Source organism: Micromonospora sp. URMC 107 (assembly GCF_051386315.1).
Taxonomy (GTDB): domain Bacteria; phylum Actinomycetota; class Actinomycetes; order Mycobacteriales; family Micromonosporaceae; genus Micromonospora.
Genome location: NZ_JBPQTK010000017.1, coordinates 1 through 56001 on the forward strand (window position 1 = coordinate 1; position 56001 = coordinate 56001).

A 56001-nucleotide genomic window follows, 5' to 3' on the forward strand; every position below is an offset into this window, starting at 1 on the left:
GGAACGGCTCCCCGGGGGCAGGTCGGGGGCTGGTGGCCGGTGGTTCCTGGACCGGTCCCGGCGGGGGTGCGAGTACGCCGGAAACGGGAGCTGGCGGGACCGGGTTCGGCACGCCAGGGCGACCCGTGACAGGGGCGGGGGAGCCAGGCCGGTCGGTGCCCGGCCCCGGTGATCCCGGCCGCCCGGCTGGGGGGCCCGCAGGCGACACCGGTGCACCAGCCACCGGGCCCGCCGGGCGGGCGGCGGCCGGGCTCGCGCTCGACACCGGGTGGCCGGTGCCCGGATGCGCCGGGGCGGCCGTGCGCTCGGGAGCCGACATGGGGCGGCCGACCGCCTGGTCTGCCGGGCCGGCTGGCGGGATCGGGCGGCCGACGACCGGGTCCGCCGGTGGCATCGGCCGGCCGGCCACCTGGTCTGCCGGGCCCGCTGGCGACACCGGGCGGTTGGCCGCCGGCCCTGCCGGTGAGATCGGGGTCGGGACGGGACCTGCCGGCGACACCGGGGCCGGGACGGGGCCCGCCGGCGACACCGGGGCCGGGACGGGGCCCGCCGGCGGCGTCCGACCGGCGAGGGGGCCGGCGGGTGACACGGGTCCGGTGAGCGGGCCGGCGGGCGAGACAGGCACGGCCGGGGGACCGGCTGGCGACACCGGCCGGCCGTGTACCGGCGCGGTCGGGTCGGGCCGGTCGGCACCCGGCAGGTCGCGGGCCGGCGCGGGGGAGACGGGTCGGCCCGGGACCGGGACGTCCCCGGCCGGGGTCCGGAAGCCCGCCGGTCCGGGGGCCGCCGGCCCGGAGGTCGGGGCACCGTAGGTCGGGGAGGGCCGCCGGTGGTCGTACCCGGGCGGGAGCGGCGGAATCGCGGCGTCTTCGGGGCGGGGGCGGTCGTCCGGTCGCCGGTGCTCGGGGTGGATCCCGGCGCGTCGCGCCGCGTCCCGGTCGGGACCGGGCCGCACGGGGCCGGGCGGTGGCCAGGGCAGGCCGCCGTCCTGCCGCGGGTGCCCTCCTCGGTACGCCTCGGCCTCCCGATGGGCGTCCGGCCGGGCGGTCCCGTGCGGACCCCGCTCGGGGTACGTCTCGGCACGCGCCGCCTCGTGCGCCCGCCGGTGCTCGTCCGGCTCCGGCTGCCGCCGTTGCCCGTCGGGGCGCGGCTGCTGCCCGGCGGGGGCCCGCTCGGGGCGCGGCCAGCCGTCGGCGGGTACGCCGGGCTCGCGGCCCCGCCCGCCGGGGCCACGCTCCCACTGCGGGTCACCGGGCCCGCGCTCCCGCTGCTGGTCGCCGGGCCCACGCTCCCACCGCGGGTCGGCGGAGCGCTCCCACTTCGGGGCGGACGAACGCTCCCACTGGGCACCCGAGGGGCGTTCCCAGTGGCCGTCGGAGGGGCGCTCCCGCTGCCCGTCGGAGGGGCGGGGCTCCGGGGCCGGGGCGCCGTACTGGTAGCGGGGCCGGCGCCCGTCCCCGCCCGCCTGGCGGTCGTCCACGGATTCCGGTCGACGGTCGGGTCCGGACGTCGCCAAACGGTCGTGGCCGCGCTCGGTCCGGCGGTCCGGTTCGGACGCTGCGGGACGGTCGTGGCCGCGCTCGGCCCGGGGGTCGTGGCCCGGGTCCGGTCGATGGTCGTAGCCGGCGTTCGGGTGCTCGTACGCGGGCGAGCGGCGGGGCGGCGCGTCCTCGTCGGGCTCCGGGAGCCAGCCCGGCTCCGACCTGCCGGCGGGGGAGACGGGGCGGTCCCGCCCGGCCGGCTCGTACCGGGGCGTGCGGGTGTCGTAGCGGTCGGGCCCGGCGTGGTCGCGCTGTCGGGGGGAGTCGACGGGCCGGCCGGGGGCGTCGAATCCGCCCCGGTCGTTGCGGTGTGGCGGCTCCTGCCGGGGCGGCCACTGTCGGTCGTCCTGCCGGCGCGGATCGGCCGGCGGGTGGCGGTACGACTCGTCGCCGTGCCGTCGCGGGTCGGGGCCGTCCGGCCGGCCGTTCCAGGCGTCCTGCCAACCGGGCCGCCCGTCGGGCAGGTCGTCCCACGACCGGCCGATGTAGGTCCCGTCCGGCCGGGTCGGCGCGAGCGGGGGCACCTCGGCCCGGCCGACGGCCGAGCGGCTGCGGGGCGCGGGCGGCGCGTGTCCGACGCCGTTGTCGCCCGCGTAGCGCTGGCCCGGGAACTGCGGGTGCCACTCGGTGGTCGGCTCGATCATCCAGGCCGGCTCGGCGGAGTCGTGCCAGTGGTCGGCGTAGCGGCTCATCCGGTCGACCCATCGCCACGGAGGGTAGGCGCGACGCCCGCGGGGTGCCGTCCGCGCGTGCGCGCGCCCGGGTGCCCGGCTGGCGTCCGTCCGCTCACGGCGGCGCCCCGGTGCCCGGCCCGCGTCCGCTCGCTCACGGCGATGTCACCTCGTTGCAAAATTGTCGCGCTGGGCGCTCCACGTGCCGGTAGAGTCGCCCCCTCCGGTACGGCTTGGCTGCGGATGGAGGGTAGCGGCGTGGGCTCGGTCACCGCCACTGTGGCACCGCCCACCGCCCCAAACGTTATCCTATGGTTCCGGACATTTAAGGCTATAACCGGATCAGGCTTTCGACGTTACGCCACGTACCGGCAGGCGTCCGTGGCGGGCGTCGTGACCAACACGGTCTTCGGCTTCCTGCGGTGCTACGTCCTGCTCGCGGTGGCCGGCGCGGCCGGCACGGTGGGCGGGTACGACCGGGGGCAGCTCGCCACCTTCGTCTGGGTGGGCCAGGGCCTGCTGGCGGTCGTCCTCCTCTGGGGCTGGACCGAGCTGGCCGACCGGATCCGCACCGGCGACGTCGCCAGCGACCTGCTCCGGCCCGTGCACCCCGTGACCAGCCATCTCGCCGCCGACCTGGGCCGAGCCGGCCACGCCGCGCTGGTCCGGTTCCTGCCGCCGGTGCTGGTCGGGCCGCTCTTCTTCGAGGTCCACGTGCCCCGCCGCTGGTCCACCCTGCCGATCTTCGTGGTCTCCGTCGTCGCCGCCGTGGTCCTCTGCTTCGGCTGCCGGTTCCTGGTCAACGCGACCGCGTACTGGTTGCAGGACGTCCGGGGGCCGTTGATCCTCTGGACCCTCGCCTCGGGCGTGCTCGCCGGGCTCAACTTCCCGCTACGCTTCCTGCCGGAGTGGCTCCAGCTCGTCCTGTGGCTGGGCACCCCCTTCCCGAGCCTGTTGCAGACCCCGCTCGACGTGCTGGTCGAGCGCGACCCGACCGGTGTCCAGATCGGGCTGGTCGGCCTCCAGCTCGCCTGGGCGGCGCTGATCCTGGCCGCCTGCCGGCTGGTGCAGCGCCGCGCCGAGCGCCGCCTGGTGGTGCAGGGTGGCTGACGCGTCGGGCGGGGCGCTGGCGGCGTACCGGGCGCTGCTCGGCGCGCAGGCCCGGGCGCAGACGGCGTACCGGACCTCGTTCGCGATCGACCTGGTCGGCAACGTCGGGTCCACCGTCCTCGACGTGCTCACCGTGCTGGTGATCTTCGGGGTCACCCGGGAGCTGGGCGGCTTCACGCTGCGCGAGACGCTGGTGATCGTCGGCCTCTCGGCCTGCGCCTTCGCCGTCGCCGACCTGCTGGTGGGCAACATCGAGCGGCTGCCCGGGTACGTGCGCACCGGGCTCTTCGACGCCGTGCTGGTCCGCCCGCTCGGCGCCCTGCCCCAGCTGCTGCTGATGGACCTGCCGCTGCGCAAGGTGTCGCGCGTGGTCTTCGGGCTAGCCGTGCTGGTCGTCGCCGTCGGCTCGGCCGGTGTCGAGTGGACCCCGGCGCGGGCGCTGCTGGTGGTCCTCGCCCCACTGGCCGGCGTGGTCTTCTTCGGGTCGGTCTTCGTGGCCACCGCCACCGTCTCGTTCTGGTGGGTCGACTCCGGCCAACTGGCCAACTCGGTCACCTACGGCGGCCGGGACTTCACCTCGTACCCGGTCACCGTCTTCGGTAGCTGGTTCCGCGCGCTGTTCGCGTACGGCCTGGGCTTCGCCTTCGTCAGTTACCACCCGGCGCTGACGCTGCTCGGCCGCGCCGACCCGCTCGGCCTGCCGGCGTGGGCCGGCTGGGCCGCGCCGGCCGTCGCGCTGGTCGCGGCCGCCGGGGCGGCGGCGGCCTGGCGCACCGGGATCCGCCACTACCGGAGTACGGGGTCATGAGCGACGACGTGATCGTGGCCGACGGGCTGCGCAAGGAGTTCACCGTCCGGGTGCGGGCCGGCCGGCTGCGGCGGGAGAAGCGGCGGGTCACCGCCGTCGACGGGATCGACCTGCGGGTGCCCCGCGGCGAGATGCTCGGCTACATCGGGCCCAACGGTGCCGGCAAGTCGACGACGCTCAAGATGTTCACCGGCGTGCTGACGCCCTCGGCCGGCGAGGTACGCGTGTGCGGGCTGCGCCCGGTGGCCCAGCGGACCCGACTCGCGCTGCGCGTCGGCGTGGTCTTCGGCCAGCGCTCGCAGCTCTGGTGGGACCTGCCGCTGCGGGACTCGTTCGCGCTGCTGCGGCACGTCTACCGGGTGCCGGCCGACGCGCACGCCGCCCGGCTGCGCCGCTGCCGGATCCTGCTCGACCTGGATCCCTTCCTGGACACCCCCGTCCGGCAGCTCTCCCTCGGGCAACGCATGCGCGGCGAGCTGACCGCCGCCCTGCTGCACGGCCCCGAGGTGCTCTTCCTCGACGAGCCCACCATCGGCCTCGACGTGGTCAGCAAGCAGGCGGTCCGCGGCTTCCTCGGCGAGCTGGGCCGCGCCGGGGACACGACGCTGGTGCTCACCACGCACGACCTGGCCGACATCGAGCGGCTCTGCCGGCGCCTGGTGGTGGTCGACCACGGGCGAGTGGTGCACGACGGGTCGATCGCCGCGCTGCACGAGCGGTACGGGTCGCGCCGCCTGCTCGTCGCCGACCTGGACGCCCCGCTGCCCGCGCCGCCGGTGCTGCCCGGCGCGCCGCTGCACCGGCAGGAGGCCGACGGGCACCGGCTGGTCTTCGCGCTGGAGTCGGCGGGGGTGGCCGACGTGGTGGCGGCCCTGGCCGCGCTGGGCGCGCTGCGAGACGTCTCGATCGTCGAGCCGGACATCGAGGACGTGGTGGCCCGGCTCTACCGCAGCCGCTGACCCCGGCCGCCGTCCGCGCCGCCTCCGTCCGCCGTCGGGCACGGCTGGCGCGGGCGGGGATCAGGGGTGCTCCATCACCAGCATGGCGAAGGTGCCCGGGGCCAGCGCCTCGTAGCGGTGCGGCATGTCGCCGGGAAACGTCGCGTAGTCGCCCGGGCCCAGCTCCACCAGGTCCGATCCCGGCCCCACGCGTAGCCGCCCCCCGCCCACCACGACGTGCTCGACGCTGCGCGGGGTGTGCGGGTCGGCCGTGCGTACCGCGCCCGGCTCCAGCTCGATCAGGTAGATGTCGCGCCGGGCGTGGGCGGAGCCGGCGGCCAGCAGGGTGCCGGTGAAGTCGGCGTGTTCCGAGCGGATCCGGGGACCGTCGCCGGCCCGGACCACCCGGATGGTGGCCGTCGGCGGCTCGACCAGCCGGCTGAAGGGCACCCCGAGCGCCACCCCGAGCGCCCAGAGCGTCTCGACGCTCGGGTTGCCGACGCCGGATTCCAGCTGGGAGAGGGTGGACTTGGCGATGCCGGCCCGGCGGGCCAGCTCGGTGAGCGAGATGCCGACCCGGTCGCGCTCGCGGCGCAGCGCGGCGGCGATGGTGGCCAGCGGGGGAGCCGGTTCGGCCGACATGTTCACTCCATCATCGTTTTTGTTCGCTTTGACGAACGGGCGACGTTGCGTTCATCATGGTGGGCGATGCGTACGATACAGCGAACGGTTACGCGCGCGGCCCTCCGCGACGTCGCCGCCCTGGGGGCCGCGATGGTCGCGGTCGGCGCCTCGTTCGGCGCGGTGGCCGTGGCCGCGGGCCTGCCGGGCTGGGCGGCCGTGGTCATGTCCGTGCTCGTGTACGCCGGCGGCGCCCAGTTCATGGCGGTCGGGCTGGTGGCCGCCGGCAGCCCGCTGGCCGCGGTCCTCGCCGGCCTGCTGCTCAACGCCCGGCACCTGCCCTTCGGGCTGGCGCTGGGCGACAGCGTCGGCCGCCCGCTGCGGCACCGGCTGCTCGGCAGCCATCTGCTCACCGACGAGACGGCCGCCTTCGCGCTGGCCCGGCCCGCCGGGGCCGCGCGGAGGCGGGCGTTCTGGCTCGCCGGCACCCTGCTCTTCGTGGCCTGGAACGCGGGCACGGTGCTCGGCGTGCTGGCCGGCGGAGTGGTCGGCGACCCGGCCGCGTTCGGCCTGGACGCGGCCTTCCCGGCCGGACTCGTCGCGCTCCTGCTGCCGACCCTGCGCGACCGGGACACCCGTCGGGCGGCGCTGGCCGGCGCCGCGCTGGCGGTGCTGGCCACCCCGCTGCTGCCCGCCGGGCTGCCGGTGCTGCTGGCGCTCGCCGGCCCGGCCGTGCTGGCCGTGACGGCGGCGCGCCGCGACAGGCGACGCGGCGGGGAGCCGGCCCCCGCGGCGGGCGCGACGTCGCCGCGGCCCGGGTCCGTGCCGGCCGGCCGGGCGGGGGAGGGGCCGTGCTGATCGCGGTGATCGTGGCGCTGGCCGCCGGGACGTACGGCTTCCGGGTCGCCGGGGTGCTGCTGCGCGACCGGCTCGACCTGCCGGAGTGGGCCCGGCGGCTGCTGCCGGTCGGCGCCGCCGCCCTGCTGGCGGCGCTCGGGGCCACGGCGGCGCTGACCGAGGCCGGCCGGTTCGCCGGCTGGGCCCGGCCGGCCGGGGTGCTGGTCGGCGTCCTGCTGGCCTGGCGGCGGGTGCCGTTCGTGCTGGTGGTGCTCGCCGCCGCCGCCACGACCGCCCTGCTCCGTGTGCTCGGGGTGCCGTAGACCGGAAGGCTGGTCCCGTCGACGGCGACGGGTTCAGACCGGGTCGCCGATGTTCACCTGGGGCTCGGGGGCGCGCATCCGGCGGAACGTGATCGACCGCATGATCGCGTAGAGGTAGAGCGAGCCCATCCGCTGCCCGGTGTTCGGGAAACGCTCCCGCACCAGCTTGCGGATCTTGCGCGAGATCAGGACCGAGTCGACCACCACGCCCAGGGCGAGCGCGCCCCAGAGGATGTTGGAGACCAGGCGGACGACCGGGGGCATCGCGGCGTTCGAGCCGATCAGCACGATCAGCGCCCCACCGAAGAACCAGGTGCCGACCGTACGCCGGGAGTCGACCACGTTGCGGGCCAGCAGCCGCTCCGGGCCGCGGTCGCGGGGGCCGCCCTCGCGGCGGAACTCCGCCGCCGCCTCGGCGCGCAGCTGGCGCTTGCGCTCCCGCTGCTCCTCCTTGGTCAACGGCTTGCTGGCCGCGGCCGGCCGGCGACCGGCCGTCGGCCGCTTCGGGGTGGCCTTGCCCAGCTCCTTCTTGCTCGGGGTGTAGCCCCGGGGCTGGGCGGGCGTGGACTCCTCGTCGGGGGTCACCGGAGTGACGGCCTCGTCGACGAGGTCGGAGGACTTGCGGCGAAACAGCGACGGCACGCGGAAAGGGTAGCCAAACGACGGCGCCCGGTGCACATCGCGGTGCACCGGGCGCGGACGGGAGTGGTCGACGTTACGGACGCTCGACGTGCGCGCCCAGGTCGGCCAGCTTCGCCTCGAAGTCCTCGTAGCCCCGGTTGATCAGGTCCACGCCGTAGACCCGGGAGGTACCCTCCGCGGCCAGCGCGGCGATCAGGTGGCTGAAACCGGCCCGCAGGTCGGGGATGACCAGGTCGGCGGCGTGCAGCTTGCTCGGCCCCGCGATCACCGCGGAGTGCTTGAAGTTGCGCCGGCCGAAGCGGCACGGGGTGCCGCCCAGGCAGTCCCGGTAGACCTGGATGTTGGCGCCCATCGAGTTGAGCGCCTCGGTGTAGCCCAGCCGCTGCTCGTAGACGGTCTCGTGGACGATCGACAGGCCCCGGGCCTGGGTCAGCGCCACCACCAGGGGCTGCTGCCAGTCGGTCATGAAGCCCGGGTGCACGTCGGTCTCCAGGGCCACCGACCGCAGCTCGCCGCCCGGGTGCCAGAACCGGATCCCGCCCTCCTGGCCCGGGTCGCCCAGCTTCGGCGGCCGGGCGTCGGTGACCTCGTACTCGCCGCCGACGGAGCGGAAGATGTTCAGGAAGGTCATCATGTCGGCCTGCTGCGCGCCGAGCACCTCGACGTGGCCACGGGTGGCCAGCGCCGCCGCCGCCCAGCTCGCCGCCTCGATCCGGTCCGGGATCGGCCGGTGCGTGTAGCCGTGCAGCTTCGGCACACCCTGGATCTCGATCACCCGGTCGGTGTGCACCTTGATGATCGCGCCCATCTTCTGCAGGATGCAGATCAGGTCGATGATCTCCGGCTCCACCGCCGCGTTGCGCAGCTCGGTGACGCCCTCGGCCATGACGGCCGTCAGCAGCACCTGCTCGGTCGCGCCGACGCTCGGGTACGGCAGGGCGAACTTGGTGCCGTGCAGCCCGTTCGGCGCCGACAGGTGCAGCCCCTCCGGGGTCTTCTCGACCGTCGCACCGAACTCCCGCAGCGCCTGGAGGTGGAAGTCGATCGGGCGCGGCCCGATGTGGCAGCCGCCCAGGTCGGGGATGAACGCGTGGCCGAGGCGGTGCAGCAGCGGCCCGCAGAACAGGATCGGGATCCGGCTGGAGCCCGCGTGCACGTTGATCTGGTCCGTGCTGGCGCTCTCCACGTTCGCCGGGTCGAAGACGAGCTCGCCGTCCTCCTCGCCGTCGGTGACCTTGACCCCGTGCAGGCCGAGCAGGCCACGGACCACCTCGACGTCGCGGATCTTCGGCACGTCGAACAGTCGGCTCGGGCTGTCACCCAGCAGCGCGGCGACCATCGCCTTCGAAACCAGGTTCTTCGCGCCGCGCACGCGGATCCGCCCTTCGAGCGGAGTACCTCCGTGTACGACCAGGACGTCGTCGGTCAACGCAACCTCCAGCGCGTCAGGTGCTGCCGTGTTGATGGTCGGGCTCACGATGGTCATCGCTACCCGGGATGCGGCCATGTCGAAACGGCCCGCGTGAGTTGTCGCACCGGCAGCATAGCCCTCGGTGACGATCATGGACCCGGGCACATCGCCCCTGAGGGTACTAATCGGTGATCCGACCCTATTCTGTGCCAGAGTCACTACGGAGTGTGATCAGCTCGCTGCCGGCGGCGGGGTGTCGGCCCCGGGCAGCGCGAGCATCTGGTCCAGCGCCACCCGGGCGTGGTGCGCGGTGTCCGGGTCGACGGTGATCTGGTTGACCAGGCGACCGGCCACCAGCTCCTCCAACGCCCAGACGAGGTGGGGCAGGTCGATCCGGTTCATGGTCGAGCAGTAGCACACGGCCTTGTCCAGGAACATGATCTGCTTGTCCGGGTGGGCCAGCGCGAGCCGGCGGACCAGGTTCAGCTCGGTGCCGACCGCCCAGGCCGAGCCGGCCGGGGCCGCCTCGATGGCCTTGATGATGTATTCCGTAGAACCGACGAAGTCGGCGGCGGTAACCACCTCGTGCCGGCACTCGGGGTGGACCAGCACGTTCACCCCCGGCACCCGCTCCCGCACGTCGTTGACGCTGTCGAGGGTGAAGCGGCCGTGCACCGAGCAGTGCCCGCGCCACAGGATCATCCGCGCGTCGCGCAGTTGCTCCGGGGTGAGCCCGCCGTTCGGCTTGTGCGGGTCGTAGAGCACGCAGTCGTCGAGCGAGAAGCCCATCTCCAGCACCGCCGTGTTGCGGCCCAGGTGCTGGTCGGGGAAGAAGAAGACCTTCGACCCCTGCTGGTACGCCCACTCCAGCGCCCGCTTCGCGTTCGACGAGGTGCAGACCACGCCGCCGTTGCGACCGACGAAGCCCTTGATGTCCGCCGAGGAGTTCATGTACGTCACCGGGACGGTCTCCGCCGCGATGCCCAGCTCGGTGAGCACGTCCCAGGCGGTCTCGACCTGCGACAGCACCGCCATGTCCGCCATCGAGCAGCCGGCGGCCAGGTCGGGCAGGATGACCTTCTGCGCGTCCGAGGTGAGGATGTCGGCGCTCTCGGCCATGAAGTGCACACCGCAGAAGACGATGTACTCCGCGTCGGGCCGGGCCGCCGCCTCGCGGGCCAGCTTGAACGAGTCGCCGGTCACGTCGGCGAACTGGATCACCTCGTCGCGCTGGTAGTGGTGCCCCAGCACGAAGACCTTGCTGCCCAGTTCCGCCTTCGCCGCCGTCGCCCGGGCCACCAGGTCCGGGTCGCTGGGCGCCGGCAGGTCGCCAGGACACTCGACGCCGCGCTCCGTGGCGGGGTCGCTGCCCCGGCCGAGCAGCAGCAGTGCCGTCGCGGTGTTGGAGGGTTCCACCCAGGTCGAAGTCACGTGCCCCATGGTCCCACAGTGCGGCCGCACCGCAGCCCGCACCGGTGTGTGCTGCCACACTGCTCGGCATGCGCGTGCTGCTCTGTCCGGACAAGTTCGCCGGCACCCTGCCGGCCCCGCAGGTCGCCGATGCCGTGGCCACCGGCTGGCGGGAGGTCGCGCCCGGCGACGACCTGCTCGTCCGGCCCCTGTCAGACGGTGGGCCGGGCTTCCTCGACGTCCTCGCCGACGCCCTCGGCGGGCGCCGGGTCCCGGTGCCGACCGTCGACCCGCTCGGCCGCCCGGCGACCGGTGAGATCCTGCTCACCGACGGCGGGGCGACCGCCTGGCTGGAGAGCGCCCAGGCGTGCGGGCTGCACCTGCTCGACCGCGCCGAGCGGGACCCGAAGGTCACCTCCTCGTACGGGCTGGGAGTGCTGGTCGCCGCCGCCGTGGAGGCCGGCGCCCGGACGGTGGTGATCGGGCTGGGCGGCTCCGGCACCAACGACGGCGGCGCGGGCATGCTCACCGCGCTCGGCGTGACCCCGCTGGACGCCGCCGGCCAGGCGCTGCCGTACGGCGGCGGCGCGCTCGGCGCGGTGGACGCCCTCGACGGCGCGCCCCGGCTGCGCGACGCCCGCCTGGTGGCCGCCACCGACGTGGACAACCCGCTGCTCGGGCTGCACGGCGCCAGCAACGTGTTCGGCCCGCAGAAGGGCGCCGACCGGGCCGACGTGCTGCTGCTCGACACCGCGCTGGAGCGCTTCGCCGCCGTGCTGGAGCGGGACCTGCCCGGCTGCCCGGAACGGCTGGGCGCGCTGCCCGGCGGCGGCGCGGCCGGCGGGCTGGGCGCGGCCGTCCTGGCGCTGGGCGGGCACTGCGAGTCCGGCATCGGCCTGGTGACCCGGGCGATCGGGCTGGACGACACGCTCGACGAGGTCGACCTGGTGATCACGGGGGAGGGCTCGTTCGACCACCAGTCGCTGCGCGGCAAGGTGGTGGCCGGGGTCGCCGGCGCCGCCCGGGACCGGGGCGTGCCCTGCGTGGTGCTCGCCGGCCAGGTGAGCACCGGCCGGCGGGAGGCCGGGGCGGCCGGGGTGACCGACGCCTACAGCCTGGTGGAGCACTTCGGGGGCGAGGAACACGGCGGGCTGGCCGCCGCGATGGAGCGCCCGGCCGAGGGGCTGCGGGCGCTCGGCACCCGGCTGGCCCGGCAGTGGAGCCGCTGACCCGCCCCCGCGCACCCCGCGCTGGGCGGCGGCCCAGGTCACGCCGAACGGGTGGGACCGGCCGCGGCGGCGTACCATCGGATCTGGACCACACCGGGAATGGCTGGGCGACACGAGATGTTGGCCAGTGCGTCCGGACCCAACCGCGCAGGGAGATTTCACGTGACCACGCCAGCGCAGACCGAGTCGACCGAGGCCAAGGCCCCCACGTCCGTCGTCCTCACCGACGTCGCGGCGCAGAAGGTCAAGGCCCTGATCGAGCAGGAGGGCCGCGACGACCTGCGGCTCCGGGTCGCCGTGCAGCCGGGTGGCTGCTCCGGCCTGCGGTACCAGCTCTTCTTCGACGAGCGGTCGCTCGACGGTGACGTCGTCACCGACTACGACGGTGTCGAGGTCGTCGTCGACCGGATGAGCGCCCCCTACCTGACCGGCGCCACCATCGACTTCGCCGACCGGATCGACGCCCAGGGCTTCACCATCGACAACCCCAACGCGGGCAACTCCTGCGCCTGCGGCGACTCGTTCAGCTGAGCCAGACCTCCGCTGACCACGGCGGGGCCGTCCTCCGGGGCGGCCCCGCCGTCGTTCCGCGCTCGGGGATGCGCTGTCGGGAAGATGATTTGGGGCCGACCGACAGGTCATCCTGAGAGGGCCGGGCCGGTAGGCTGACCGGCGCCCTGCTCCCGACCCCGAGGTTGACATGAAGATCGCCGTGACCGGCTCGATCGCCACCGACCATCTGATGAGCTTCCCCGGTCGCTTCGCCGACCAGCTCCTCGCCGACCAGCTGCACAAGGTCTCGCTCTCCTTCCTGGTGGACGACCTGGTGCTGCGCCGCGGCGGGGTGGCGGCCAACATCGCCTTCGGCATGGGACAGCTCGGCATGCGCCCGGTCCTGGTCGGCGCGGTCGGCGCGGACTTCGCCGACTACCGCTCCTGGCTCGAGCGCCACGGCGTCGACTGCGACTCGGTGCACGTCAGCGAGGTGGCACACACCGCCCGTTTCGTCTGCACCACGGACACCGACATGTGCCAGATCGCCTCGTTCTACGCCGGGGCGATGAGCGAGGCCCGCAACATCGAGCTGGCGCCGGTGGCCCGCCGCCTCGACGGGCTGGACCTGGTCCTGGTGGGCGCGAACGACCCGGAGGCGATGCTGCGGCACTCCGCCGAGTGCCGGGACCGGGGCTACCCGTTCGCCGCCGACCCGTCCCAGCAGCTCGCCCGCATGGAGGGCGAGGACGTCGTCGCGCTGATCGAGGGCGCCGAGTACCTGATGACCAACGACTACGAGAAGTCGCTGCTGCAGAGCAAGGCCGGGCTGACCGACGCGCAGCTGCTCGATCGGGTCAAGGTCCGGGTCACGACGCTGGGCAAGCACGGCGTGGAGATCGCCGGGCGGGACTTCGACCCGATCCACGTGCCGATCGCGCGGGAGACCCGGGCGGTCGACCCGACGGGCGTCGGCGACGGGTTCCGGGCCGGCTTCTTCACCGCGCTCTCCTGGGGGCTCGGGCTGGAGCGGGCCGCCCAGGTCGGCTCCCTGCTCGCCACGCTGGTGCTGGAGACCGTCGGCACGCAGGAGTACGAGGTCCGTCGCGACCTGTTCGTCAAGCGCCTGGCCGAGTCGTACGGCGACGTGGCCGCCGAGGACGTCCGCCCGCACCTCGTGCCGTAACACCGCCGCTGGTCGCGTTCGCCGGGCTGCCGGGGGAGTGGGCGGGACCCCCGGCGCCCGGTTCAGTGGTGGCGGCGGACGTCGAAGGCGGGGCCGTCGGGGCCCGTGACAGTGCCGAGGAACTCCTGGCCGCGCATCCGGCACCAGGCCGGGATGTCCACCGCCGCGGCCGGGTCGTCGGCGAGCACCCGCACCACCGTGCCGACGGGCAGCTCGGGCAGCCGCCGGGCCACCGCGATCACCGGCAGCGGGCAGCGCTGCCCCCGGCAGTCGAGGATCTCCGCCGGCGCCGTCACAGCCCCACCACCCCGGCCTCGGCGCGCAGGTCCGCCACGATGCCGGGCAACTCGGTGAGGAACCTCTCGACGTCGGCCTCCGTCGTCTCCCGGTGCAGCGAGACCCGTACGTTGCCGTGCGAGAGCACTCCCATCGCCTCCAGCACGTGCGACGGCCGCAGCGTCGACGACGTGCACGAGGAGCCCGAGGAGACGGCGAACCCGCGCCGGTCGAGCGCGTGCAGCAGGGCCTCGCCGTCGACGTAGAGGCAGGAGAAGGTCACCAGGTGCGGCAGGCGGTGGTCGGGATCACCCACCACCTCCACGTCGGGCACCTCCGCCGCCACCCGGGCCCGGATCCGGGCCACCAGCGGCGCCAGCCGGGCCGCCTCGGCGGTGGCGTCGGCCGCCGCCGCGCGCAGGCTCGCCGCCGCCGCCACCACCGCCGGCAGGTTGAGCGTTCCCGGCGTACGCCCCGCCTCCCGGTCGTCGGCCGGCCAGGGCGACTCCCAGCGGGTGCCCTTGCGCACGACCAGCAACCCCACCCCGGGCGGCCCGCCCCACTTGTGCGCGCTGGCGGTCAGCACCGACCAGCCCGCCGGCACCGGAGCCCGGCCCACCACCTGGGCGGCGTCCACGTACAGCGGCACCCCGGCCTCGACACACTCCCGCGCCGCCCCGGTCACCGGCTGTAGCGTGCCGACCTCGTGGCTGGCGGCGATCAGCGCGGCCAGCGCCACCCCCGGCGCCCGGACCGCCGCCGCCCAACCGTCCAGGTCGAGCCGGCCCAGCCGGTCCACCGGTACGGACGTGGCCGTGCCGCCCGCGGCGACGTGCTGCTCGGCGGCGTGCAGCACCGCCGAGTGCTCGATCGCGGAGTGCACCAGGGCGGCACCGACCCGCCGCCGGCCGGCCAGGCCGCCCAGCACGGCGGAATGCGCGGCCGTCGTACCGCTGGGGGTGAAGGAGAGTTCGTCGGCGCGGACGCCGAGCGTCTGCGCGCAGGCCTCGCGGGCGGCGTCGAGGAGTTGGCGGGCGCGGCGTGCCTGCGCGTAGAGCCGGCCGGGGTCGGCCCAGCCGTCGTCGAGGGCGGCCAGCAGCGCCTGCCGGGCGACCGGGTGCAGCGGCGCGGCGGTCGCCGCGTCCAGGTAGACCGGGGATGCGCTCACGCACGCCAACGTATCGCGCCGGTATGCCCAAGATCCCCCCGATGGGGGCCGACAGCGACCCCAACACGGTCCAGCCCGTCATGGTCGAGTAATCTGCGACCGTCGGTGACGCCTTTGCCGCTGGTGCTGTCGCTCCGCAGGCGGAGGGCAGGGACGAGACACCGCGGCGCGCTAGGGAGGCAGGACCAGGTGGTCGCAAGGAGTTCGGAGGTACGGCCGTCGGCCGTACGGCACAGCGCTTCCCCAGGAGCCGGTGGGCGCCGGGGACGTGGTGCCGGTCGGATCGCCGGGCTCGGTCTCGGCGGAGCGGCGCTGCTGGTCCTGCTCACGGGCTGCGACGTCGGCGCGGCGTTCGGCGGCTTCGGCTGGCCGCAGGGTGGCATCACCCCCGAGTCGCACCGGATGTACGACCTGTGGATCGCCTCGTGCATCGCGGCGCTCGCGGTCGGCGTCTTCGTGTGGGGCCTGATCTTCTGGTGCGTCGTGCGCTACCGCAAGCGGGGCAACGAGCTGCCGGTGCAGACCCGTTACAACATGCCGATGGAGTTCCTCTACACCATCGCGCCGATCCTGATCGTCTCCGTGCTCTTCTACTACACGGCGGTCGTGCAGACCGACGTGGTGCGGACGACCAAGAACCCCGACGTCACCGTCGAGGTGGTCGCGTTCAAGTGGAACTGGCAGTTCAACTACCGCGACGGCCAGGGCCAGGACGCCAACACCGTCGCCTCCGTGCTCGGCACCAGCGAGGTCATCCCGATCCTGGTGCTGCCGACCGACCGGTCCATCCGGTTCGAGGAGACCAGCCGCGACGTCATCCACTCGTTCTGGGTGCCGGAGCTGCTCTTCAAGCGCGACGTCATGCCGGGCAAGATCCGCAACGTCTTCGAGGTCTCGAAGCTGGAGGCCGAGGGCGCCTACGTCGGCCGCTGCGCGGAGCTCTGCGGCAGCTACCACGCCTTCATGAACTTCGAGCTGCGGGTCGTCTCCCCGGAGAAGTACGAGCAGTTCCTGGCGGCCAAGCGGGACGGCAAGTCCACGCAGGAGGCGCTGACGGCCATCGGCGAGGACCCGTACGCGAAGACCACGAGGCCGTTCGAGACCCGCCGCACCGAGGCCAACTTCAACCCCGACGACGCGCCGGCCGGCGCGGGAAGCTGAGGGATCGGGCATGAAGACCGAGTGGCGCATCTTCCTGGTCATCGCCGGGTTCCTGCTCTTCGCCACCGCCCTCTACGGCGGGTGGACCGCCGCCGACTCCGGCGGTCAGGTCGAGTGGGTGGGCACGGTCGCCCTGCTGCTGAGCTTCCTGCTCTGCTCGATGTGCGGCGGCTTCTTCTGGTTCGTCTCCCGCCGGATCGACCTGCGGCCGGAGGACCGGCCGGACGGTGAGATCGCCGACGGCGCGGGTGAGATCGGCTTCTTCAGCCCGGGCAGCTACTGGCCGTTCGGCCTGGCGCTGGCCGTCGCGCTCGCCGGATTCGGCCTCGCGTTCTGGCAGTTCTGGCTGCTCGGCCTCGGCATGGTGGCGGTCACGTTCTCCGTCTGCGGCCTGCTGTTCGAGTACTACAGCGGCACCCGGCGCACCGCCGAGCACTGATCCGTCGGTCGCGCCGACGGCGACCCGCGAACGTCGCGAAGGCCCGCCTCCCTCGGGAGGCGGGCCTTCGGTCGTCACGGGCTCATGTACGGGTCGGACGCCCCCGCGCCGCGGCGGTGGGTTCAGGCGGCGCGGCGGTGGGCCGGCGGGCGCCGCCGGTCGGCCGGGCGCGCCGGGTGGAACGTGACGGTGGCGACGAGCACGGCCGTGCCGCAGCCCGTGCAGACCAGTTCGGGGCAGTCGGCGCCGTGGCCGTCGGCGCACGGTGGCGCCTCGAACGGCTCGACGCCCTCGCAGGTGTCGCAGTAGAGCTCGCGCTCCGACACGGGCGTCTCCTCTCGCTCCGGTCCCGCGGGGTGTGGCACACGCCCGACGGGACTGCCGCGCTCGACGGCGCAGGACGATGGTGGGAACTACTCAGCTGTAGTTTCCCACGGGGGTCCGACAACCTCCGGCGGCACCCGGCGACGCCCGGCGCTCAGAGGGCGCGCGCGACCTCGATCCAGCGGTCGAGGACGCGGGCGGCGGCCCCGGAGTCGACGGACTCGGCCGCCCGCGCCATCCCGGCCCGCAGCGCCTTGGTGAGGTCGCCGTCGAGCGGGCCCTGCGTGGCCAGCGCCGCCGCCGCGTTGACCAGGACGGCGTCGCGCACCGGGCCGGTCTCGCCGGCCAGCAGCCGGCGCACCACGTCGGCGTTGAAGGCGGCGTCACCACCCCGCAGGTCGGCCAGGGTGGCCCGGGGTACGCCGAGGTCGACCGCGTCCAGCAGCGACTCCCTGACGACGCCGCCCTGGGCCGCCCAGACGCGCGTCGGCGCGGCGGTGGTGAACTCGTCCAGCCCGTCCTCGCCGCGCATCACCAGCACCGAGTCGCCGCGGGCGGCGAAGACGTCGGCCACCACCGAGGCCATCCGGCGGTCGAAGCAGCCGACCGCGGCGGCGCGGGGCCGCGCCGGGTTGGTCAGCGGGCCGAGGAAGTTGAACACGGTGGGCACGCCCAGCTCCCGGCGCACCGGGCCGGTGTGCCGCATCCCGGGGTGGAACCGGGCCGCGAAGCAGAAGCCGATGCCGACCTCGGCGACGCACCGGGCCACCCCCTCCGGGCCGAGGTCGAGCGGCACGCCGAGGAACTCCAGCACGTCGGCGGTGCCGCAGGAGGAGGAGGCCGCGCGGTTGCCGTGCTTGACCACGCGGACACCGGCGCCGGCCACCACCAGCGAGGCCATGGTCGAGATGTTGACCGTGTGCGCGAGGTCACCGCCGGTGCCGACCACGTCGAGGGCGGTGGCGCGCAGCTCGTCGGGCAGCTCGACCGCAACGGCCCGGCCCAGCATCGCCTCCACGAGGCCGGCCAGCTCGGCCGGGGTCTCGCCCTTGGCCCGCAGCGCGACGACGAAGCCCGCCATCTGCGCCGGGGCGGCCGAGCCGGCCATGATCTCGCCCATCGCCCAGGCGGTGTCGGCGGTGGCGAGTTCCTCGCCGCGCAGCAGCGCGTTGAGCAGGTGCGGCCAGGTCCGATCGCCCATGGCGGGCCTCCCGAGCGTGCGAGATGCGGGGTGGGATGGAACCGGCACCGGTCGGCCCGGCGCCGTGGCGGCCGGAGCGGGGGACGTCAGGCGGGTGCGTGCGTCCGCAGCAGCTCGGCCACCGTGGTGCCGGTGGTCACCGGGTCGAGCGGGTGCACCAGGGTGGCGTCGACCTCGGCGTAGGCCGCGAGCCACCGGTCGGCGGCGCGGGCGATCACCACGCAGGTCGGGGGGGCGTCGTCCCGGTCGTCCTTGATCTGCCGGGCGATGCCGATGCCGCCGCCCGGGCTCGCCTCGCCGTCGAGCACCAGCAGGTCGATCTCGTAGTCGTCGACGAGCCGGACGCACTCGGCGTAGGTGGACGCCTCGACGAACTCGATCCGCAGACCGGGCGCGGGGCGCGGTCCGACGGCGAGCCGCATCCGGTCGCGGACCTCCGGGTCGTCGCTGTAGAGCAGGACGGTGCAAAGACGATCGCTCATGCCGGCACTCCGCTTCGCTCCGTGCCGTCGTGCGGCACCATCACACTGAGCTCGATGATTCGTTCGCTGCGTGCTCCTCGGCGGGACTGGCTCCCACCTCGTGGCCGCCCGCTGATGGTACCGGTCGGTGTGAGGTGTGCGACGTCCGGCCGGGGCGGGGTCGGGGCGTACCGCCGGCACGGCTTCAGGCGGTGGCCTCCGCGGCGCGCTGCCGGGCCTCCTGGCGGTCCAGGTCGCGGTCGACGCGGCGGGCCTCCCGCTCGGCGTGCCGCATCCACTGCACGACCAGCACGGCCAGCATGGTCACGCTGACGAACTCGCCGCCGGCCCAGAGGATGCCCCCGGCGACCACCTGGTCCTGCCACGGGTCCGACCAGGTCAGCCCCAGCGACGGGTACCAGTCGCCGCCGAACAGCGTGCTGCTCTGCATGATGGTGAGCCCGAGCACGGTGTGGAACGGCACGGAGAGCAGCATCAGCAGCGCCCGGGCCGGGTACGGCCAGCGGCCCGGCAGCGGGTCGAGGCCGAGCAGCGGCCAGAAGAACACGCAGCCGGTCATGATGAAGTGCGCGTGCACGACCTCGTGCGCCCACACGTGCTCCAGCGTGTAGCGGTACAGGTCGGTGAAGTAGAGCGCGAACGGGTTCACCACGAAGATGGTGAACGCCACCAGGGGGAAGCTGTAGATCCGCGCGATCCGGCTGTGCACGACCGCCAGCAGCCGCTTGCGCGGTCGCGGCGGCAGGGTGCGCAGGGCCAGCGTCACCGGCGCGCCCAGCGCGAGGAAGATCGGCGAGATCATGGAGAGCACCATGTGCTGGACCATGTGCACCGACAGCAGCGCCGTGTCGTACGCGTGCAGGCCGCTGACGGTGACCGCCGCGATGCCGCCGAGGCCGGGGCCGAGGAAGAAGACGGTCCTGGCGACCGGCCACCGGTCGCCCCGGAGCCGCAGCCGGTGCACCCCGTAGAGGTAGACGCCGGCGGCCAGCACCAGGCCGACGGCGAGCCAGCTGTCCAGCTTCGTCTCGGTGAACACCGAGGTCACGGTGAACGGCGGCGGGGTGGCCGCGGTCGCAGCCGGCGCGGCGACGGCGGCTGCGGCGGAGATCGGATCGGCGTGCAGCACGCTTTTCAGCCTAGGTCAGGCGAACCGGACTGCCCCGATCGGGCTGTGGACGCCACGGGTTTGGCCCCCCGCTGATCGGCGGCCCCGGTCAAGGGCAATAATGACCGCGTGACTGCGGCCCCAGCCATTGACAAGAGCCGGATCCACTCCCTGACCCGACCCAACATGGTCAGCGTCGGGACGATCGTGTGGCTCTCCAGCGAACTCATGTTCTTCGCGGCGCTGTTCGCGATGTACTTCTCCATCCGCGCGGCGGCGCCGGAGCAGTGGGCGGAACACACCACGCACCTCAACATCCCCTACGCGACCACCTTCACGGTGATCCTGGTGTTGTCGTCGGTGACCTGCCAGCTCGGTGTCTTCGCCGCGGAGAAGGGTGACGTCCACGCGCTGCGGCGCTGGTTCACGATCACCTTCGTGATGGGCCTGATCTTCGTCCTCGGCCAGCTCAACGAGTACCGCGAGCTGGTGCACGCGGGCATCAAGATCAACGAAGACGGTTACGGGTCGATGTTCTATCTGACCACCGGCTTCCACGGACTGCACGTGGCCGGCGGTCTGGTCGCCTTCGTCATCTTCATGATCCGCACCACCATGGGCCGGTTCACGCCGGCGCAGGCCACGTCGGCGATCGTCGTGTCCTACTACTGGCACTTCGTCGACGTCGTGTGGATCGGGCTCTACGCCATGATCTACTGGCTTCAGTGATCTTGGCGCGTCACGAACCGCGCCGCTGCTCCGTCCCCTGAGACAAGGTCCAACCGGTTAAGGACACAGGTCATGACTTCTGACAACGACCGCCGACGCGGTCTGCTCGCGCGGCTGCGCGAGCGGCCCGCGGCGCGCAGCAGGGGCCGCCGCCGGCTGGGTGCCGCGGTCCGGCTGTTCGCCGCGCTGATGCTGGCCGGCGGCGCCTACACCGTCTTCGCCCCCGGCGTGCAGGCGCAGGACACCCCGCTCACCGGTGCCGCCGCGGAGGGCAAGGCGCTGTTCGACGTGAGCTGTGTGACCTGTCACGGTCGCAACGCCCAGGGCGTCGAGGGACGCGGGCCGAGCCTGATCGGCGTCGGCGCGGCCTCGGTCGAGTTCCAGGTCGGCACCGGCCGCATGCCGATGGCCCGGCAGGAAGCCCAGGCCCAGCGCAAGCCGGAGCTGTTCACCGACGAGGAGGTCCGCCAGCTCGCGCAGTACGTCCAGGAGCTCGGCGGCGGCCCGGTGGTGCCCAACGGTGACGACCTGCACTCCGACGGCAACATCGCCGCCGGCGGCGAGCTGTTCCGGATCAACTGCGCGCAGTGCCACGCCTTCGGCGGTGGCGGCGGGGCCCTCTCCTCCGGCAAGTACGCGCCGAGCCTGCGCCCGGCCACCGACCGGCAGATCTACGCCGCGATGCTCAGCGGCCCGCAGAACATGCCGGTCTTCGGCGACAACCAGATCTCCCCGGACCAGAAGGCGGACCTCATCGCCTACATCCAGGAGACCCTGAAGCACGACCAGGACCCGGGCGGCTTCAACCTCGGTCGGTACGGGCCGTCCACCGAGGGCCTGGCCATCTTCCTGGTGGGCATCGTCGCGCTCGTCTTCGCGAGCCTGTGGATTGCGGGCAAGTCGTGACCGGGCGGCTCATCCGATTCAGTGCCGTGGTGCCGCAGCGCGGCACCGCCCGTAGCGAGGTGACGGCATGACCACGCACACCGAGCACCAGGCCCAGCAGGGCCGGGAGCCGCTCGACGTGAACACCCCCGGGCTCAGCCAGTTCGACATCGTCCGCGAGGGCGCGCGCCGGGACGACATCGAGATCGTCCACTACGAGCCGCAGGTGGCGCCGGGCAGCAAGGCCGAGCGCCGGCTGACCCGTACCGTCGCGTCGTTCTTCCTGCTGACCGGCCTGGCGGCGACCGCCTTCCTGGTCATCTACATCTGGTGGCCGTGGGAGTACCACGCCGGTAGCGGCGGCGACAAGTGGTACACCCCGCTGCTCGGCGTCACCCTCGGCGTGGCCCTGCTCGGCATCGGCTTCGGCATCCTGACCTGGGGCAAGAAGCTGCTGCCGAAGGAGGTCTCGATCCAGGACCGGCACGAGGGCGCCGTCGCCTCCGACGACCGGATCATCACCGGCCAGACCATGCTCTACATGGCCGACGAGCTGGGCGTGAAGCGCCGGCCGCTGCTCGGCATCTCGCTGCTGGCCGGTCTCGCGCCGGTCGGCGCGGTCGCCGCGGCGCCCCTGGTCGGCGGCCTGATCTCCCAACCGCACAAGAACAACCAGATGTTCACGACCGGGTTCGCCCCGGCCGAGGGCGGCGAGAAGGTCCGGCTGGTCCGCGAGGACGGCCGGCCGGTGCGCCCGGCGGACGTCAGCGCGGGCGGCCAGATCACCGTCTTCCCCGGCATCGACCACGGCGTGAGCAACCTGCACGCGGACTCGCCGACCCTGCTGATCCACCTGCGGGACTCGGACGCGCAGGAGTCGCGCCGGGCCAACGAGCGGGTTGGGCACGGCGACTACATGTGGGGCAACTACGCCGCCTACTCGAAGATCTGCACGCACGCCGGCTGCCCGGCGAGCCTGTACGAGCAGCAGACCAACCGCCTGCTCTGCCCGTGCCACCAGTCGCAGTTCCTGATCACCGACAACGCCCGGCCCATCTTCGGCCCGGCCAGCCGACGGCTGCCGCAGCTGCCGATCGAGGTGGACTCCGAGGGCTACTTCGTGGCCAAGTCCGACTACACCGAGACCGTCGGGCCCGACTTCTGGGAGCGGCCGTGAAGCGGCGCAAGTTTGACAAGGCAGCAGTCCCGGGGAACGTCGCCCGGGGAGTGGACGACCGCTTCCAGGTGGCCACCCCGCTGCGGCGACTGCTGAACAAGGTCTTCCCGGACCACTGGTCGTTCCTGCTCGGCGAGATCGCGCTGTTCTCGTTCGTCGTCCTGCTGCTGACCGGCGTCTTCCTGACCTTCTTCTACGAGCCGGCGATGACCGAGGTGGTCTACAACGGCAGCTACGCCCCGCTGCGGGGCACGCCGATGTCGGCCGCGTACGCCTCCAGCCTGGACATCTCGTTCGACGTCCGGGGTGGCCTGATCATGCGGCAGATGCACCACTGGTCGGCGCTGCTGTTCATGGCCGCCATCGTGGTGCACATGCTCCGGGTCTTCTTCACCGGCGCGTTCCGCAAGCCGCGTGAGACCAACTGGATCATCGGTTCGCTGCTGTTCTGGGTCGGCTTCCTCGCCGGCTTCACCGGCTACTCGCTGCCGGACGACGGCCTCTCCGGCACCGGCCTGCGGATCGCCTCGGCGATCATGCTCTCCATCCCGGTGATCGGCTCCTGGGTCACCTCGTCGATCTTCGGCGGGGAGTTCCCGGGCACGATCATCATCAGCCGGTTCTACATCGCCCACGTGCTGCTCGTCCCGGGCCTGCTGCTCGCGCTGATCGGCGCCCACCTGGGCCTGGTCTTCAAGCAGAAGCACACCCAGTGGCCCGGCCCCGGCCGGACCAACGGCAACGTGGTCGGCGAGCGGATGTTCCCGCGCTACGCCATCAAGCAGGGCGGCTTCTTCATGGTCGTCTTCGGCGTGATCGCGCTGATGGGCGGCCTGTTCCAGATCAACCCGATCTGGCTGTTCGGCCCGTACGAGGCGTGGGTGGTCTCGGCCGCCAGCCAGCCCGACTGGTACGTCATGTTCCTCGACGGCTCGACCCGCCTGATGCCCGCGTGGGAGATCAACATCCCGATCGGCGACGGATACGTGATCCCGCCGCTGTTCTGGCCGACGGTCGTGCTGCCGGGCATCCTGGTCGGCCTGTCGACGCTCTACCCGTTCCTGGAGGCCCGGCGCCTCAAGGACACCAGGAGCCACAACCTGCTCCAGCGGCCCCGGGACGTGCCGGCCCGGACCGCCCTGGGCGCCATGGCGGTCGCGTTCTTCATCGTGCTGACCCTCTCCGGCGCCAACGACGTCATCGCCGACAAGTTCCAGATCAGCCTGAACGCGATGACCTGGGCCGGCCGGATCGGTCTGCTGGTGGTCCCGCCGCTGGCGTACTACGTCACCTACCGGATCTGCCTGGGTCTCCAGCAGCACGACCGGGAGGTGCTCGCGCACGGCGTCGAGACCGGCATCATCCGGCGCCTGCCGGACGGCCGGTTCGAAGAGGTCCACCAGCCGCTCGCGGCGGCGGACGGGCACGGCGACGGCCACGGCGCGCTGCCGTACGCCGGCTGGGTCGTGCCGAAGAAGATGAACCGGCTCGGCGCCCTCGGCCCGGCCATCCGGGGCTTCTTCTACCCGATCGAGAAGCCGGCCGAGGCGCCGGTCTCGCCGGGGCACCCGCCGGTCGAGGCCCGGCCGGAGCGGGAGGAGATCGGCAGCGGCGAGAGCCGCCGCTGACCCCGCGACACCTCCACGTGGCGCCCGCCGGAGTCCTCCGGCGGGCGCCACGTCCGTTTCCGCCCGCCGACGGGCCGACACGGGCGTGTCGGTCGGTCGCCTCCCCGACGGGGGATCGCAGGAATAACCCCGGTCAGCCGGGTATCCGTGCGATCCAACGTCTCAAGGGGGGGAAGCATGTTGGGTATCAAACGCCTCGGCCTGCTGGCCGCGCTGGTGCTGGTGGGGGTCGCGCCTGCTGCGGCGGCCCAGGCCGCGGTGCAGCCGTCGGCGCAGGACACGCAGTACCTGCAGGCCGTGCACCAGGTCAACCTGTTCGAGATCACTGCGGGTGACCTGGCCCAGCAGAAGGGCCAGAACCAGGGGGTCAAGGACCTGGGTGCCCGGTTCAAGACGGACCACACCCAGCTCGACCAGACGGTGCAGCAGACCGCGTCCCAGCTCGGTGTGGAGCTGCCGAGCGAGCCCACCGCGGATCAGCAGTCCGTCATCGACCAGCTCAACAACGCCAGCGGCGAGGAGTTCGACCGGCTCTGGGTGACCAGCGAGCTGGCCGGCCACGTCCAGGCCATCCAGGCCACCCAGACGGAGATCTCGCAGGGCTCCGAACAGTCGGTGGTCCAGCTGGCCCAGACCGCCCTGCCGACCCTGCAGGCGCACTACGACGCGCTGGTGCAGCTGGCGGAGCAGCTGGGCATCCCGGTGCCGCAGACCAGCGCCAGCGGCACCCCGAGCCCGGGCGGCACGACGCCGGCTCCGGGTGGCACCACCGGGACCCCGGCTCCGGGCGGCACGACCGAGTCGCCGGCTCCGGGCGGCACCTTCGAGACGCCGGCTCCCACGCAGAGCTGACGTCCGCGCACCACGCCGGCCGGTCCATCCCCAGGGGTGGGCCGGCCGCTCGCGTGGGTGCCGGGCGGCGACCCGGCGTCCGCGTCAGTCGGCGTTGGCGAGGCCGATCGCGAACGCCTCCTCCAGATCGTGCTGGGAGTACGCCCGGAAGGCGATGTGCGACTCGGTGTTGAGCACCCCGGGCACCTTGGAGATGCTGCCGGCGATCACCTGGGCGATCTGCTCGAACTCCCGGACCCGGACCATCGCGATCAGGTCGACGTGGCCGGCCACCGAGTAGACCTCGCTGACGCCGGGCAGGTTGGCCAGGTTCTCGGCCACCTCGGGGATCGAGTCGGTGGCACAGTCGATCAGCACGATCGCGGTGATCACGGGACATTTCTCCGTTCGTCGGCGTCGTCGCCCATGCTAGAGGTTTCCCCGGCCCGGGGCCGGTGGTGTGCCGGGGACGGTGAGGGCGGTGCCGGCGCGCACCGCGTCGCGCAGGCGCTCGCCGGGGCCGACGGTGGCGCCGGGCCAGACGACCGCCCGCTCCACGTCGCCCTGGACGACCGCGCCCGCGCCGATCACCGCCGCCCGGCAGCGGCCGGTCACCGTGGCCGTCGGGTCCACCAGGTTGCCGCCGCCGGCGGCGTGCAGGTTGGCCGCCAGGTAGTCGGCCGGGGTGCCGGTGTCGAAGAACGTGCCGGCGTACGGCACGACGGTCAGCGCGCCGGCCGCCTCCGCCGGGCGCCAGAGCGCCCGGACGAGGTCGCCGAACCCGACCGGCAGCTCCCGCACCAGCCGCCACGGCAGCAGCGAGAAGCCGGTGAACACGTGGCCGTCGAAGGTGCCCGGCGCCGCCGGGTCGGCGGCGGGCTGGCCGAGCAGGCGTACGGAGTCGCCGTCCCAGTCGCGCAGCAGCGCGGCGATGTCGGGGCCCGGGGGCCGCGCCGGGTCGGCGAGGTAGGCGTCGGCGTTGCCGACCAGGACCCCGCGCCCGGCGATCCACTCCCGCAGGTTCGCCACCCCGCCGGCGGTGCCGAGCGGGTCGCCCGGCTCCACCGAGAGGTGGGCGCGGTCCGCGACGTGCGCGACGACCTGATCGCCGAGGTAGCAGGCGTTGACGGCGACCCGGCCGGGCCCGGCCAGGCCGAGCCCGGCCAGCCGGTGCAGCGCCCGGTCGAGCAGCGGCACGTTGCCCACCGGGCAGAGCGCCTTGGGCAGCCGCTCGGTCAACGGCCGCAGCCGGGTGCCCTCGCCGGCGGCGAGCACCACCGCGCAGACCCCGGCCCCGCCGGCGTCCCCGGTCGCGCCGCGGCCGGTACGGGCGGCGTCGTCGTCGGCGCGACCGGCGCTCACGGCGTCGTGTCGGGCACCGGTGGCGGGAACTGCCCGGCCAGCGGCCCGATGTCGTAGTACGCGAGCAGCCGGGCCGTCGGCCAGGTCAGCTTGGGCAGGTCGTCCAGCGGGTGCCAGGCGGCCTCGAAGACCTCGGCCCCGTCGACCTTCAGCTCGGTGGTCGACGCCGGCACCTCGGCGGTGAACACGACGTCCACCCAGCCCTTGGCGTGCACCACCGCGTTCGGGACCGCGGGGCTCAGCTGCCGGGGCGAGAGCCGGATGCCGGACTCCTCGTGCAGCTCCCGGGCGGCGCCCACCACCGGTGCCTCGCCCTTCTGCAACAGGCCGGCGGGCAGCCCCCAGCCCCTGCCGGGCGGCTGGCGCAGCAGCAGCAGACGGCCCGCCCCCTCGGCCTCGCTGTCCCGGACCAGGGTGACCGCGCCGACGATGTACTTGGGCACGGCCAGCCGGACCAGGCGACGGCGTACCGGCAACGGCAGCCGGTAGAAGACCTGGTAGGCGACGGCCCGGCCGGTGGCGCGCGAGCGGGGGATCATGCGTCCAGGCTAGTGGCCGCGAGGAACCCTCGGACCACCCGGGCCGGAGCCGTCACTGCCGATGGTCCACCAGGTCGATGAGCTGGCGTACGACCGTGTCCGGTTGGATCACCCGGTCGAACACCGCGACCAGCAGGGTCTCCAGGTCGGGGTAGCCGAGTTCCTCCGACAGCCGCAGCAGCGGCAGGTCGCTGGCGAGGCCCCGGTCGTGCTTGCGCAGGGCCAGCCCGATGGTGGCCCGGCCGAGGCGGACCTTGTCGGTGATGGAGATGCCCGGCTCGGTGTGCTCGGCGAACCACCGGCTGATCTGCATCTGCGCCTGCGGCGACTTGACGAAGCCGAGCCACTCCCGGCGGGGGCCGCGTGGGGCGACGTCGGCGTCGAAGCCGTTCGCCGCGTCGGTCTCGGTGAAGATCTCCACCACGTCGCCCTCGTCCAGTTCGGAGGAGAGCGGGGCCAGCCGGCCGTTGATCCGCGCCGCGAGACAGTGGTCGCCCCGCTCGGTGCCCAGCTCGTATGCGAGGTCGACCGGGGTCGCCCCGGCGGGCAGCACGATCTGTCGTCCGTCGGCGAAGACCTGGACCTGCGCCTCGGCGAGGTCGCAGCGCAGCGATTCGAGGAACTGGGCCGGATCGGCCGTGTCCTGCTCCCAGTCGAGCACCCGGCGCAGCCAGTCGAGCTGCTCCGCGCGGGCCGCGGCCGTGCCGGCGCCGGAGCGCGGGAAGCGGAAGTCGGCGGCGACCCCGTACTCCGCCGACCGGTGCATCTCCTCGGTGCGGATCAGCACCTCGACGGTGCGGTCCTTCGGCCCGCAGACGGTGGTGTGCAGGGAGCGGTAGAGGTTGTTCTTGGGCGAGGCGATGAAGTCCTTGAACCGGCCGGGGACCGGCCGCCACGTGCCGTGGATCGCGCCGAGGGCCGCGTAACAGTCGGTTGCCGGGCCGTCCACCACGATCGCGATGCGGGGCAGGTCGAAGGGGGCGCTGTGGCCACCGGCCACGGTGTCCTTCCAGATCGAGTAGAGGTGCCGGGGGCGGGGGGTCACCGCCGCGTCCACCCGGCTGCGGCGCAGGGCCGACCTCGCCCGGGTGACCACCTCGTCGAGGTACGCGTCCCAGCCCGGCCGGTCGTGCACGTGCCGGGCGATCCGGGCGTGCTCCTCCGGCTCCAGGTGCAGCAGCACCACGTCGTCGAGCTCGCGCTTGAGCGTCTGGATGCCCAGCCGGTCGCAGAGCGGGACCAGGACCTCCTGCGTCTTGCGGGCGATCCGCTCGCGCGACGCGGCGGACCGGACGCCCAGGGTGCGCATGTTGTGCAGCCGGTCGGCCAGCTTGATGATCAGGACCCGGACGTCCTTGCCGGCCGCGATGATCATCTTGCGGATCGTCTCGGCCTCGGCGGCCTTGCCGTAGAACGCCTTGTCGAACTTGGTGACCCCGTCGACCAGGTGCGCCACCTCCGGCCCGAAGTCCTCCGCGAGGGCCTGGAGGGTGTAGCGGGTGTCCTCCACGGTGTCGTGCAGCAGCGCGGCGACCAGGGTGATGGCGTCCATGCCGATCTCGGCGCAGATCTGGGCCACCGCCAGCGGGTGGGTGATGTAGGGCTCGCCGCTCTTGCGGAACTGCCCGCGGTGCATGTTCTCCGCGATGGTGTAGGCCCGGCGCAGCACGGAGGGCTCGGTGCCGGGGTGGATCGTCCGGTGGGTCCGGACGAGCTGGCTGACCGGGTCGGTGTCGGCGGTGGGCCAGCTCAGCAGCGAGCGCAGCCGGCGGGCGAGCGGCAGCTCGCCCGGTTGGGTCGGCAGGGCGCCCCCCAGGGCGGCGCCGCGTCCGGCGTCGACGTCCACGTGGGACACCTCCTCACCCCGGCTCCACGGCCGCCGACACCCGGCAACCGGGAGCAGGCCCACGAAACGGGCAGGACTGCACTTCTCTAACAGCCTAAGGGAGGCGAGGTAGTCCGATCGGTCACTTGGTCATGGGCGTTCGGTCGAGCTTTGGTGGGATGCGGCGTTCTCGGCCTTGCTCAGCAGGTCGCGGAAGCGGGCCGCGCCGGCCACCGGGGACGCCCAACCGGACGTCATCTCCACCAGCCGGGTCTCCGGTCGTTCCAACCAGGACAGGATGCGTTCGGTCTCCTCGGCCGAGGCGCTCGGGACCGGGCCGTGGCCGGGCAGGACGGTCTCGGCGGTCGCCCGGATCGCGGCGATCGTCGGTCGGGGGTGGACACCGGGGGGTGAGACGCCCGCCCCGGCCAGCCGGCCGTGGCGCACCAGCGCCAGCTCCCAGCCGCCGCGGGCCGCCGGCCGCGCGGCGGCCAGCTCGGCGATCCCGGTCAGCGCCGTCAGCCGCTGCATCCGTACGGTCGCCCGCAGCACCGCCGCCAGGCGGGACCGGGCCACCGCCGCCTCCTCGTAGCGTTGGGCGCCCGAGAGCGCGTCGATGCGGGCGAGCAGGGCGTCGACCACCGGTTGGGGATCGCTGGCGGTGGCGGTGCGGAACGGCGCGACCGCGCGGGCGTCGTACTCCTCGGGGGAGATCCGGTGCTCGCAGGGCGCCGGGCAGCGACCCAGTTCGGCCAGCGCGCAGGCCGGCGTGACCGTGCGCAGCGAGAGCCGGTGGGTGCACTGGCGCAGCGGCACGGCGTCGTGGAAGCCGGCGGCGGCCAGCTCCGCCGCCCGACGCGAGCTGAACGGCCCGAGGTAGGCGGCGTCGCCGGGGGAGATGGCCCGGACCACCGACAGCCGGGGGTACGGCCCGTCGGTCAGCTTCAGCCAGAGCACCCGCTCCGGGAACTTCGACCGCCGGTTGTACGGCGGGGCGTGCGCCCCGATCAGCCGCAGCTCGCGGACCTCCGCCTCCAGCGAGTGGGCGCACTCCAGCGCCTCCACCCGCTCCGCCGCGGCGAGCATCTCGGAGATCCGGGCCCGCTTCTCCGCCGCCGTGAAGTAGCTGCGCACCCGGGTGGCGATGTCGCCGGAGGTGCCGACGTAGAGCGGCCGGTCGTCGGCGGCCCGGAAGATGTAGACCCCCGGCGCCTTCGGCAGCCCCTCGGCCAGGTGCCGCTTGCGCCGCTGGGTGGGAGTGACCGCCCGGGCGAACTCGATGGCGTCGCCGACGGTGTCGACCCGGTGCCCGGCCAGGCGGGCGATCAGCCCGTGCAGCACGTCGACGGTGGCCTTGGCGTCGTCGAGCGCCCGGTGGGTCGGCTGGGTGGCGGTGCGGAAGTAGGCCGCGAGGGTGCCGAGCTTGCGGTTGGGCACCTCGTCGCGGGTCAGCACCCGGCGGGCCAGCGCGGCGGTGTCGAGCACCCGCGGGTTGGGCCAGCGGTAGCCGTGCTTCGCGCACGCGGCCTTGAGGAAGCCCACGTCGTAGGGGGCGTTGTGGGCGACCAGCACGGCGTCGGTGATGAATTCCAGGAAGCTCGGCAGCACCTGCTCGATCGGCGGGGCCGGCACCAGCATGGCCTGGGTGATGCCGGTCAGCACGGTGATGAACGGCGGGATGGGCACGCCGGGGTTCACCAGGGTGGCCAGCACGCCCAGCTCCTCGCCGCCGCGCACCTTCACCGCGCCGATCTCGGTGATCCCGCCGCCGTCCGGCGCGCCGCCGGTGGTCTCCAGGTCGACCACCACGAACGTCGTCGCGTACAGCGGCAGCGCCGGGTCGATCCCGCCCGCGCCCGGGTCGAAACCGGCCAGCGGCTCCTGGACGTACTCGGTCTCTGCCATCGGCGGCACGCTAGCGGTCAGGTCCGACACTCCCGTCCCATCGGCACCAGACGTCACCACCGGTCTAGGATGAGAGATCGGCTCACTCACCGGGCGGTGGGCCCGGTCGCGGTGGGAGACTTGCCACATGCCCCTCACCGAGCCGCACGACGACCGCCTCCGGCAGGAGGATCCGGTCGACGCTGCGCGCGACGCCGGTGAGGGCACCCACGACGAGGCCGGCCAGCCCGCGGCTGCGGCCGCCGAGGCGGCGGTGTCCGAGCCTGCGGCGGCGGTGTCCGAGCCCGAGGCGGCGGTGTCCGAGCCGGAGCCCGTGCTGCCCGAGCCGGTCCGGCAGCGCATCGTGGCGCTCACCGCGACGGTGCTGCCCGGGCTGCCCGCCGACGAGGTGCCGGTGCCGCTGCGCCGGGTCGCCAAGTTCGCCCCCAACCGCCGGGCGCGCCTCGGCGCCCCCGCGATCGCCGCCCAGCTCACCGCGGACCCGCTGTTCCGCCAGCGGATCACCGCCCGGGTCCTCGCCGACAGCGGCGACCTGGGCGCCGCGGTGCTGGAGGGCACCGCGCCGGCGGCCGCCGACCCGGTCGAGGTGGCCGCTCTGGCCTACCTGGCCCGGCCCCGGGGCTGGCGGGAGCTGATCGAGGCCAGCGGCGCGGCGGTCCGCGCCGAGGCCGACAGCGCGGTGGTGGCCGAGCTGGTCCGCGAGGCCGAGCAACGGGCCACCCGCGCCGAGCACGACCGGGCGGTGGCCCGGGTGGAGGCTGAGAAGCTCCGCGACGAGCTGGCCCGGGTCCGTGAGGAGCTCGGCCAGCTGCGCGAGGAGGGCCGGCAGCTGACCCGGTCGCTGCGCGAGACGCAGGCCCGCGAGCGCAAGGCCACCGAGCTGCTCGCCACCGAGCGGGGCCGGGCCGCCCGGGCGGCGGCGGACGCCGACGCCGAGCTGCGCCGGGTCCGGGCCCGGCTGGCCGAGGCCGAGGCGGCGGCGGGGGTCGCCCGGGCCAGCGCCAAGGAGGCCCGCTCGGTCGACGACGCCCGGCTCTGGCTGCTGCTGGAGACCATCGGGCAGGCCGCCGTCGGGCTGCGCCGTGAGCTGGCGCTCGATCCGGTCGACAAGCTGCCCGCGGACTTCGTGGCCGACGCCTTCGCCGACCAGTCCGGCACCACGGCGGCCGGCACCGCCGCCCGGGCCCGGGACACCGACGACCCGGCCCGCCTCGACCAGCTGCTCGCCCTGCCCCGGGCGCACCTCGTGGTCGACGGCTACAACGTGACCAAGCGTGGCTTCGGCGAGATGTCCCTGGAGCAGCAGCGCAAGCGGCTGATCACCGGCCTGGGCGGGATCGCCGCGCAGACCGGCGACGAGGTGACGGTGGTCTTCGACGGCGCCGAGCGGATGCACGGGCTGCCGCCCTCGCCGCGCGGCGTACGGGTGCTCTTCTCCCGCAAGGGGGAGACCGCCGACGAGCTGATCCGGCGCCTGGTGCGCGCCGAGCCGTCGGGCCGCCCGGTGGTGGTGGTCTCCTCGGACCGCGAGGTCGCCGACGGCGTACGCCGGCACGGCGCGTACCCGCTCGGCGCCGACTCGCTGCTGCGCCGGCTCTCCCGGTCCTGATCGGGGCGCTTGATCGCTTTCGGGCCGGACGCGACCCGGTTGTCCCTTTCTGTCGTACCCCGCGCATAACGTCGTGGTGACCGATGGTGGTCGGGCGGCGACGGTGGTTCGCCGTCCGCCGCCGCAGCGCATCAGGAGGCGAGATGCTCATCGACTGCGACGGGTGCGGTGCCCGGGGCGACGGCTGCGCCGACTGCCTGGTGACCGCGCTGTTCGACGACTCCTCCCCGGCCGCCGGGCTGGGCGGTCCCGAGGCCCGGGCGATCGAGGTGTTCGCCCGGGCCGGGTTCGAGGTGGAGGTGCTGCCCGCGCCCCGGCCGGCCGGGCGGCTCACCCAACGCCGCCGCGTCGCGTGACGGGCCGTGGCCGCCGCCCGATGGCAGGCCCGCCGAGGATGAGGAGAGCCGCCCCCGACGGCGCCCGTCCCCCGGGCCGATGGCTCGGGGAACGGGCGCTGGGGGGCGACGGTCAGCGGGACGGGTCCCGGTTGAACAGCTTCTTCGCCCAGAGATAGCCGACCAGCGCGATGGCGGCGCACCAGGCCACCGCGAGAGCGGCGTTCGTCCCCACCGGCCCGCCGGTCAACAGGCCGCGCAGGGTCTCGATGATGGGGGTGAAGGGCTGGTGTTCGGCGAACTGCCGCAGCCCGTCCGGCATCGAGTCGGTGGGCACGAACCCGCTGCCGATGAAGGGCAGGTAGGTCAGCGGCATGGGGAGGTTGCTCGCCGTCTCGACGCTCTTGGAGACCAGCCCCAGCGCGACCGAGAGCCAGGTGAACGCGAAGGCGGTCATGACCAGCACGCCGACGGCCGCCAGCCAGGCCGGCGCTTCCGTGGTGGGCCGGAACCCGATCGACAGGGCGACCCCGGTGACCACCGCCAGGCTGAGCACGGTCTGCACCATGCTGCCCAGCACGTGGCCGGTCAGCACCGACGCCCGGGCGATCGCCATGGTCCGGAACCGGGCGATGATGCCCTCGGTCATGTCCATCGCGACCGACACCGCCGTCCCGGTGGCGGCCAATCCGGCGGTGATCAGCAGGATCCCCGGGGTGACGTAGTTGACGTAGTCGCCCCGGTCGCCAGCCCCGCCGCCCAGCCCGGCGCCGAGGGTCGCGCCGAAGACGTAGACGAACAACAGCAGCAGCATGACGGGCATGCCGACGAGCAGCACCGTCATCGACGGGTAGCGGACCCAGCGGCGCAGGCTGCGGCGCAGCATCGTGCCGGAGTCGCGTACGGCGTACGTCAGGGTGCTCATCGGGGGGTTCCCTCCTTCTCGGGCCGGCCGGTGAGGGCCAGGAAGACGTCGTCGAGGTCGGGCGTGTGCACCGACAGCGACTCCACGGCGATCGACTGGCTGTCCAGCAGGTCGAGCAGGTCCCGCAGCGACCGGACCCCGCCGTCGCCGGGCACGTGCAGGGTGAGTTCGGCGGCGTCGCGGGACTGCTCGGGCAGCACCCGCACGGCCGTGTCGAACGCGGCCCGGTCGGCGAAACGCAGGCTGACGTGCCCGCCGGGCACGAGCCGCTTGAGTTCCGCCGCGCTGCCCTCCGCCACCAGGCGACCGTGGTCGAGCACGGCGATGCGGTCGGCGAGCTGGTCCGCCTCCTCCAGGTACTGGGTGGTGAGGAAGATGGTGACGCCGTCCGCCACCAGGTCCCGGACGATCTGCCACATGGCCTGCCGGCTGCGCGGGTCGAGCCCGGTGGTGGGCTCGTCGAGGAAGACGACGCGGGGGCGGCCGACCAGACCCATCGCCAGGTCGAGTCGCCGGCGCATCCCGCCGGAGTAGCTGGCGGCGGGCTTGCCGGCCGCCTCGGTCAGGTCGAACATCCTGAGCAGGCCCCGCGCGCGCTGCCGCCCCTCGGCCCGGGGCAGGTGGTGCAGGTCGGCCATGAGCCGCAGGTTCTCCTCGCCGGTGAGCAGTCCGTCGACGGCGGAGAACTGGCCGGTCACGCCGATCGCGGCGCGTACCGCGTCGGGCTCCCGGGCGACGTCGTGACCGGCGACCCGCGCCTCGCCGGAGTCGGCGCCGATCAGGGTGGACAGGATCTGCACGGTGGTGGTCTTGCCGGCGCCGTTGGGACCGAGCAGGGCGAAGATGGTCCCCGCGGCGACGGTGAGGTCGATCCCGTCGAGCACCACGTGCTCGCCGTAGGACTTCCGGAGGGCGGCGACCGAGATGGCCGCCGGGGCCGAGCTGGGTGGCATGTCTTCTCCTTCACGCCGGCCGTCGGGCCGGTCGAGGGGCCCGACCGGCGGTCGGGCCGGTCGGGCGAACGGGGTCAGCAGCGGCGGATCACGATGTCGCCGAAGGAGGTCCGGGCGGTCACCCGCACGGCACCCTCGGGCTCCCCGGCCGGTTCGTACGCCTCGAGGTGGTTGTCCACGCGGCCGAACTGGGTGTGCAGGTCGAGCAGGGCGGCGGTGCCGGAGCGGACGCCGATGTCGAGTCCGCCGGTCGCGGTGCGGACCGACACCGCGCCCGCCGAGACCTCGCCGATCCGGATGTCGCCGTTGGCGGTGGTGGCGGTGACCGGGCCCTGCGCGCGCTCGACGGTGGTCTCGCCGTTGGCCGTCTTCACCCGCACCTCGCCGGTGACCGTGCCGAGCCAGCTGTCGCCGTTGGAGTTCTTGACCACCGCGTCGCCGTCGACCTGCTGCACCCGGATCCGGCCCGTTCCGGTGCTGATCCGGGCCGGGCCGGCCACGTGCTCGACGCGGACGCCGCCGGCGGAGGTGTCGAGGTCCACGTCGGCGGTGCGGTCCAGGTCGATGTCGCCGGTCGCGGTCCGGATCCGGCAGCTGCCGAGCCGGCCGCTGCCGTGGAACGCCGCCACGGAGGCGTCGCCGTGCAGGTGCGAGCCGGTGGGCAGCCCGATCGTCACGTCGACCGAGCCGGGCTTGCCGAACAGCCCGAACCCGCGCTGCCGGGGCGACTTGACCAGGAGCCGGCCGTCGGCGTACTCCACCCGGGTCTGTTCGGCGGCGCGGACGTCGGCTTCGGCGGCGGCGTCGCTCGGGCGGACCTCGACGGTCGTGTCGGTGCGGTCGGTGGCCGTGACGTGGACGTCACCGACGACCAGGTCGACGGTCGCCGAGATCGGGGTTGGGGTGTCGAATGTGGGCACGACGCGGTCCCTTCTGACGTGCGGATGTCCCGAGTCGGGACGGAGGCGGTGGAGGCGGTGGCGCGGATCGGTGGCGGGCCGCTCAGCGGGCCCAGCCGGTGAAGCGCTCGCCGCTGCGGGGGGCGCGGCGCTGCGGTTGCCGGGCCGTCGGGGTGCCCGCCACGGCGGCGGTGGCCGCCCGGACGAGCCAGGCGTTGACCGAGAGGCCCTCGCGGGCGGCGGCCTCCTCGATGCGGCCCTTCAGGTGCTCGGAGAGGCGGAAGCTGATCCGCGAGGTGGCGCCCTCCTCGCCGTCCGTCGCCGGCGACACGGCCGGCTCGGCGGCCTCCGGCTCGCCCGCGGGCTCCGGGCCGGTCGGCGGTGGCGTCACGACGAAGCTCGGCTGGCGCCCGCGCAGGCGCAGCTCGACCGACCCGGGTGCCAGGTCGCGGGTGATCTCGGCCGCCGCCGCGGTCAGCGCGTCCAGTAGTGCCAGCCGGAGCGCCGACTCGAGCGGCCCCGCCAGTCGTTCGGCGAGGGCGCGGGCCTCGTCGCCGCCGAGTTCGGCGACGCCGGCCAGTTCCTGCCGGAGGTTGTCGACATACGACGTCAGGTCCATGACGCCACTATGGCATCAAAGTGACGTCATGGCAAGCCACCATGGCTCCGATTGGCGTCATGATGGCGACAGGTGATGTCAGGAGGGGCGGAGCGGTCACCGGGACGGCGGCGGCCGGCACCGCGCGGGCGGCGGCGCGGCGGGCAATAGGATGGGCGGTCACGGCGGAGGGAGCGGCGGCATGACGCGGGTACGGCGTGGTGGCGACAGCCCGGCCATGGTCGGCGGCGACGCGGGCCACCGGCGGTTGGCCGTGGCACGCCCCGCGCACGTCGATCCGGCACCGGGCGGGCCGCGGTGAGCCCGCGCGGCTGGGCGCTGCTGACCCTCGCCGGGCTGACCCTCGCCCTCCTCGTCGCGGCGGCGCTGCTGATCCCGTGGCACCGGCCGCCCGCCCCCCGGGCGGACCAGCTCGCCGCGCTGGGCGACCTCCCCGCCGACCAGGTGGCCCGCAGCCGGGAGTTCCGTTCCGCGCTGCGCCCCGCCGGCTGGGCCGCGATCGCGATCGGCCTGCTGGTGGCCCTGCTGCTCGGCCTGACCCCGCTGGGCAGCCGGCTCGTCGAGCTGGCCGGCCGCCCGTTCGGCGGCCACTGGGCCGCCCAGGCCGTCCTCGGCGGGCTCGCCGTGGTGCTCGTCGCCGACCTGGTGACCCTCCCGTTCGCCGCCTGGCGGCAGGCCGTGCTCACCCGCTACGGGCTGAGCACCAACGGCTGGAGCGGCTGGGCGGCCGACCTGCTCAAGTCGTACGCGGTCAGCGCGGTGATCGGCGCGGTGGCGCTGCTCGGCTTCTACACCGTCATCCGGCTGTCGCCGCGCTGGTGGTGGGCGTTCGGCGCGGCCGGTGCGGCGACCCTGGTGGTGCTGCTCTCCTTCGTGCTGCCGGTGCTCGTGGAGCCGGTCTTCAACCGGTTCACCCCGCTGGAGCAGGGACCGCTGCGCACCCAGCTGATGCAGATGGCGGCCCGCGACGGCGTCCCGGTGCGCGACGTGCTGGTCGCCGACGCGTCGCGACGCACCCGGGCGGTCAACGCGTACGTCTCGGGGCTCGGGCCGACCCGCCGGGTCGTGGTCTACGACACGCTGCTGCGCGAGGCGACGCCGGCCGAGGTGACCGCCGTGGTGGCGCACGAGCTGGGGCACGCCAAGGACCGGGACGTCGCGGTCGGCACGCTGACCGGGGCGCTGGGCGCCGCCGCCGCGGTGGTCGCGCTCTACCTGCTCGGCTCGTCCGGCCCGCTGCTGCGGCTGGCCGGCGTCGACTCCGTCGCCCAGCCGCGCGCGTTCCCCCTGCTGGTCGCCCTGGTGACGGTGGCCGGGCTGGTCTCGGCGCCGGCGCAGGCGCTGATGTCGCGGCGGGTGGAGGCGCGCGCCGACGCGCACGCGCTCGCGTTGACCGGCGACCCGGCCGCCTTCGAGGCGATGCAGCGGCGGCTCGCCGGCATCAACCTCGCCGACCCGGATCCACCACGCTGGGAGTACCTCTACTCCGCCACGCACCCGTCCACGGTCGAGCGGATGGCCGCCGCCCGCGCCCACGCCAGGGAGGCCGGCCGATGAGCCGCACGCTGCTGATCACCAACGACTTCCCGCCCCGCCCCGGCGGGATCCAGTCCTTCGTGCACAACCTCGCGGTGCGCCAGCCCGCCGGGTCCGTGGTCGTCTACGCCTCGACGTGGCGGGGCGCGGAGAAGTTCGACGCCGACCAGCCGTTCGAGGTGGTCCGGGACCGCACCCGGGTGCTGCTGCCCACCCCGCGCGTGGCCCGCCGGGCCGCCCGCCTGGCGCGCGCGTACGACTGCGACACGGTGTGGTTCGGCGCGGCGGCGCCCCTCGGCCTGCTCGCCGCGGGCCTGCGCCGCCGGACGGGCATCCGTCGGGCGGTGGCGCAGACCCACGGGCACGAGGTCGGCTGGGCCGCGCTGCCGGCGGCCCGGGCAGCACTGCGGCGCATCGGGCGCGGCGTCGACGTCACGACCTACCTGGGCGAGTACACCCGGGTGCGGCTGGAGCGGGCGCTGCACGGGGTGACCGAGCTGCACCGGCTCGCCCCCGGCGTGGACGTGGACGCCTACCACCCGTCGGTCGACGGCGAACCGGTCCGGCTCCGGCTCGGGCTGGCCGACCGCCCGGTGGTGGTCTGCGTGTCCCGGCTGGTGCCGCGCAAGGGGCAGGACATGCTGATCCGGGCGCTGCCCGAGATCCGGCGCCGGGTCCCCGACGCCGCGCTCCTGGTGGTCGGGGGCGGGCCCTACCGGGCCACGCTGGAGAAGCTGGCCCGGCAGGCGGGCGTCGAGCGGGACGTGGTCTTCACCGGCTCGGTGCCGTCGGCCGAGCTGCCGGCCCACTACGCCGCCGGCGACGTCTACGCCATGCCCTGCCGCACCCGCAACCGGGGCCTGGACGTCGAGGGGCTCGGGATCGTCTACCTGGAGGCCTCCGCGACCGGCCTGCCGGTGGTCGCCGGCGACTCCGGCGGGGCGCCGGACGCGGTGCGCGAGGGTGAGACGGGGTTCGTGGTCCGGGGCCGGGACGTCGCCCAGCTCGCCGACCGGGTGGCCACGCTGCTCGCCGACCGGGACCTGGCCCGCCAGTTCGGCGCGGCCGGTCGCGCGTGGGTGGAGCGGGAGTGGCGCTGGGAGGCACAGGCGCAGCGGATGGCGGCCCTGCTCGCCGGCTGACATCGTCCTGCGTGGCCGGGTGGAAGTAGCCCGGGCCGGCGGCGGGCGAGGGGTCAGCGCAGGCGGGCCAGGACGCGCTCGGCCGAGTCCGGGCGGCCGAAGTGCCAGCCCTGGCCGGCGTCGCAGCCGATCGCCCGCAGCCGCTCCGCCTGCCCGGCCGTCTCCACGCCCTCGGCGGTGACGGTCAGGTCCAGCGCGTGCGCCAGCGAGACGAGCGAGGCCAGGATCCGCTCGTCGGCCCGGGCCTCCGGTGCCCGCAGCCCGGCCACGAACTGCCCGGCCACCTTCAGCTCGGTCACCGGCAGGTCCCGCAGGTACGCCAGGTTGCAGTAGCCGGTGCCGAAGTCGTCGATGGCGATCCGGACGCCGAGGTCGGCGAGCGCCCGCAGCGCCCGGACCGGCTCCTCGGCGGTGCTCATCATGGTGCTCTCGGTGATCTCCAGTTGGAGCCGCTCCGGCGACAGCCCGGTGTGCCGCAGCAGCGCGCGTACCTCCTGGACGAGGCCCGCGCGACGCACCTGCCGCACGGCCAGGTTGACGCTGACGAACGGGGCCGGCCCGGCGTCGACGGACCAGCTCTCGGCCTGCCGGCACGCCTCGGCCAGCACCCACCCGCCCAGCGGGACGATCAACCCGGTCTCCTCGGCCAGCCCGATGAAGCTGTCGGGCCGCAGGACACCCAGCTGCGGGTGGCGCCAGCGCACCAGGGCCTCCATGCCCAGCACCCGGCCGTCGCGCAGCGACGTCAGCGGCTGGAAGTCGAGATAGAACTCGCCCCGCTCCAGCGCCGCGGGGATGGCCGCGGAGAGCGCGTACCGGGCCAGGTCCTGGCGGTCCCGGTCGGCGTCGTAGAGCGCCCAGCGGTCGCCACCGGCGGCCTTCGCCCAGTGCAGCGTGCTGTCGGCCGCCCGCATCAGGTCACCGGGGGAGGTGTCGGCCACCTCCCGCTCGACAATGCCGATGCTCGCCGAGACGCTCAGCTCGTGCCCGTCCACCAGCACGGGCTCGCGTACCGCCGCCAGTGCGGCCTCGGCCACGGCGACGGCGGCGTCGGTGCCGGTGGTGCCCTCGACCAAAACGACGAACTCGTCCCCGCCGAGCCGGGCGACCAGGTGCCCGTCGAGGGCCCGGCGGAGCCGGTCCGCCACGGCCACCAGCAGTCCGTCGCCGACCTGGTGCCCGTGCGAGTCGTTGACCACCTTGAACCGGTCGAGGTCGAGGAAGCAGACGCCGAGGCGCGCCGGGCCCCCGGTGGGGGAGTCGATGGCCGCGCGGAGGCGCTCCGTCAACAGCGTCCGGTTGGGCAGGTCGGTCAGCGGGTCGTGGGTGGCCTGGTGGCGGAAGCGCGCCTCGCTGCTGCGCAGCGCCCGCTCCGCCTCCGCCCGGGCGGTCATCGCGGCCCGGCGGATCGTCTCCTGCTCGTCCAGCGTCCGGTCCCGCAGCGCGCGGGCGTATCCGGTGGTCACGGCGGCCAGCAGCCGGGCGAGCCGGTCCTCGACCTCCTCCCCGACCAGCCCGAGGTCGCGGGCCAGCCGGAGCTGGACGACCTCGACCGTACGGCCCAGCGCCTCGGCGGAGGCGATGTGGGCGGCCACCAGTTCGGTGCCGACCCGGTGCCCCACCCGCAGGTCGATGGGCTCGGCCAGCAGCGCCGCCGCGAGCTCCTCGGTGAGGCGTTGCAGGAGGGCCTCGAGCTGGGCCTGGGTCATCGGCAGGTAACTGGTGCCGGAGACGGCCTTGGCCCACGCCCGGGCGAACGTCCCCGGCCGGGACGGATGCCCCACGGTGGTGCCGGTCGGGGCGACCGTGGTCCCCCCGGGTGGCTCACCCACCGAGTCGCCCGACGCCGCCGATGAAGGCCGCCCGCTCGGCGTCCTCGGCGCTGTCGGGGGACTCCGGGCGCCACTGCGGCACCCAGACCACGCCGGGGTCGACCAGTTCGAAACCGTCGAAGAGGGCGGTCAGCTCGTCGCGGCTGCGGATCCACAGCGGGTTGTCGGTCCGCCGGTAGACCCGTTCGGCGTCGGCGCGCTCGTCGTCGCCACGGCCGTCGCCGCTGGCCTGCGAGAGCACCAGGTAGCTGCCCGGCGCGAGCGCCTCGCGCAGCGTCCGCAGCAGTTCGGCCGGCCGGTCGTCGTCCGGCACGAAGTGCAGCACCGCCACGATCATCACGGCGATCGGCTGGTCGAAGTCGAGCAGCCGGCGGACGTCGGGGTGGGCGATGATGCGCTCGGGGTGGCGCAGGTCCTCCTGCACCACCACGGCGCTGTCGTTGCCCTCCAGGATCTCCCGGCTGTGGGCCACCGCCACCGGATCCACGTCGACGTAGACCACCCGGGCGTCGGGAGCGTCGCGCTGGGCGATCTCGTGCACGTTGCCGACCGTCGGGATGCCCGAGCCGACGTCCAGGAACTGCCGGACGCCGGCGTCGAGGAGGAACTGCACCGCGCGGCGCAGGAACGCCCGGTTCGCCTGCGCCATCAGCGGGGCCTCCGGCACCGCCGCCACCATCGCCTGGGCCGCCGCCCGGTCGACCGCGAAGTTGTGCGAGCCGCCGAGGTAGTAGTCGTACATGCGGGCCACGCTGGGGCGCTCGATGTCGATCTCGTCGGGTGCCCAGTCCGGCCGCTGCATGCGTTCACCCCTCCTGTCGGCGCGCGGGACACCGTTGCCCGCGCCGGTATTCTGCCGGCTTGTCGCCCGCGAGACCATAGCGCGCCGCGAACCCTCCGCCGCCGCTCGACGCGACGACGACGGGCCCGCGCCGCCCGTCGGCGGTCGCGGACCCGTCGGTGGTACGTCGTCGGGCTCCCGGCGGGAGCCGGTCAGAACTTCGGGGCGTCGGGAGCCTCGAGCAGACCGAGCCGCAGCGCGGTCATCAGCGCCTGGGCCCGGTTGGCCGCGCCCAGCTTCTCGTAGAGCTTCGAGATGTGCGTCTTGGCGGTGGACTCGCTGACGAAGAGCTGCTTGGCGATGCCCGCCACGCTCATCCCGTCGGCGAGCAGCCGCAGCACCTGGCCCTCGCGGGGCGAGAGCTGCGGCCCGGACGGGGCCAGCCGGCGCTTCATCGCCTCGGCCAGGTCGGCGGCCGTGAAGGCGCTGGGGGAGGAGGCGGCGTGCCGCGCGGCGGCGACCACCTCGTCGGCCGGGGCGGTCTTCGGCACGAAGGCGCTGGCCCCGGCCTCCAGGGCGCCGAAGAGCTGGTCGTCGCCGGCGTACATGGTGAGCACGACGATGCCCATCGAGGCGCTCGACTTGCGCAGCGCCCGGGTGGCCTCCAGGCCGCTGCCGTCGGGCAGCCGCAGGTCCATGATCACCACGTCCGGCTGCAGCGCACCGGCCTGGCGTACGCCCTCCGCCGCCGTGGCGGCCTCCCCGACGACCTCGAACTGCCGGTCGCGCTCGAACGCGTGCCGCAGGCCCTTGCGGATCAGGTCGTGATCGTCGACAAGGAGGACCTTGGTACGGGTGGCCGGTGTCGGACTTGTGGTCATCCTCGGGTTACTCCCCTTCTGCTGCCGCTGCGCTACCGCGCACGTTATCGCGCCGGGGCGACGAGCCGAGCACCACCGCCACGGTCGTGCCGCTCGGTTGCCGCGGCCTGATCTCCAACCGGCCTCGGATACGTTCCGCCCTCTCGGCCATGATCGCAAGACCGTAGTGCCCGTCGGAACGCTGGTCAGCGATCCCCTGACCGTCATCCGACACTTCGATCTGCGCGTACGGCGGATCGACCTCACAGGTGACCCAGAGATTAGACGCGCCCGCGTGCTTGCGCGCGTTGGTGACCGCCTCCTGGGCGATGCGCAGCAACTCGGCCTCGGTGGCGGCGGGCAGCCGGGCGGTGGACTCGTCCAGGGACAGGTGCACCCGCAGCCCGCCGGAGGAGCCGACCGTGCGGGCGTACTCCGCGATCGCGGCGGCCAGGCCACCGTGCCGGTCCACCTCGCTGCGCAGCTCGAAGAGGCTCAGCCGCAGCTCGGTGATCACCCGGGTCACCTCGCCGCGCAGCGTGCGCAGCGCCTCGGCGGTCTCCTGGGGGTCCTCGTCGACGTACGCCAGGGCGTTGTCGATGCCGTAGCCGACCATCACCAACTCCTGCGCCACCCCGTCGTGGATCTCCCGGGCCAGCCGCTGGCGTTCCTCGTTGGTGGCCAGCGAGCGGACCTCGTCGAAGAGCAGCGCCGCCTCCAGCCGCAGCGCGGCCGGCCGGGTCAGCCCGGTCACCCGGGACACCACCGGCGGCGGGTACGCCTGCGCCGCGTCCGCCTCCAGCACCACCAGCCCGACGGTGCGCACCCCGGCCACCAGCGGCACGATCAGGGCGGACACGTCCCCGCCACGGTGCGACCGGGCCTGCGACCGGGCGGCGGTGTGCGGCTGCTGGCTGGCCCACGCGTCGGCGATGGCCGAGTCCGCGTCCAGCGTCGTCTCCCAGTCGACCCGTTCCACGCCCACCTGGGCGAGCACCACCAGCCGGCCGCCGCCGCTGGCCGACAGCACGGCCGCCCGGTCCGCCCGGGCCACCGTGCGCAGCTCCTCCAGCAGGTGCTCGGAGATGCCGCCCGGGTCCAGGGTGGCCCCGGGCAGCTGCCGGGCCACCGTGCGCAGCTGGGTGAGCAGCCGGGTCGCCTCGGCGTACGGCTGGGGCTTGCCCTCGTTGCGGACCTGCATGACGCGGTGCAGGGTGCTGGCGGCGGTGAGGCCGAGCCCGGCCAGGATCAGCCACTGGGCGCAGACGGCGAGGTAGCCGAGTTCGGCGATCTGCCGGTCGCCGTCGACCCCGGTGAGCGCGCCGGACACCAGCAGGGTGGCCGCGGCGACCGCGAGCAGGGCGACGCCCTCGCGGAACCGGCGGCGCAGCGCCGTGACGGTCACCGGGACGGCCAGGTAGGGCAGCACCGCCGAGGCACCCAGCCCGCCGACGTCCCCGCCGACGGTGGACACGGCGGCGACCTGGCTCGCGGCCAGCCCCAGCACCAGCACCTCGGCCACCCGGCTGAGCGGGCCGATCGGCCGGTGCTCGGGCGCCAGCAGGGCGGGCAGCCCGGCGACCGCCAGCAGCGCGATCCACCAGAGCTGGCCGGGGTCGTGCGTGGCGAACAGGGTCAGGACGGCGACGAGCGCCAGCATGACCACGCGCGCGGCGGCGGCGAGGGGATGCGGCTGGGGCCGGGGGAGCGTCGAGGCGGGCACGTGACGGATGGTAGTCAGCCTCGGTAGATGTCGGCGATCTCGGCCGCGTACGACGTGTGCACCACCTGCCGCTTGACCTTCAGCGACGGGGTCAGCTCGCCGGTCGCCTCCGTGAAGTCGTGGGGCAGGATCCGGAACACCTTGATCGCCTCGGCCTTGGAGACCGCCTGGTTGGCGGCGTCGACGGCGCCCTGGATCTCGGCGCGCAGCCCTTCGTGCTCGCGCAGCTTCTCGACGGGGGTGTCCTCCGGCAGGCCGGCCGAGGCGAGCCAGCGCGGCAGCGCCTCCTCGTCGATGGTGACCAGCGCGGCGATGAACGGCGCCCGGTCGCCGACCACCACGCACTGGCTCACCAGCGGGTGGGCCCGGACCTGGTCCTCCAGCACGGCGGGGGCGACGTTCTTGCCGCCGGCCGTCACGATGATCTCCTTCTTCCGGCCGGTGATGCTGAGGAAGCCGTCGTCGTCGAGCTGCCCCAGGTCGCCGGTGCGGAACCAGCCGTCCGCGCTGAGCGCCTCGGCGGTCGCCGCCTCGTTGCGCCAGTAGCCCTGGAAGATCAGGTCGCCGGCGATCAGGATCTCGCCGTCGTCGTCGATCCGGATGGTGACCCCCGGCAGCGGCCGGCCGACCGAGCCGATCCGGGTGGCGTCGGGCAGGTTCGCGGCGGCGGCGGGGGAGGTCTCGGTCAGGCCGTAGCCCTCGCACACGTTCACGCCGATGCCGCGGAAGAAGTGGCCCAGCCGGGCGCCGAGCGGGGCGCCGCCGGAGATGGCGTCCCGGCACCGGCCGCCGAGCGCCGCCCGCAGCTTGCGGTAGACCAGCTTGTCGAAGAGCGCGTGCTGGGCGCGCAGCGCCAGGCCGGGACCGCCGCGGGTCTCCAACGCCTCGCTGTACGCGATGGCGACCTGCTCCGCACGGGCGAAGATCCGGCCCTTGCCGTCGGCCTCGGCCTTCTGCTTGGCGCCGTTGTAGACCTTCTCGAACACCCGGGGGACCGAGAGCACGAAGGTCGGGCGGAACTCCTGCAGCTCGGCGACCAGGTTCTTGGGGTCCGCGCAGTGCCGCATGGTGGCCCGCGCCTGCACCACGCCGATCTGGATGAGCCGGGCGAAGGCGTGCGCCAGCGGGAGGAAGAGCAGGGTCGAGGCGCCCCGCCCGAAGAGGTTCGGCAGCACCGGCACCGCGTTGGCGATGTCGGCGTACATGTTGCGGTGGGTCAGCACGCAGCCCTTGGGGCGGCCGGTGGTGCCGCTGGTGTAGATGATGGTGGCGAGGTCGTCGGCGCGGACGGCGGCCCGCCGCCGGTCGATCTCCGCCGGCTCGACCGACGCGCCGGAGCGGACCAGCTCGGCCACGGCGTCCAGCTCGATCTGCCAGACCTCGCGCAGGTCGGGCAGGCGGTCCCGGACGCCAGCGATGAGGGTGGCGTGCGCGTTGCTCTCCACCACGCAGGCCACCGCGCCGGAGTCGGACAGGATCCAGGCGGCCTGGTCGGCGCTGGAGGTCTCGTAGACCGGCACGGTGACCGCGCCGGCGGCCCAGATCGCGTAGTCCAGCAGGGTCCACTCGTAGCGGGTGCGGCTCATCAGGCCGACCCGGTCGCCGGGCTGGACGCCGGCGGCGACCAGGCCCCTGGCCGCCGCGACGACCTCGTCGCGGAACTGCCGGCACGTGACGTCGGCCCAGGCGCCGCCGACGGGGCGGACGAACTGGACCTCGTCCGGGGCGACCTCGGCGTTGTCCCAGACCGGGTCGGTGAGGTTGGCCGCGTCGCCGACGGTGACGATCGGCGGGACGGAGAACTCGCGCACCTGCACTCCCTCGTGCTCACTGGCCGGGCGGCCGCCACCACTGGTCGGCTCCGTCGAACCTACCCGCCCCGGTGCCGGGGGTGAAAAGGCAGGTCGCCCAGGCTGCCGGCGGCCCGGCGCCGGACTTGCGACCCGGCGTGCCGGGGGCGGCGCGGCGTGCGCGCCGCCGGTGCCGGGTAGCCTCCCCCCATGGCGGACACCTCCACCCAGTCGATCGTCATCGGCGCGTCACCGGAGCAGGTGGCGGCGGTCATCTGCGACTTCCCGAGCTACCCCGAGTGGACCGAGGCGGTGCGGCGGGTGGAGGTGATCGAGGAGTACGAGGACGGCTACGCCAGCCAGGTCCGGTTCACCATCGACGCCGGCGTGATGGCCGACGAGTACGTGCTGGCCTACGAGTACGCCGAGGACCTCTCCCGCATCGAGTGGCACCTGGTGGCGCCCTCGAAGATGCAGAAGTTCCAGCGCGGCTCGTACGACCTGGACGGCAACCCGGACGGCGGCACGACGGTGACCTACACCCTGGCGGTCGAGCTCTCCGTGGGGATGCTCGGCATGTTCCGCCGCAAGGCCGAAAAAATGATCATGGATACGGCGTTGAAGCAGCTCAAGCGCCGGGTAGAAGCACCCGGTGCGGCGCAGTGACGCCTCCGGCGGCAGGGTAGGGGAGCCGAACGTGGGTGCAACGGATCCGGGTTCGGCCCGGGAAGAGGCCGAACGTCTGGTCGCCACGGCGCTGGCCGCCGCCCGGCTGGCCGCGGCCGGCTCGAAGGGCGGCCAGTGGGGTCCGTTCGGTGGGATCGTGTCGAGTGTCCTCGGTCACAGCGGCAGCCCGGGCGGGTCGGCCGGGCCGACCGTGGGCGGTTTCGCCACCGGGGCGGCCGAGTGCTGCGTCTGTCCGGTCTGCCGGGGCATCGCGGCCCTGCGCGATCCGAGTCCCGAGTTCGCCGAGCGCCTCGCCACCGGCGCGGGGGACCTGGCCGCCGGGGTGGCCAGCCTGCTGCGCGCCTTCGCCCCGGCCGAAGCCCCCACCGACGCCTCCGCCGGGCCGGCGCCGACCCCCGGCCCGGATGGCGGGGACGACCACGTGTGGCGCGAGGCCACCCGTAGCGGGCATGATTCTCAGCCGGCACCGGAGCGGGACGTCTGGTCCGCCGCCACGCGGGCGGAGGACGAGGCCGCCCCGGTCGCCGTGCCGCCCGTCGACGTCGCCGGGCCGGCGGCTGCGGTGACCGTCCGGACGTCCACAGACGGGCCCGTGGTCCCCGCGTCCCGGGCTCCCGGCGACGAGGGCGAGCAACCCCCGGGCGACGGGGCCTGACCAACGCACATCCCGACCACGCGCCGGTCGTCCGCCGGCGCCGGTGCGGGCAGCACAGCAGAGGGGAGTGGCAGCGGTGACGCTGACCATCGGAGTCGACGTCGGTGGCACGAAGGTGGCCGGTGGTGTCGTGGACGCCGCCGGCACGGTCCTCGTGCAGGCCCGACGGGACACCCCCGCCGACGACGTCGCCAAGACCCGGGACGTCATCACCGAACTGGTCCGCGACCTGGCGTCGGGGCACGCGGTCGCGGCGGTCGGCATCGGCGCGGCCGGCTGGATCGACGCCAGCCGCTCGACCGTGCTGTTCGCACCGAACCTGGCGTGGCGGGACGAGCCGCTGCGCGACTACGTGAGCGCCGCGACCGGCCTGCCGGTGATCGTGGAGAACGACGGCAACGTGGCGGCCTGGGCGGAGTTCCGCCACGGCGCGGCCCGCGACGCCGACGACTCGATGGTCATGTTCACCATCGGCACCGGTGTCGGCGGCGGCATCGTGCTCGGCGGGGAGCTGCTTCGCGGCGCCAACGGCATCGCCGCCGAACTGGGCCACATGCTGACGGTGCCGGACGGCCACCAGTGCGGCTGCGGCCGGCTCGGCTGCATCGAGCAGTACGCCAGCGGCAGCGCCCTGGTGCGGTTCGCCCGCGCCGCCGCCCGGCAGGAGCCGCACCGCGCCGCCGCCCTGCTGGAACTGGCGGGCGGCGAGGCCGAGGCCGTCACCGGGCCCATGGTCACCGCTGCCGCGCAGGCCGGCGACCCGGTCTCCACCGAGGCGTTCGCGCAGGTGGGGCGCTGGCTCGGCACCAGCCTGGCCGACATGGCGCAGATCCTCGACCCGCAGGTGCTCGTCGTCGGCGGCGGGGTGATCGACGCCGGCGACCTGCTGCTCGGCCCGACGCGCCGGTCGTTCGCCGACGCCCTCGCCCAGCGCAGCCGCCTCCCGGTCGCCGAGATCCGCCCGGCCGAGCTGGGCAACACCGCCGGCGTCATCGGCGCTGCCGACCTGGCCCGCCGGGTCTGAGGCGGCGACCGTGACGCAGAACCCGGGCGTGCCGCTGCGCGTCGTGTCGTACAACATCCACAGCCAGCGGGACGACACGGCCGCGCTGGCGGCGGTGGTCCGCGACGTCCGGCCGGACGTGGTGATCGTGCAGGAGGGTCCGCGCCGGTTCCGGTGGCGGCAGAAGTCCGCGGCCCTGGCGGAGTCGTTCGGCCTGGTGGTGGCGGCCGGCGGGCTGCCCGCGCTGGGCAACCTGCTGCTGACCAGCCTGCGGGTGCGGGTGGTGGCCGACAGGTGCCAGCGTTTCCCGCTGACCCCCGGCCGGCACCTGCGCGGCGCCGCGTACGCCGAGTGCGTGGTGGCCGGCGCGGCCCGGTTCACCCTGGCCGGGTCGCACCTGTCCACCGACCCGGCCGAGCGGCCCGCGCAGGCCGCGCTCTTCAAGCGCGAGCTGGACGCCGCCGGCACGCCGGTGATCGCGGCGGCCGACCTGAACGAGGGGCCGGACGGGCCGGCGTGGGCCACCGTCGCGCGCGGCCTGACCGACGCCGCCGTGGCGATGGACCGGGCCGACCGGCTCACCTACTCGTGCGCGAACCCCCGGCGGCGCATCGACGCCCTCTTCGTCGACCCGCGGATCACGGTGGCCGACTACGACGTGGTGGACACCCCGCAGACCCGCCGCGCCAGCGACCACTTCCCGATCCTGGTCGACCTGCTGCTGCCCGCCGCCGACTGACCGTCCGCCGCGTTCGGGGCTGGACAACCCGCTCCGTTGTGGAGAGGATGCTGCGCGACCCGGCACTCGTGCCGCACAAAAGGAGATCCCGGTGTCCACCTCCACCGACCACGGCCGGCCCGACCCGGAGGCGAGCACCCTCGCCCTGACCCGCGACGGCCGGCCGGTCTCCGACCGGGGCGACACCGTCTGCGTCGTCGGCGCCGGGGCCAGCGGTCTCACGGCCATCAAGAACCTCAGGGAGCACGGCTTCGGCGTCGACTGCTACGAGCGGGAGACCGGCGTCGGCGGCGCCTGGAACTGGCGGCACGACCGCAGCCCGGTGTACGCGAGCACGCACCTGATCTCGTCGCGGCCGTTCACCCAGTTCCCCGACTTCCCGATGCCGGACGACTGGCCGGACTACCCGCACCACAGCCAGCTGCTGTCGTACTTCGAGCGGTACGCCGACCACTTCGACCTGCGCGGGCACATCTGGTTCGGCACCGAGGTCGTCCGGGTGGAGCCCGTGGCGGGCGACCGCTGGGACGTGACCACCCGCAGCACCGGTGGCTACGGCCCGGAACGCACCTCCCGCTACGCGGCCGTGGTGGTCGCCAACGGCCACAACTGGTCGCCGAAGCTGCCCCGCTACGAGGGGCTGGAGGAGTTCCGGGGCGAGGTCATGCACGCCTCGTCCTACAAGGACCCGGCACAGCTGCGCGGCAAGCGGGTGCTGGTGGTCGGCGCCGGCAACACCGGCTGCGACATCGCCGTCGAGGCCGCCCAGCAGGCGTCGCGCTGCTGGCACTCCACCCGCCGGGGCTACTGGTACGCCCCGAAGTACGTCCTCGGCCGCCCCGCCGACCAGGTCAACGACGCGCTGCTGGCGTTGCGCGTGCCGCTGCGGGTGCGGCAGTGGCTCTACCACTGGACGTTGCGGCTGACCGTCGGCGATCTGACGCGATTCGGCCTGCCGAAGCCGGACCACCGGGTCTACGAGACGCACCCGATCGCCAACAGCCAGCTCGTCTACTACGTGGGCCACGGCGAGATCGCGCCGGTGCCGGACGTCGTCCGCTTCCACCCGTACGCCGTCGAGCTCTCCGACGGCCGGGAGATCGACCCCGATCTGGTCGTCTTCGCCACCGGCTACCTGCCGCGCTTCGAGTTCCTCGACCCGAAGGTGCTCGGCGACGACGCGGGCGAGGGCCGCCCGAGGCTCTGGCTGAACGCCTTCGTCCCCGGCCGGCCGACGCTGGCCGTGGCCGGGCTGGTGCAGCCGGACTCGGGCATCTTCCCCCTGTCGCACTGGCAGGCGGTGCTCTTCGCCCGGCTGCTGCGGCTGCGCGTGACCCGTCCCGACCGGGCGGCCGCCTTCGCGGACCGGGTGTCGGCGAAGGCGGGGGAGCGGTACGCCGGGCCCGTCAAGGACAGCAGCCGGCACTGGTTCGAGGTGGGCCACGCCGACTACCTGCGCGCCGTGCAGCGCGCGCTGCACGACCTGGAGGGCTCCCGGTGAGCGCGAGGAGTGCAGCGCGGCGGAGCCCCGCAGTCGCGAACGAAAGGCCGGATCCGGTGAGCGCGAGGAGTGCAGCGCAGCGGAGCCCCGCAGTCGCGAACGAAAGGCCGGAACAGTGAGTCAGGTGCGAATCATGCGGGGGCGGGAGTGGGCCCGCCCGGTCCGCCCGGTCCGGCGTGAGGTGCTCAGCGCGGCCCCCGAGGTGGAGCAGGGGCGTCCGCCGCTGCTCTTCGTACCGGGCTTCGGGCACGGCGCCTGGGCGTTCGCCGAGCACTGGCTCGGCCACGCCGCGTCCCGCGGCTTCCCGGCGTACGCGCTCAGCCTGCGCGGGCACGGCGCCAGCGGGCCGGCGCCGGAGGCGACGCTGCGGGCGTACGCCCACGACGTGACCCAGGTGGCGGCGGGCCTGCCGCGCCAGGCGGTGCTGGTGGGGCACGGCGCCGGGGCCCTCGTGGTCGCCCACGCGCTGGCCCGCTACCCGGCCCGGGCCGCGGTGCTGGTGGCGCCGGTGCTCGGCGGCTGGGCGACGTTCGGGGCGGCGCTGCGCCGCAACCCGCTCGGCACGCTGCCGGCGGTGTTCGGCGGGCCGCTGCGGCTGCACCGCCGCCAGTTGTTCAGCCGGGAGCTGCCCGAGGCGGAGTCCCGGCGGTACGTGGCCCGGCTGGGCCGGGCCGGCCGGCGTGCCCAGTGGCAGCTGCTGACCGGGCGGGCCGTGGAGCCGGCGGTGGGCGACCCGCCGGTGCTGGTGCTGGGCAGCCCCGACGACCGGGTCGTCCCGGCGGCGGCGCTGACCCGGGCGGCCCGGCGGTACGGCTCGGCCCCGCTGCTCTTCCCCGGCATGGGGCACGACATGATGCTCGACGCCCGGTGGCGGGAGCCGGTCGACGCGATCCTGGACTGGCTGGAGAAGGACCCGGCACCGACCGGCCGGCCCTGACCGACCCGCGCCACGCCGCCGCCCGGCCCGGTCTGGCCCGCCCGGCCCGGCCGGCCCGGCCGCCCGGCGGTGACCGACCCGGGCCGGTCACCGCCGGCGTCAGCCGGCGGCCCCCAGCCGGGTCAGCAGGGAGCCGCTGTCGTCGAGGGCGGAGAGGTAGGAGCGGGCCCACGCCCTGATGTCGTGCCGGTGCAGGTGCGCCCGCATGGTCCGCATCCGCGCGCCGAGGTCGTCGGGGCTGCCCCGCAGCGCGGCGAGCAGCCCCTGCTTGAGCCCCTCCAGGTCGTGCGGGTTCACCAGGTACGCCTGCGGCAGCTCGGCGGCGGCGCCGGCGAACTCGCTGAGCAGCAGCGCGCCCGTCCCGTCGACCCGGGCGGCCACGTACTCCTTGGCGACGAGGTTCATCCCGTCGCGCAGCGGGGTCACCGCCATCACGTCGGCGACCCGGTAGAGCGCGGCCAGCTCGGCGCGGTCGAACGGCTGGGTCAGGTAGTGGATGGCCGGCTCGCCGACCCGGCCGAACTCGCCGTTGATCCGCCCGACCTCGCGTTCCACCCGCTCGCGGAGGATCTGGTACTGCCCGACCCGTTCCCGGCTGGGCACCGCCACCTGCACGAGCACGGTGTCGCGCACCTTGACGTGCCCGCCGGCGAGCAGCTCGCTGTACGCCTTGAGTCGCTGCTCGATGCCCTTGGTGTAGTCCATCCGGTCGACGCTGAGGATCACCTGCTCGGGATTGCCGAGGTCGCGGCGCAGCCGGGCGGCCCGGTCGACCACGTCGGGCCGGGTGGCCAGCGCGGCCATCTCCACGGTGTCGATGGAGACGGGGAAGGCGCCGATCCGGACCACCCGGTCGTCGACGGCGATCCGCCGATCGGTGGCGGGGACCTCCAGCACCTTCGCCACGAGCTGGGCGAAGTTGTGCGCGGCCTGGGAGCGCTGGAAGCCGATCAGGTCGGCGCCGAGCATCCCGCGCAGCAGCTCGGCGCGGCGCGGGAGCTGCATGAACAGCTCGGGTGGCGGGAAGGGCACGTGCAGGAAGAAGCCGATCCGAAGGTCCGGCCGCAGCTCCCGCAGCAGGCCGGGCACCAGTTGCAGGTGGTAGTCCTGCACCCAGACCACCGCACCCGGCTCGGCCACGTCGGCCGTGGCCTCGGCGAACCGCTGGTTGACCCGCTGGTACGCCTCCCACCAGCGCCGGTGGTACTCCGGTTGCTCCACGGAGTCGTGGTAGAGCGGCCAGAGGGTGGCGTTGGCGAACCCCTCGTAGTGGTCGCGCAGGTCGTCGGCGCTCAGCGCGACGGTGTGCATGCGGACGCCGTCCACGTCGGGCAGCGCGGGCGCCGGGCCGGTGCCGCCGGCCCACCCGACCCACGTCGCCGGGGTGTGCCGCAGGAGGGGATGGAGGGCGCTGACGAGGCCGCCGGGACTGCGGCGCCATTCGCAGGCGCCGTCGGGCGCCACACTGTCGTCGATGGGCAGGCGGTTGGCCACCACGACGAGGGAACTCTGTCGCATCTCGGGCATTCCGATCAGCAGGGGAGTGACCGCCGCAGCGGAGGAACAACCGGGCAGTCAGCGAGGGATGTGACGGACAGCGGTATTCCTACTGACAGTAAGTTACACCAGTGTCGCGCCCCCGGCGCGGGGCGTCCGTCGTCCCGGGATGCGGGCAGGAACGCCGGCGGGCGGCCCGCCGGTCAGACGACCGCGCCGTCGTCCGGGTCGCGCTCGTCGTCGTCACCGGGCCGCAGCCGCCAGATCAGCGCGACGAAGCCGGCCAGGATGCCGGTGAAGCCGAACAGGTTGACCACCGAGGGGTCGGCCACCGGGAAGACCGAGGGGAACAGGAAGAGCACGAAGCCGAGCACCATGGCCAGCACGCCGACCACCGCGTACTTCGAGAAGCGCGGCAGGGGCGGGGGCGGCGGCGGGGTGTAGCGCTCGTCCTCCGACTCGTCGTCGGGCAGGTCCGCGCCGAAGGTGTCCAGCCCGTCGAGCAGCGACGGCTCGTCCTGCCGGCCCCGGGAGAGGGAGACGCCCGAGATGTCGGCCGCGTAGGGCAGCCGGCGCACGTCGGTGGCGGTCGGCCCGGCGGGCTCGTCGGCCGTGCCGAGGGTCACCGGACCGCCGGCGGGCCCGGGCGTGTCGTCCACGTCCTCGGCGGCGGGCCACGGGTTGTCGCCGCCGCGGGGAGCGGTGGTGTGGAAGCCGGCGACGATGCGGGCCCACTCGGCCTCGATGTCCGGCTCGTCGTCGCGGGGCTTCTCGGGGGCCGTCTCGTCCGCGAGCTGGGTCAGGTAGTCCCGCGCGGTCCTCAGGTGCGACCGGTCGACGTAGAGCCTGTCGACGGGGCGGGGCGGGACGGTGGTGGTGCGGGTGACCGGGTTCAGGTCGGCCGAGGGCTGGAGGTAGGCGGCGATCCCGCCGGCGGCCAGGACGTCGAGCAGGTGCTCACCGACGCGCGGATCCACGTCGCCGGCGACGGCGTACTCGCTCGCGTCGAGCCCGTTGTCCCGCCGTCCCCGGCGGGCACCACCCGCTGACACCGGACATCCTCCTCATCACGCGCCCGCGGCGCGGCCGCCTGAGCCCCCTCGGCGCCGACCGCACGCCGTGCCTTGAATCGTGACACGTCCGGACCCGGTTCCGGGAGTGCCTTGTGGCGCGGCGTACGAAGTCAGAGCCCCTGCCGCAGGTGGCGACAGGGGATTTATGTCCGTTCTTGCTGAATGCTTTTCATCGGAGCCCCGTCGGCGGTGCCGCCCGGGCCGCCGCCGTCGCCGCGCGGGCCGGCCGCCGGTCAGTCCGGGTTGGGCGACGCTCCCGGCCGCACCAGGCCGCTCTCGTACGCCGCCACGACGAGCTGCGACCGGTCCCGCGCGTTCAGCTTGGCCAGCAGCCGGCTCACGTACGTCCGGGCGGTCGCCGGGCTGATGTGCAGGACCGCGCCGATCTCGTCGTTCGACCGGCCGGCGGCGACCTCGGCCAGCACCTCCCGCTCCCGGGCGGTCAGCGATCCCAGCCGGGCCGGGTCCGGCTCCCGGCCGCCGGAGCGCACCGCGGCCATGACCCGCCGGGTCACCGCGGGGGAGAGCAGGGCCTCCCCGGCCCGGACGACGCGCACCGCCCCCCGCAGCTCGTCGGGGCCGGTGTCCTTGAGTAGGAAGCCGGACGCTCCGGCCCGGATCGCCTCGAAGACGTACTCGTCGGTGTCGAACGTGGTGAGTACGACCACCCGCACGTCGGCGAGCCGCTCGTCGGCGACGATCCGGCGGGTGGCCTCGATGCCGTCCGTGCCGGGCATCCGGACGTCCATCAGCAGGACGTCCGGCCGCTCGGTCACCGCCAGCCGGTACGCCGCGTCGCCGTCGCCCGCCTCGCCGACGACCTCGATGTCCGGCGCCCGGTTGAGCAGCGCGCGCAGCCCCGCGCGGACCAGGTGCTGGTCGTCGACGAGTCCCACCCGGATCACGTGGTCCCTCCCAGGGGTAGTTCGGCGCGTACCTCGAACCCGCCGCCGGGTCGGTTGCCGGCGGTGACGGTGCCCCCGAGCAGGGCGGTGCGCTCCCGCATGCCGCCGAGCCCGTACCCGCGCGGGGCGTCCTCGCGCTGGCCACGGCCGTCGTCGCGGACGGCGACGGCGAGGGTGCGGGGGCCGCGGGCGACGTCGATCTCGACGCTGCTCGCGCCGGCGTGGCGCAGGGTGTTGGTCAGCGCCTCCTGGATCAGCCGGTGGGCGGTCGAGTCGACGGCGGCGGGCAGGCCGGTCAGCTCGCCGTGCCGGTGGACGGCCACCCGCAGCCCGGTGGCCCGCGCGCCGGCGGCCAGGGCGTCCAGCCCGGCGAGCCCCGCCACCGGTTGCCGGGGCTCGGCCACGGCCGGATCGCGCAGAAGGCCGAGGGTGGTGCGCAGTTCCCGGGCGACCTGGGTGGTGGCCGAGCGGACGTGTCCCAGGGCGGCCCGGGCGGCGGCCGGGTCGTCGTCGAGGGCCTCGTCGGCCACGCCGGCGTGCAGCGAGATGACGGAGATGTGGTGGGCGATCACGTCGTGCAGGTCCCGGGCGATCCGGAGTCGTTCCTCCTCGACCCGGCGGGCGGCCTCCCGGGCGTGGTCGCGTTCCAGCTGCCGCAGCCGCCACCGTTGCTCCCGGCGGCGCAGTCGCCGGGACCGGACCCCGTCGCCGAGGGCGATCGCGGCGGCCATGATGGCGACGCTGGAGGCCAGCTCGAAGCCGATGAGGTACGCGACGCTCGTGCCCTCCATCGCGCGGAACGCGGTGGAGAGGACGAGCAGGCCGAGCCCGACGAGCACCGCCCAACGCAGCTGCCCGGCCTCGGCCGCCGAGTAGAGCGCCGCGGCGAGGGGGAGGGCCAGCCCGACCGGCGGGTAGCCGGCCACGTAGTAGGCGACCAGGCCGGCGGCGCTGACCACGAGCACGGTGGTCGGCGCGCGGCGGCGGAGGAGCACGAGCGCGCCGAGCCCGACGGCGAACAGGTAGGCGGGGACGTCGCGCCCCCGGTCGCCGCCCACGTTCGCGGTGATCGCCAGCGCCACGACGGTCGAGACGGCGACGCCGATGAGCAGGTCCAGCACCGTGGCCCGGCGCAGCCGGACCAGCCCGCCCGCCGCCGGGCCGGCTTCCCGCTGCGCCTCGGCCACCCGCACACCCCCGAGCGTAGGTCCCGCCGGCCGCCCGGCGGAGCCGGCGGGTGTCCCCACCGGCCGTCGCCCTGTGCGGTATCCGCGGCCGACCGCGGTACGTCGACAGGCGACACCGCCCGCCGCTGCCACCCGCCGTCCGCCGCCCGCCGTCCGTCGCCCGCCGTCCGTCGCCCGCCGTCCGTCGCCCGGCGTCCGGCGGCCGTTGGCCGGCGGTCCGGGGTGGACGGCGGCGCGTCGCGGGCCGGATCACGTTGTGGCGGCCGGCATCGGGTTCGTAGGCTCATGCCCACGACCGACCCGCGGGCGACCGCGGTGGCGTCGCGACCACCTCTGTGAAGGGACGCCGGTGCTGTACTGGCTGATGAAGTACGTCCTCCTCGGCCCGCTGCTGAGGCTGGTCTTCCGCCCGCAGGTCGAGGGGCTGCACCACGTGCCCGACACCGGGCCGGTGATCCTCGCCAGCAACCACCTGTCGTTCTCCGACTCGATCTTCACGCCGCTGGTCGTGAAGCGGCGGGTGACGTTCATCGCCAAGGCCGAGTACTTCACCG

54 protein-coding genes (1 of these 54 only partly in view) are annotated in these 56001 nt (G+C 74.5%); 26 read left to right on the forward strand and 28 right to left on the reverse strand.

All coding sequences use genetic code 11. The features are described from left to right. The first annotated feature begins 2470 nt into the window (after positions 1–2470). Genes ACSNN9_RS06210 through ACSNN9_RS06220 form a run of 3 tightly spaced genes read left to right on the forward strand, consistent with a single transcriptional unit; the run spans position 2471 to position 5089 of the window. Positions 2471–3322: an ABC transporter permease gene (locus tag ACSNN9_RS06210; protein ID WP_436671714.1), complete on the forward strand. Its 852-nt coding sequence runs from the start codon at positions 2471–2473 to the stop codon at positions 3320–3322. Further along, positions 3315–4130: an ABC transporter permease gene (locus ACSNN9_RS06215; RefSeq protein ID WP_436671716.1), complete on the forward strand. Its 816-nt coding sequence runs from the start codon at positions 3315–3317 to the stop codon at positions 4128–4130. The genes ACSNN9_RS06210 and ACSNN9_RS06215 overlap by 8 nt, the downstream gene beginning before the upstream one ends. Beyond that, positions 4127–5089 carry an ABC transporter ATP-binding protein gene (locus ACSNN9_RS06220; protein ID WP_436671718.1) on the forward strand — a complete coding sequence of 321 codons (963 nt, stop codon included), beginning with the start codon at positions 4127–4129 and terminating at the stop codon, positions 5087–5089. The genes ACSNN9_RS06215 and ACSNN9_RS06220 overlap by 4 nt, the downstream gene beginning before the upstream one ends. A 60-nt stretch (positions 5090–5149) precedes the next feature. On the opposite strand, the gene ACSNN9_RS06225 is transcribed toward ACSNN9_RS06220, so the two are convergent. Then, the gene (locus ACSNN9_RS06225; protein WP_436671720.1) at positions 5150–5710 is read right to left on the reverse strand and encodes a helix-turn-helix domain-containing protein; all 561 of its coding nucleotides are present in this window, start codon (positions 5708–5710) and stop codon (positions 5150–5152) included. Positions 5711–5776: 66 nt separating this feature from the next. Between ACSNN9_RS06225 and ACSNN9_RS06230 the strand changes: the two genes are divergently transcribed. Together ACSNN9_RS06230 and ACSNN9_RS06235 are read left to right on the forward strand one after the other, a co-directional pair. Then, positions 5777–6547: an AzlC family ABC transporter permease gene (locus tag ACSNN9_RS06230; protein ID WP_436671722.1), complete on the forward strand. Its 771-nt coding sequence runs from the start codon at positions 5777–5779 to the stop codon at positions 6545–6547. Continuing rightward, a complete protein-coding gene (locus ACSNN9_RS06235; RefSeq protein WP_436671723.1) occupies positions 6541–6849 on the forward strand; it encodes an AzlD domain-containing protein in 309 nt (102 codons plus the stop codon). The genes ACSNN9_RS06230 and ACSNN9_RS06235 overlap by 7 nt, the downstream gene beginning before the upstream one ends. Positions 6850–6882: 33 nt before the next feature. On the opposite strand, the gene ACSNN9_RS06240 is transcribed toward ACSNN9_RS06235, so the two are convergent. From ACSNN9_RS06240 to nadA, 3 genes are all read right to left on the reverse strand, one after another. Beyond that, the gene (locus ACSNN9_RS06240) at positions 6883–7491 is read right to left on the reverse strand and encodes a DUF3043 domain-containing protein (protein ID WP_358087406.1); all 609 of its coding nucleotides are present in this window, start codon (positions 7489–7491) and stop codon (positions 6883–6885) included. Between the two features lie 73 nt (positions 7492–7564). After that, positions 7565–8998, reverse strand: a complete 1434-nt coding sequence (murA, locus tag ACSNN9_RS06245) for a UDP-N-acetylglucosamine 1-carboxyvinyltransferase (RefSeq protein ID WP_357873074.1) — start codon at positions 8996–8998, stop codon at positions 7565–7567. A gap of 135 nt (positions 8999–9133) precedes the next feature. Beyond that, a complete protein-coding gene (gene nadA / locus ACSNN9_RS06250; RefSeq protein ID WP_436671725.1) occupies positions 9134–10333 on the reverse strand; it encodes a quinolinate synthase NadA in 1200 nt (399 codons plus the stop codon). A 68-nt stretch (positions 10334–10401) separates the two neighbouring features. On the opposite strand from nadA, the gene ACSNN9_RS06255 reads away from it, so the two are divergent. The 3 genes from ACSNN9_RS06255 (at position 10402) to ACSNN9_RS06265 (ending at position 13219) form a co-directional block, all read left to right on the forward strand. Beyond that, positions 10402–11541 (forward strand): glycerate kinase family protein, encoded by a 1140-nt coding sequence (locus ACSNN9_RS06255; RefSeq protein WP_436671727.1) that lies wholly within the window; start codon positions 10402–10404, stop codon positions 11539–11541. 162 nt (positions 11542–11703) lie between these two features. Continuing rightward, the gene (erpA, locus tag ACSNN9_RS06260; RefSeq protein WP_007072244.1) at positions 11704–12072 is read left to right on the forward strand and encodes an iron-sulfur cluster insertion protein ErpA; all 369 of its coding nucleotides are present in this window, start codon (positions 11704–11706) and stop codon (positions 12070–12072) included. Between the two features lie 169 nt (positions 12073–12241). Then, positions 12242–13219, forward strand: a complete 978-nt coding sequence (locus ACSNN9_RS06265; protein WP_436671729.1) for a carbohydrate kinase family protein — start codon at positions 12242–12244, stop codon at positions 13217–13219. A 62-nt stretch (positions 13220–13281) separates the two neighbouring features. On the opposite strand, the gene ACSNN9_RS06270 is transcribed toward ACSNN9_RS06265, so the two are convergent. After that, complete coding sequence (locus ACSNN9_RS06270) at positions 13282–13515, reverse strand: sulfurtransferase TusA family protein (protein ID WP_436671730.1); 234 nt, start codon at positions 13513–13515, stop codon at positions 13282–13284. Next, complete coding sequence (locus ACSNN9_RS06275; RefSeq protein ID WP_436671732.1) at positions 13512–14663, reverse strand: cysteine desulfurase family protein; 1152 nt, start codon at positions 14661–14663, stop codon at positions 13512–13514. Before ACSNN9_RS06275 ends, ACSNN9_RS06270 begins: the two co-directional genes overlap by 4 nt. A gap of 189 nt (positions 14664–14852) precedes the next feature. Between ACSNN9_RS06275 and ctaC the strand changes: the two genes are divergently transcribed. Together ctaC and ACSNN9_RS06285 are read left to right on the forward strand one after the other, a co-directional pair. Continuing rightward, a complete protein-coding gene (gene ctaC / locus ACSNN9_RS06280; protein WP_436671734.1) occupies positions 14853–15824 on the forward strand; it encodes an aa3-type cytochrome oxidase subunit II in 972 nt (323 codons plus the stop codon). 10 nt (positions 15825–15834) lie between these two features. Then, the gene (locus tag ACSNN9_RS06285; protein WP_436671736.1) at positions 15835–16263 is read left to right on the forward strand and encodes a cytochrome c oxidase subunit 4; all 429 of its coding nucleotides are present in this window, start codon (positions 15835–15837) and stop codon (positions 16261–16263) included. Positions 16264–16385: 122 nt separating this feature from the next. Here the strand turns inward: ACSNN9_RS06285 and ACSNN9_RS06290 are convergent, their stop codons facing one another. The 4 genes from ACSNN9_RS06290 to ACSNN9_RS06305 form a co-directional block, all read right to left on the reverse strand. Continuing rightward, complete coding sequence (locus ACSNN9_RS06290) at positions 16386–16589, reverse strand: hypothetical protein (RefSeq protein ID WP_436671737.1); 204 nt, start codon at positions 16587–16589, stop codon at positions 16386–16388. A 152-nt stretch (positions 16590–16741) separates the two neighbouring features. After that, positions 16742–17788, reverse strand: a complete 1047-nt coding sequence (gene trpD / locus ACSNN9_RS06295; protein ID WP_436671739.1) for an anthranilate phosphoribosyltransferase — start codon at positions 17786–17788, stop codon at positions 16742–16744. 86 nt (positions 17789–17874) lie between these two features. After that, positions 17875–18270: a hypothetical protein gene (locus ACSNN9_RS06300; RefSeq protein WP_357873104.1), complete on the reverse strand. Its 396-nt coding sequence runs from the start codon at positions 18268–18270 to the stop codon at positions 17875–17877. Between the two features lie 184 nt (positions 18271–18454). Further along, positions 18455–19399 (reverse strand): cytochrome c oxidase assembly protein, encoded by a 945-nt coding sequence (locus ACSNN9_RS06305; protein WP_436671740.1) that lies wholly within the window; start codon positions 19397–19399, stop codon positions 18455–18457. Positions 19400–19507: 108 nt separating this feature from the next. Between ACSNN9_RS06305 and ctaE the strand changes: the two genes are divergently transcribed. The 5 genes from ctaE to ACSNN9_RS06330 all read left to right on the forward strand — a co-directional run bounded on the left by ctaE (position 19508) and on the right by ACSNN9_RS06330 (position 24649). Continuing rightward, positions 19508–20107, forward strand: coding sequence for an aa3-type cytochrome oxidase subunit III (ctaE, locus tag ACSNN9_RS06310; RefSeq protein ID WP_132236143.1), 600 nt, complete (start codon positions 19508–19510; stop codon positions 20105–20107). Between the two features lie 72 nt (positions 20108–20179). Next, positions 20180–21013 carry a cytochrome bc1 complex diheme cytochrome c subunit gene (gene qcrC, locus ACSNN9_RS06315; RefSeq protein WP_436671741.1) on the forward strand — a complete coding sequence of 278 codons (834 nt, stop codon included), beginning with the start codon at positions 20180–20182 and terminating at the stop codon, positions 21011–21013. 67 nt (positions 21014–21080) lie between these two features. Next, positions 21081–22169 (forward strand): cytochrome bc1 complex Rieske iron-sulfur subunit, encoded by a 1089-nt coding sequence (gene qcrA / locus ACSNN9_RS06320; protein WP_436671742.1) that lies wholly within the window; start codon positions 21081–21083, stop codon positions 22167–22169. Next, complete coding sequence (gene qcrB, locus ACSNN9_RS06325) at positions 22166–23797, forward strand: cytochrome bc1 complex cytochrome b subunit (protein ID WP_358087425.1); 1632 nt, start codon at positions 22166–22168, stop codon at positions 23795–23797. Before qcrA ends, qcrB begins: the two co-directional genes overlap by 4 nt. A gap of 177 nt (positions 23798–23974) precedes the next feature. Beyond that, the gene (locus ACSNN9_RS06330) at positions 23975–24649 is read left to right on the forward strand and encodes a DUF4142 domain-containing protein (protein ID WP_357873122.1); all 675 of its coding nucleotides are present in this window, start codon (positions 23975–23977) and stop codon (positions 24647–24649) included. A gap of 84 nt (positions 24650–24733) precedes the next feature. On the opposite strand, the gene ACSNN9_RS06335 is transcribed toward ACSNN9_RS06330, so the two are convergent. The 5 genes from ACSNN9_RS06335 to ACSNN9_RS06355 all read right to left on the reverse strand — a co-directional run bounded on the left by ACSNN9_RS06335 (position 24734) and on the right by ACSNN9_RS06355 (position 30259). Continuing rightward, positions 24734–25021 carry an Lrp/AsnC family transcriptional regulator gene (locus ACSNN9_RS06335; protein WP_088999172.1) on the reverse strand — a complete coding sequence of 96 codons (288 nt, stop codon included), beginning with the start codon at positions 25019–25021 and terminating at the stop codon, positions 24734–24736. 36 nt (positions 25022–25057) lie between these two features. Beyond that, a complete protein-coding gene (locus tag ACSNN9_RS06340) occupies positions 25058–25906 on the reverse strand; it encodes a nucleotidyltransferase family protein (RefSeq protein WP_436671798.1) in 849 nt (282 codons plus the stop codon). 80 nt (positions 25907–25986) lie between these two features. Next, complete coding sequence (locus tag ACSNN9_RS06345) at positions 25987–26529, reverse strand: NUDIX domain-containing protein (protein WP_358087427.1); 543 nt, start codon at positions 26527–26529, stop codon at positions 25987–25989. Between the two features lie 52 nt (positions 26530–26581). After that, on the reverse strand, positions 26582–28375 hold the full coding sequence (locus tag ACSNN9_RS06350; RefSeq protein WP_436671800.1) for a RelA/SpoT family protein: 1794 nt from the start codon (positions 28373–28375) through the stop codon (positions 26582–26584). A gap of 129 nt (positions 28376–28504) precedes the next feature. Further along, positions 28505–30259: a DEDD exonuclease domain-containing protein gene (locus tag ACSNN9_RS06355; RefSeq protein ID WP_436671744.1), complete on the reverse strand. Its 1755-nt coding sequence runs from the start codon at positions 30257–30259 to the stop codon at positions 28505–28507. A 127-nt stretch (positions 30260–30386) separates the two neighbouring features. On the opposite strand from ACSNN9_RS06355, the gene ACSNN9_RS06360 reads away from it, so the two are divergent. Next, a complete protein-coding gene (locus ACSNN9_RS06360; RefSeq protein WP_436671746.1) occupies positions 30387–31868 on the forward strand; it encodes an NYN domain-containing protein in 1482 nt (493 codons plus the stop codon). A gap of 143 nt (positions 31869–32011) precedes the next feature. Continuing rightward, a complete protein-coding gene (locus tag ACSNN9_RS06365) occupies positions 32012–32224 on the forward strand; it encodes a hypothetical protein (RefSeq protein ID WP_436671748.1) in 213 nt (70 codons plus the stop codon). Positions 32225–32336: 112 nt separating this feature from the next. Here the strand turns inward: ACSNN9_RS06365 and ACSNN9_RS06370 are convergent, their stop codons facing one another. The 4 genes from ACSNN9_RS06370 to ACSNN9_RS06385 form a co-directional block, all read right to left on the reverse strand. After that, positions 32337–33128, reverse strand: a complete 792-nt coding sequence (locus ACSNN9_RS06370; protein ID WP_436671750.1) for an ABC transporter permease — start codon at positions 33126–33128, stop codon at positions 32337–32339. Next, a complete protein-coding gene (locus ACSNN9_RS06375; protein ID WP_436671751.1) occupies positions 33125–34081 on the reverse strand; it encodes an ATP-binding cassette domain-containing protein in 957 nt (318 codons plus the stop codon). Before ACSNN9_RS06375 ends, ACSNN9_RS06370 begins: the two co-directional genes overlap by 4 nt. Positions 34082–34155: 74 nt before the next feature. Continuing rightward, entirely contained in the window at positions 34156–35001 is an 846-nt protein-coding gene (locus ACSNN9_RS06380; RefSeq protein WP_436671753.1) for a DUF4097 family beta strand repeat-containing protein, read from the reverse strand. Positions 35002–35083: 82 nt separating this feature from the next. Then, the gene (locus tag ACSNN9_RS06385; protein WP_436671755.1) at positions 35084–35599 is read right to left on the reverse strand and encodes a hypothetical protein; all 516 of its coding nucleotides are present in this window, start codon (positions 35597–35599) and stop codon (positions 35084–35086) included. Between the two features lie 297 nt (positions 35600–35896). Here ACSNN9_RS06385 and ACSNN9_RS06390 point away from each other — a divergent pair, with 297 nt between their 5' ends. Together ACSNN9_RS06390 and ACSNN9_RS06395 are read left to right on the forward strand one after the other, a co-directional pair. Then, on the forward strand, positions 35897–37156 hold the full coding sequence (locus ACSNN9_RS06390) for a M48 family metallopeptidase (protein ID WP_436671757.1): 1260 nt from the start codon (positions 35897–35899) through the stop codon (positions 37154–37156). Continuing rightward, positions 37153–38277, forward strand: a complete 1125-nt coding sequence (locus ACSNN9_RS06395) for a glycosyltransferase family 4 protein (protein ID WP_358087440.1) — start codon at positions 37153–37155, stop codon at positions 38275–38277. Before ACSNN9_RS06390 ends, ACSNN9_RS06395 begins: the two co-directional genes overlap by 4 nt. 53 nt (positions 38278–38330) lie before the next feature. On the opposite strand, the gene ACSNN9_RS06400 is transcribed toward ACSNN9_RS06395, so the two are convergent. From ACSNN9_RS06400 to ACSNN9_RS06420, 5 genes are all read right to left on the reverse strand, one after another. Continuing rightward, on the reverse strand, positions 38331–39986 hold the full coding sequence (locus ACSNN9_RS06400) for a putative bifunctional diguanylate cyclase/phosphodiesterase (RefSeq protein WP_436671802.1): 1656 nt from the start codon (positions 39984–39986) through the stop codon (positions 38331–38333). Between the two features lie 115 nt (positions 39987–40101). After that, positions 40102–40911: an SAM-dependent methyltransferase gene (locus ACSNN9_RS06405; RefSeq protein WP_436671759.1), complete on the reverse strand. Its 810-nt coding sequence runs from the start codon at positions 40909–40911 to the stop codon at positions 40102–40104. A gap of 191 nt (positions 40912–41102) precedes the next feature. Continuing rightward, positions 41103–41771 (reverse strand): response regulator transcription factor, encoded by a 669-nt coding sequence (locus ACSNN9_RS06410; protein WP_007072219.1) that lies wholly within the window; start codon positions 41769–41771, stop codon positions 41103–41105. A gap of 7 nt (positions 41772–41778) precedes the next feature. Beyond that, positions 41779–43473 carry a sensor histidine kinase gene (locus tag ACSNN9_RS06415; RefSeq protein WP_436671760.1) on the reverse strand — a complete coding sequence of 565 codons (1695 nt, stop codon included), beginning with the start codon at positions 43471–43473 and terminating at the stop codon, positions 41779–41781. 14 nt (positions 43474–43487) lie between these two features. Continuing rightward, on the reverse strand, positions 43488–45284 hold the full coding sequence (locus tag ACSNN9_RS06420) for an AMP-dependent synthetase/ligase (protein WP_436671761.1): 1797 nt from the start codon (positions 45282–45284) through the stop codon (positions 43488–43490). Positions 45285–45473: 189 nt separating this feature from the next. Between ACSNN9_RS06420 and ACSNN9_RS06425 the strand changes: the two genes are divergently transcribed. The 6 genes from ACSNN9_RS06425 (at position 45474) to ACSNN9_RS06450 (ending at position 50785) form a co-directional block, all read left to right on the forward strand. Then, a complete protein-coding gene (locus ACSNN9_RS06425) occupies positions 45474–45929 on the forward strand; it encodes an SRPBCC family protein (RefSeq protein WP_436671763.1) in 456 nt (151 codons plus the stop codon). Positions 45930–45960: 31 nt separating this feature from the next. After that, positions 45961–46605 (forward strand): hypothetical protein, encoded by a 645-nt coding sequence (locus ACSNN9_RS06430; RefSeq protein ID WP_436671764.1) that lies wholly within the window; start codon positions 45961–45963, stop codon positions 46603–46605. A 76-nt stretch (positions 46606–46681) separates the two neighbouring features. Further along, complete coding sequence (locus tag ACSNN9_RS06435) at positions 46682–47629, forward strand: ROK family glucokinase (RefSeq protein ID WP_436671767.1); 948 nt, start codon at positions 46682–46684, stop codon at positions 47627–47629. 10 nt (positions 47630–47639) lie between these two features. Further along, entirely contained in the window at positions 47640–48347 is a 708-nt protein-coding gene (locus ACSNN9_RS06440) for an endonuclease/exonuclease/phosphatase family protein (RefSeq protein ID WP_436671768.1), read from the forward strand. Between the two features lie 91 nt (positions 48348–48438). Next, entirely contained in the window at positions 48439–49848 is a 1410-nt protein-coding gene (locus tag ACSNN9_RS06445; protein WP_436671769.1) for a flavin-containing monooxygenase, read from the forward strand. A 133-nt stretch (positions 49849–49981) separates the two neighbouring features. Further along, positions 49982–50785 (forward strand): alpha/beta hydrolase, encoded by an 804-nt coding sequence (locus tag ACSNN9_RS06450; RefSeq protein WP_436671803.1) that lies wholly within the window; start codon positions 49982–49984, stop codon positions 50783–50785. Between the two features lie 99 nt (positions 50786–50884). On the opposite strand, the gene ACSNN9_RS06455 is transcribed toward ACSNN9_RS06450, so the two are convergent. The 4 genes from ACSNN9_RS06455 to ACSNN9_RS06470 form a co-directional block, all read right to left on the reverse strand. Continuing rightward, positions 50885–52303: an alpha,alpha-trehalose-phosphate synthase (UDP-forming) gene (locus ACSNN9_RS06455; protein WP_436671770.1), complete on the reverse strand. Its 1419-nt coding sequence runs from the start codon at positions 52301–52303 to the stop codon at positions 50885–50887. 182 nt (positions 52304–52485) lie between these two features. Beyond that, positions 52486–53334 carry a DUF308 domain-containing protein gene (locus ACSNN9_RS06460; protein WP_358087458.1) on the reverse strand — a complete coding sequence of 283 codons (849 nt, stop codon included), beginning with the start codon at positions 53332–53334 and terminating at the stop codon, positions 52486–52488. A 254-nt stretch (positions 53335–53588) separates the two neighbouring features. After that, complete coding sequence (locus tag ACSNN9_RS06465; RefSeq protein ID WP_436671772.1) at positions 53589–54260, reverse strand: response regulator transcription factor; 672 nt, start codon at positions 54258–54260, stop codon at positions 53589–53591. Further along, entirely contained in the window at positions 54257–55453 is a 1197-nt protein-coding gene (locus tag ACSNN9_RS06470; protein WP_436671773.1) for a sensor histidine kinase, read from the reverse strand. The genes ACSNN9_RS06465 and ACSNN9_RS06470 overlap by 4 nt, the downstream gene beginning before the upstream one ends. Positions 55454–55796: 343 nt before the next feature. On the opposite strand from ACSNN9_RS06470, the gene ACSNN9_RS06475 reads away from it, so the two are divergent. Beyond that, positions 55797–56001, forward strand: the 5' portion of a protein-coding gene (locus ACSNN9_RS06475; RefSeq protein WP_357873171.1) for a lysophospholipid acyltransferase family protein. It continues 503 nt past the right edge of the window; only the first 205 of its 708 coding nucleotides appear in the window; it begins with the start codon at positions 55797–55799; its stop codon lies beyond the right edge, outside the window.

Coding starts and splice junctions, on each gene's coding strand:
- ACSNN9_RS06220 (WP_436671718.1), top strand. CDS start 4,127: ATGAGCGACGACGTGATCGTGGCCGACGGGCTGCGCAAGGAGTTCACC.
- ACSNN9_RS06225 (WP_436671720.1), bottom strand. CDS start 5,710: ATGTCGGCCGAACCGGCTCCCCCGCTGGCCACCATCGCCGCCGCGCTG.
- ACSNN9_RS06230 (WP_436671722.1), top strand. CDS start 5,777: ATGCGTACGATACAGCGAACGGTTACGCGCGCGGCCCTCCGCGACGTC.
- murA (WP_357873074.1), bottom strand. CDS start 8,998: ATGGCCGCATCCCGGGTAGCGATGACCATCGTGAGCCCGACCATCAAC.
- ACSNN9_RS06255 (WP_436671727.1), top strand. CDS start 10,402: ATGCGCGTGCTGCTCTGTCCGGACAAGTTCGCCGGCACCCTGCCGGCC.
- ACSNN9_RS06265 (WP_436671729.1), top strand. CDS start 12,242: ATGAAGATCGCCGTGACCGGCTCGATCGCCACCGACCATCTGATGAGC.
- ACSNN9_RS06285 (WP_436671736.1), top strand. CDS start 15,835: ATGAAGACCGAGTGGCGCATCTTCCTGGTCATCGCCGGGTTCCTGCTC.
- trpD (WP_436671739.1), bottom strand. CDS start 17,788: ATGGGCGATCGGACCTGGCCGCACCTGCTCAACGCGCTGCTGCGCGGC.
- ACSNN9_RS06300 (WP_357873104.1), bottom strand. CDS start 18,270: ATGAGCGATCGTCTTTGCACCGTCCTGCTCTACAGCGACGACCCGGAG.
- qcrC (WP_436671741.1), top strand. CDS start 20,180: ATGACTTCTGACAACGACCGCCGACGCGGTCTGCTCGCGCGGCTGCGC.
- qcrA (WP_436671742.1), top strand. CDS start 21,081: ATGACCACGCACACCGAGCACCAGGCCCAGCAGGGCCGGGAGCCGCTC.
- ACSNN9_RS06330 (WP_357873122.1), top strand. CDS start 23,975: ATGTTGGGTATCAAACGCCTCGGCCTGCTGGCCGCGCTGGTGCTGGTG.
- ACSNN9_RS06345 (WP_358087427.1), bottom strand. CDS start 26,529: ATGATCCCCCGCTCGCGCGCCACCGGCCGGGCCGTCGCCTACCAGGTC.
- ACSNN9_RS06355 (WP_436671744.1), bottom strand. CDS start 30,259: ATGGCAGAGACCGAGTACGTCCAGGAGCCGCTGGCCGGTTTCGACCCG.
- ACSNN9_RS06360 (WP_436671746.1), top strand. CDS start 30,387: ATGCCCCTCACCGAGCCGCACGACGACCGCCTCCGGCAGGAGGATCCG.
- ACSNN9_RS06365 (WP_436671748.1), top strand. CDS start 32,012: ATGCTCATCGACTGCGACGGGTGCGGTGCCCGGGGCGACGGCTGCGCC.
- ACSNN9_RS06370 (WP_436671750.1), bottom strand. CDS start 33,128: ATGAGCACCCTGACGTACGCCGTACGCGACTCCGGCACGATGCTGCGC.
- ACSNN9_RS06375 (WP_436671751.1), bottom strand. CDS start 34,081: ATGCCACCCAGCTCGGCCCCGGCGGCCATCTCGGTCGCCGCCCTCCGG.
- ACSNN9_RS06385 (WP_436671755.1), bottom strand. CDS start 35,599: ATGGACCTGACGTCGTATGTCGACAACCTCCGGCAGGAACTGGCCGGC.
- ACSNN9_RS06395 (WP_358087440.1), top strand. CDS start 37,153: ATGAGCCGCACGCTGCTGATCACCAACGACTTCCCGCCCCGCCCCGGC.
- ACSNN9_RS06400 (WP_436671802.1), bottom strand. CDS start 39,986: ATGACCCAGGCCCAGCTCGAGGCCCTCCTGCAACGCCTCACCGAGGAG.
- ACSNN9_RS06405 (WP_436671759.1), bottom strand. CDS start 40,911: ATGCAGCGGCCGGACTGGGCACCCGACGAGATCGACATCGAGCGCCCC.
- ACSNN9_RS06410 (WP_007072219.1), bottom strand. CDS start 41,771: ATGACCACAAGTCCGACACCGGCCACCCGTACCAAGGTCCTCCTTGTC.
- ACSNN9_RS06425 (WP_436671763.1), top strand. CDS start 45,474: ATGGCGGACACCTCCACCCAGTCGATCGTCATCGGCGCGTCACCGGAG.
- ACSNN9_RS06450 (WP_436671803.1), top strand. CDS start 49,982: ATGCGGGGGCGGGAGTGGGCCCGCCCGGTCCGCCCGGTCCGGCGTGAG.
- ACSNN9_RS06455 (WP_436671770.1), bottom strand. CDS start 52,303: ATGCGACAGAGTTCCCTCGTCGTGGTGGCCAACCGCCTGCCCATCGAC.